Source organism: Streptomyces sp. NPDC052910, from assembly GCF_055585605.1.
This window is the reverse complement of record NZ_JBVJJR010000002.1, coordinates 335,156-392,184: the sequence shown is the minus strand read 5'-3', so window position 1 is coordinate 392,184 and position 57,029 is coordinate 335,156. Positions and strand designations below refer to the sequence as shown.

The 57,029-nt window shown below is 74.7% G+C and carries 48 protein-coding genes and 1 pseudogene (2 of these 49 running past the window's edge); 24 read left to right on the top strand and 25 right to left on the bottom strand.

All coding sequences use genetic code 11. The features are described from left to right. Together ACZ6X9_RS07525 and ACZ6X9_RS07520 are read left to right on the top strand one after the other, a co-directional pair. Positions 1 to 1,032, top strand: partial view of an ATP-binding protein gene (locus ACZ6X9_RS07525; RefSeq protein ID WP_469776999.1) — the 3' portion only. Its footprint begins 495 nt before the window's first position; 1,032 of the gene's 1,527 nt are visible here — the last part of the coding sequence; the start codon falls outside the window, past its left edge; the stop codon is at positions 1,030 to 1,032. Then, complete coding sequence (locus ACZ6X9_RS07520; protein ID WP_469776998.1) at positions 1,029 to 1,523, top strand: hypothetical protein; 495 nt, start codon at positions 1,029 to 1,031, stop codon at positions 1,521 to 1,523. The genes ACZ6X9_RS07525 and ACZ6X9_RS07520 overlap by 4 nt, the downstream gene beginning before the upstream one ends. Positions 1,524 to 1,676: 153 nt before the next feature. On the opposite strand, the gene ACZ6X9_RS07515 is transcribed toward ACZ6X9_RS07520, so the two are convergent. Continuing rightward, entirely contained in the window at positions 1,677 to 1,949 is a 273-nt protein-coding gene (locus ACZ6X9_RS07515; protein ID WP_469776997.1) for a hypothetical protein, read from the bottom strand. 176 nt (positions 1,950 to 2,125) lie between these two features. Beyond that, entirely contained in the window at positions 2,126 to 4,396 is a 2,271-nt protein-coding gene (locus ACZ6X9_RS07510) for a heavy metal translocating P-type ATPase (RefSeq protein WP_469776996.1), read from the bottom strand. Between the two features lie 317 nt (positions 4,397 to 4,713). On the opposite strand from ACZ6X9_RS07510, the gene ACZ6X9_RS07505 reads away from it, so the two are divergent. Together ACZ6X9_RS07505 and ACZ6X9_RS07500 are read left to right on the top strand one after the other, a co-directional pair. Continuing rightward, positions 4,714 to 5,757 (top strand): hypothetical protein, encoded by a 1,044-nt coding sequence (locus tag ACZ6X9_RS07505; RefSeq protein ID WP_469776995.1) that lies wholly within the window; start codon positions 4,714 to 4,716, stop codon positions 5,755 to 5,757. 207 nt (positions 5,758 to 5,964) lie between these two features. Further along, complete coding sequence (locus ACZ6X9_RS07500) at positions 5,965 to 6,186, top strand: hypothetical protein (protein ID WP_469776994.1); 222 nt, start codon at positions 5,965 to 5,967, stop codon at positions 6,184 to 6,186. 106 nt (positions 6,187 to 6,292) lie between these two features. On the opposite strand, the gene ACZ6X9_RS07495 is transcribed toward ACZ6X9_RS07500, so the two are convergent. From ACZ6X9_RS07495 to ACZ6X9_RS07470, 6 genes are all read right to left on the bottom strand, one after another. Further along, a complete protein-coding gene (locus ACZ6X9_RS07495) occupies positions 6,293 to 6,586 on the bottom strand; it encodes a DUF1330 domain-containing protein (protein ID WP_469776993.1) in 294 nt (97 codons plus the stop codon). Positions 6,587 to 6,619: 33 nt separating this feature from the next. After that, entirely contained in the window at positions 6,620 to 8,053 is a 1,434-nt protein-coding gene (locus tag ACZ6X9_RS07490; RefSeq protein WP_469776992.1) for an MFS transporter, read from the bottom strand. Continuing rightward, positions 8,050 to 8,412 (bottom strand): MarR family winged helix-turn-helix transcriptional regulator, encoded by a 363-nt coding sequence (locus ACZ6X9_RS07485; RefSeq protein WP_469777639.1) that lies wholly within the window; start codon positions 8,410 to 8,412, stop codon positions 8,050 to 8,052. The genes ACZ6X9_RS07490 and ACZ6X9_RS07485 overlap by 4 nt, the downstream gene beginning before the upstream one ends. A 233-nt stretch (positions 8,413 to 8,645) precedes the next feature. Beyond that, entirely contained in the window at positions 8,646 to 9,512 is an 867-nt protein-coding gene (locus ACZ6X9_RS07480; protein WP_469776991.1) for an SCO6745 family protein, read from the bottom strand. Positions 9,513 to 9,852: 340 nt separating this feature from the next. Further along, the gene (locus ACZ6X9_RS07475; protein WP_469776990.1) at positions 9,853 to 10,719 is read right to left on the bottom strand and encodes an ABC transporter permease; all 867 of its coding nucleotides are present in this window, start codon (positions 10,717 to 10,719) and stop codon (positions 9,853 to 9,855) included. Then, on the bottom strand, positions 10,716 to 13,433 hold the full coding sequence (locus ACZ6X9_RS07470; protein ID WP_469776989.1) for an alpha/beta fold hydrolase: 2,718 nt from the start codon (positions 13,431 to 13,433) through the stop codon (positions 10,716 to 10,718). Before ACZ6X9_RS07470 ends, ACZ6X9_RS07475 begins: the two co-directional genes overlap by 4 nt. A gap of 354 nt (positions 13,434 to 13,787) precedes the next feature. Between ACZ6X9_RS07470 and thrS the strand changes: the two genes are divergently transcribed. Next, entirely contained in the window at positions 13,788 to 15,056 is a 1,269-nt protein-coding gene (gene thrS / locus ACZ6X9_RS07465; protein WP_469777638.1) for a threonine--tRNA ligase, read from the top strand. Positions 15,057 to 15,309: 253 nt separating this feature from the next. Next, entirely contained in the window at positions 15,310 to 15,882 is a 573-nt protein-coding gene (locus ACZ6X9_RS07460) for a hypothetical protein (RefSeq protein WP_469776988.1), read from the top strand. 178 nt (positions 15,883 to 16,060) lie between these two features. Here ACZ6X9_RS07460 and ACZ6X9_RS07455 read toward each other — a convergent pair whose 3' ends face one another. The 6 genes from ACZ6X9_RS07455 to ACZ6X9_RS07430 form a co-directional block, all read right to left on the bottom strand. After that, complete coding sequence (locus ACZ6X9_RS07455; RefSeq protein WP_469776987.1) at positions 16,061 to 19,105, bottom strand: alpha-mannosidase; 3,045 nt, start codon at positions 19,103 to 19,105, stop codon at positions 16,061 to 16,063. A 9-nt stretch (positions 19,106 to 19,114) separates the two neighbouring features. Further along, positions 19,115 to 21,271 (bottom strand): endo-beta-N-acetylglucosaminidase, encoded by a 2,157-nt coding sequence (locus ACZ6X9_RS07450; protein WP_469776986.1) that lies wholly within the window; start codon positions 21,269 to 21,271, stop codon positions 19,115 to 19,117. A gap of 513 nt (positions 21,272 to 21,784) precedes the next feature. Beyond that, a complete protein-coding gene (locus ACZ6X9_RS07445; protein WP_469776985.1) occupies positions 21,785 to 23,032 on the bottom strand; it encodes a glycoside hydrolase 5 family protein in 1,248 nt (415 codons plus the stop codon). Positions 23,033 to 23,074: 42 nt separating this feature from the next. Beyond that, the gene (locus ACZ6X9_RS07440) at positions 23,075 to 23,905 is read right to left on the bottom strand and encodes a carbohydrate ABC transporter permease (protein ID WP_469776984.1); all 831 of its coding nucleotides are present in this window, start codon (positions 23,903 to 23,905) and stop codon (positions 23,075 to 23,077) included. After that, positions 23,902 to 24,807 (bottom strand): carbohydrate ABC transporter permease, encoded by a 906-nt coding sequence (locus ACZ6X9_RS07435; RefSeq protein ID WP_469776983.1) that lies wholly within the window; start codon positions 24,805 to 24,807, stop codon positions 23,902 to 23,904. Before ACZ6X9_RS07435 ends, ACZ6X9_RS07440 begins: the two co-directional genes overlap by 4 nt. Positions 24,808 to 24,814: 7 nt before the next feature. Then, positions 24,815 to 26,125 carry an ABC transporter substrate-binding protein gene (locus ACZ6X9_RS07430; RefSeq protein ID WP_469776982.1) on the bottom strand — a complete coding sequence of 437 codons (1,311 nt, stop codon included), beginning with the start codon at positions 26,123 to 26,125 and terminating at the stop codon, positions 24,815 to 24,817. 154 nt (positions 26,126 to 26,279) lie between these two features. On the opposite strand from ACZ6X9_RS07430, the gene ACZ6X9_RS07425 reads away from it, so the two are divergent. The 8 genes from ACZ6X9_RS07425 (at position 26,280) to ACZ6X9_RS07390 (ending at position 35,254) form a co-directional block, all read left to right on the top strand. Next, the gene (locus tag ACZ6X9_RS07425; protein ID WP_469776981.1) at positions 26,280 to 27,329 is read left to right on the top strand and encodes a LacI family DNA-binding transcriptional regulator; all 1,050 of its coding nucleotides are present in this window, start codon (positions 26,280 to 26,282) and stop codon (positions 27,327 to 27,329) included. 206 nt (positions 27,330 to 27,535) lie between these two features. Continuing rightward, positions 27,536 to 29,140, top strand: a complete 1,605-nt coding sequence (locus tag ACZ6X9_RS07420) for an ABC transporter substrate-binding protein (RefSeq protein WP_469776980.1) — start codon at positions 27,536 to 27,538, stop codon at positions 29,138 to 29,140. Positions 29,141 to 29,172: 32 nt separating this feature from the next. Next, complete coding sequence (locus ACZ6X9_RS07415) at positions 29,173 to 30,138, top strand: ABC transporter permease (RefSeq protein WP_469777637.1); 966 nt, start codon at positions 29,173 to 29,175, stop codon at positions 30,136 to 30,138. Then, the gene (locus ACZ6X9_RS07410) at positions 30,131 to 30,991 is read left to right on the top strand and encodes an ABC transporter permease (protein WP_469776979.1); all 861 of its coding nucleotides are present in this window, start codon (positions 30,131 to 30,133) and stop codon (positions 30,989 to 30,991) included. Before ACZ6X9_RS07415 ends, ACZ6X9_RS07410 begins: the two co-directional genes overlap by 8 nt. A 347-nt stretch (positions 30,992 to 31,338) precedes the next feature. Further along, entirely contained in the window at positions 31,339 to 32,262 is a 924-nt protein-coding gene (locus ACZ6X9_RS07405) for an ABC transporter ATP-binding protein (protein WP_469776978.1), read from the top strand. After that, positions 32,255 to 33,034, top strand: coding sequence for an ABC transporter ATP-binding protein (locus ACZ6X9_RS07400; RefSeq protein ID WP_469776977.1), 780 nt, complete (start codon positions 32,255 to 32,257; stop codon positions 33,032 to 33,034). Before ACZ6X9_RS07405 ends, ACZ6X9_RS07400 begins: the two co-directional genes overlap by 8 nt. A 387-nt stretch (positions 33,035 to 33,421) precedes the next feature. Next, entirely contained in the window at positions 33,422 to 33,841 is a 420-nt protein-coding gene (locus tag ACZ6X9_RS07395; RefSeq protein WP_469776976.1) for a (2Fe-2S) ferredoxin domain-containing protein, read from the top strand. A gap of 126 nt (positions 33,842 to 33,967) precedes the next feature. Further along, complete coding sequence (locus ACZ6X9_RS07390) at positions 33,968 to 35,254, top strand: M48 family metallopeptidase (protein WP_469776975.1); 1,287 nt, start codon at positions 33,968 to 33,970, stop codon at positions 35,252 to 35,254. A gap of 33 nt (positions 35,255 to 35,287) precedes the next feature. Here ACZ6X9_RS07390 and lysX read toward each other — a convergent pair whose 3' ends face one another. Further along, the gene (gene lysX, locus ACZ6X9_RS07385; protein WP_469776974.1) at positions 35,288 to 38,665 is read right to left on the bottom strand and encodes a bifunctional lysylphosphatidylglycerol synthetase/lysine--tRNA ligase LysX; all 3,378 of its coding nucleotides are present in this window, start codon (positions 38,663 to 38,665) and stop codon (positions 35,288 to 35,290) included. Positions 38,666 to 38,875: 210 nt separating this feature from the next. Between lysX and ACZ6X9_RS07380 the strand changes: the two genes are divergently transcribed. Then, on the top strand, positions 38,876 to 39,070 hold the full coding sequence (locus ACZ6X9_RS07380) for a hypothetical protein (protein ID WP_004940230.1): 195 nt from the start codon (positions 38,876 to 38,878) through the stop codon (positions 39,068 to 39,070). A 154-nt stretch (positions 39,071 to 39,224) separates the two neighbouring features. Here the strand turns inward: ACZ6X9_RS07380 and ACZ6X9_RS07375 are convergent, their stop codons facing one another. Further along, positions 39,225 to 40,481, bottom strand: a complete 1,257-nt coding sequence (locus ACZ6X9_RS07375; protein ID WP_469776973.1) for a phosphodiester glycosidase family protein — start codon at positions 40,479 to 40,481, stop codon at positions 39,225 to 39,227. Between the two features lie 232 nt (positions 40,482 to 40,713). Between ACZ6X9_RS07375 and ACZ6X9_RS07370 the strand changes: the two genes are divergently transcribed. Continuing rightward, positions 40,714 to 41,598, top strand: a complete 885-nt coding sequence (locus ACZ6X9_RS07370; RefSeq protein ID WP_469776972.1) for a phosphatidylinositol-specific phospholipase C/glycerophosphodiester phosphodiesterase family protein — start codon at positions 40,714 to 40,716, stop codon at positions 41,596 to 41,598. Here ACZ6X9_RS07370 and ACZ6X9_RS07365 read toward each other — a convergent pair. After that, entirely contained in the window at positions 41,546 to 42,040 is a 495-nt protein-coding gene (locus tag ACZ6X9_RS07365; protein WP_469776971.1) for a hypothetical protein, read from the bottom strand. The genes ACZ6X9_RS07370 and ACZ6X9_RS07365 overlap by 53 nt on opposite strands. Positions 42,041 to 42,195: 155 nt before the next feature. Between ACZ6X9_RS07365 and ACZ6X9_RS07360 the strand changes: the two genes are divergently transcribed. Then, positions 42,196 to 42,798 (top strand): hypothetical protein, encoded by a 603-nt coding sequence (locus ACZ6X9_RS07360; protein ID WP_469776970.1) that lies wholly within the window; start codon positions 42,196 to 42,198, stop codon positions 42,796 to 42,798. Between the two features lie 72 nt (positions 42,799 to 42,870). On the opposite strand, the gene ACZ6X9_RS07355 is transcribed toward ACZ6X9_RS07360, so the two are convergent. Then, complete coding sequence (locus tag ACZ6X9_RS07355) at positions 42,871 to 45,852, bottom strand: DEAD/DEAH box helicase (RefSeq protein WP_469776969.1); 2,982 nt, start codon at positions 45,850 to 45,852, stop codon at positions 42,871 to 42,873. Positions 45,853 to 46,052: 200 nt separating this feature from the next. On the opposite strand from ACZ6X9_RS07355, the gene ACZ6X9_RS07350 reads away from it, so the two are divergent. Further along, positions 46,053 to 46,235, top strand: coding sequence for a hypothetical protein (locus ACZ6X9_RS07350; protein ID WP_469776968.1), 183 nt, complete (start codon positions 46,053 to 46,055; stop codon positions 46,233 to 46,235). Positions 46,236 to 46,415: 180 nt separating this feature from the next. Here ACZ6X9_RS07350 and ACZ6X9_RS07345 read toward each other — a convergent pair whose 3' ends face one another. Continuing rightward, positions 46,416 to 47,105, bottom strand: coding sequence for a type III effector protein (locus tag ACZ6X9_RS07345; RefSeq protein WP_469776967.1), 690 nt, complete (start codon positions 47,103 to 47,105; stop codon positions 46,416 to 46,418). A gap of 124 nt (positions 47,106 to 47,229) precedes the next feature. On the opposite strand from ACZ6X9_RS07345, the gene ACZ6X9_RS07340 reads away from it, so the two are divergent. From ACZ6X9_RS07340 to ACZ6X9_RS07330, 3 genes are all read left to right on the top strand, one after another. Next, complete coding sequence (locus ACZ6X9_RS07340) at positions 47,230 to 47,664, top strand: Hsp20/alpha crystallin family protein (RefSeq protein ID WP_469776966.1); 435 nt, start codon at positions 47,230 to 47,232, stop codon at positions 47,662 to 47,664. Positions 47,665 to 47,750: 86 nt separating this feature from the next. After that, entirely contained in the window at positions 47,751 to 48,140 is a 390-nt protein-coding gene (locus ACZ6X9_RS07335) for a DUF2267 domain-containing protein (protein ID WP_469777636.1), read from the top strand. 66 nt (positions 48,141 to 48,206) lie between these two features. Further along, positions 48,207 to 48,605 carry a DUF2267 domain-containing protein gene (locus ACZ6X9_RS07330; protein WP_469776965.1) on the top strand — a complete coding sequence of 133 codons (399 nt, stop codon included), beginning with the start codon at positions 48,207 to 48,209 and terminating at the stop codon, positions 48,603 to 48,605. 46 nt (positions 48,606 to 48,651) lie between these two features. On the opposite strand, the gene ACZ6X9_RS07325 is transcribed toward ACZ6X9_RS07330, so the two are convergent. From ACZ6X9_RS07325 to ACZ6X9_RS07310, 4 genes are all read right to left on the bottom strand, one after another. Next, the gene (locus ACZ6X9_RS07325; protein ID WP_469776964.1) at positions 48,652 to 49,680 is read right to left on the bottom strand and encodes a TolB family protein; all 1,029 of its coding nucleotides are present in this window, start codon (positions 49,678 to 49,680) and stop codon (positions 48,652 to 48,654) included. Continuing rightward, positions 49,677 to 50,978 carry an MFS transporter gene (locus ACZ6X9_RS07320; protein WP_469776963.1) on the bottom strand — a complete coding sequence of 434 codons (1,302 nt, stop codon included), beginning with the start codon at positions 50,976 to 50,978 and terminating at the stop codon, positions 49,677 to 49,679. The genes ACZ6X9_RS07325 and ACZ6X9_RS07320 overlap by 4 nt, the downstream gene beginning before the upstream one ends. Before the next feature lie 2 nt (positions 50,979 to 50,980). Then, complete coding sequence (locus ACZ6X9_RS07315) at positions 50,981 to 51,862, bottom strand: alkaline phosphatase family protein (RefSeq protein WP_469776962.1); 882 nt, start codon at positions 51,860 to 51,862, stop codon at positions 50,981 to 50,983. A gap of 202 nt (positions 51,863 to 52,064) precedes the next feature. Further along, on the bottom strand, positions 52,065 to 52,370 hold the full coding sequence (locus ACZ6X9_RS07310) for a hypothetical protein (protein ID WP_469777635.1): 306 nt from the start codon (positions 52,368 to 52,370) through the stop codon (positions 52,065 to 52,067). Between the two features lie 218 nt (positions 52,371 to 52,588). Here ACZ6X9_RS07310 and ACZ6X9_RS07305 point away from each other — a divergent pair, with 218 nt between their 5' ends. The 3 genes and pseudogenes from ACZ6X9_RS07305 (at position 52,589) to ACZ6X9_RS07295 (ending at position 55,653) form a co-directional block, all read left to right on the top strand. Next, the gene (locus tag ACZ6X9_RS07305) at positions 52,589 to 53,401 is read left to right on the top strand and encodes an alpha/beta fold hydrolase (RefSeq protein ID WP_469777634.1); all 813 of its coding nucleotides are present in this window, start codon (positions 52,589 to 52,591) and stop codon (positions 53,399 to 53,401) included. A gap of 151 nt (positions 53,402 to 53,552) precedes the next feature. Beyond that, positions 53,553 to 53,963, top strand: a pseudogene (locus ACZ6X9_RS07300) (roadblock/LC7 domain-containing protein); the annotation flags it as partial. 301 nt (positions 53,964 to 54,264) lie between these two features. Continuing rightward, positions 54,265 to 55,653: a DUF6397 family protein gene (locus ACZ6X9_RS07295; protein ID WP_469776961.1), complete on the top strand. Its 1,389-nt coding sequence runs from the start codon at positions 54,265 to 54,267 to the stop codon at positions 55,651 to 55,653. Positions 55,654 to 55,830: 177 nt separating this feature from the next. Here ACZ6X9_RS07295 and ACZ6X9_RS07290 read toward each other — a convergent pair whose 3' ends face one another. Together ACZ6X9_RS07290 and ACZ6X9_RS07285 are read right to left on the bottom strand one after the other, a co-directional pair. Beyond that, positions 55,831 to 56,544, bottom strand: a complete 714-nt coding sequence (locus ACZ6X9_RS07290) for an NADPH-dependent F420 reductase (protein WP_469776960.1) — start codon at positions 56,542 to 56,544, stop codon at positions 55,831 to 55,833. A 185-nt stretch (positions 56,545 to 56,729) separates the two neighbouring features. Continuing rightward, on the bottom strand, positions 56,730 to 57,029 hold the final stretch of the coding sequence (locus ACZ6X9_RS07285) for a DEAD/DEAH box helicase (protein ID WP_469776959.1). The gene runs 2,214 nt beyond the window's last position; 300 of the gene's 2,514 nt are visible here — the last part of the coding sequence; its start codon lies beyond the right edge, outside the window; the stop codon is at positions 56,730 to 56,732.

Here is a 57,029-nt window from a genome sequence, read left to right as displayed (position 1 = left end):
CTCCCCGTCACCTTCAGCAACGACCAGCGGAAGCCGTCCGGCGTGGAGGTCTTCGCGCGGGTGCCGCTGCGGGAGGACGAGGCCAACGTCCAGGCCCTCGTCGACGCCGCCCAGAGCGGCGCGCTGCCCGCCGTCGCCCTCGCCGTCGTCCCCGCCCTCATCGCCGCCGGCGGTGTCCTCCGGCCCGTACGCGAACTGCGCCGCGGCGCCCAGCGCATCACCGAGGGCGCGCTCGACACCCGGCTGAAGGTCACCGGCGGCGACGAACTCGCCGAACTCTCCCGGACGTTCAACGGCATGGCCGCCGCCCTGGAGGAGAACGTCGCCGAACTCCGCCGCATGGAGGCCAACGCGCGCCGCTTCGCCGCCGACGTCTCGCACGAACTGCGCACCCCGCTGGCCGCCATGACGGCCGTCGTCGACGTGCTGGACGAGGACGCCGCCACGCTCGACCCGGACACCGCCCACGCCGTCCGGCTGATCAGCGAGGAGACCGGCAAGCTCGCCCGCATGGTCGAGGACCTGATGGAGATCTCCCGCTTCGACGCGGGCGCCGCCGCCCTGCACCTCGACGAGGTCGATGTCGCCGAGACCGTCCGCAAGACCCTCCAGGCCCGCAACTGGCAGGACGAGGTCGCCGCCGACCTGCCGGACGGCGTCCGCGCCCGGCTCGACACCCGCCGCATCGACGTCGTGGTCGCCAACCTCGTCGGCAACGCCCTCCGGCACGGCGGCGCACCCGTGCACGTGACCGTCCGTGTGGAAGCGGGAGCCGACGCGGGCGAGCGGCTGCTCATCGAGGTCGCCGACGAGGGCCCGGGCATCGACCCGGACGTGCTGCCGCACGTCTTCGACCGCTTCTACAAGGCCGACGCCGCGCGGGTCCGCTCCGAGGGCAGCGGCCTCGGCCTCGCCATCACGCTGGAGAACGTCCGGCTGCACGACGGAACCATCCGGGCCGCCAACCGGCCCGGCGGGGGAGCGGTGTTCACCGTCGACCTCCCCCTGCGCACAGGAGGGGACGAGGAGTGAGGACACGACGCGCGCTGGCCGCGGCGCTCCTGCTGGGAACGCTCGCCGGCTGCGGCATCGAGCCGACGGAGGTGATCGAGTTCGGCCAGCCCGCCACCGGCGTCCACCCGTCCGGCAGGCCCGTCTGGCAGGCCCGGCTGTACTTCGCCGTCGTCACCGGCGTCACCTCCGTCTCCCGGCCGGCGGACGGCCCGGTGACCGCGGAGGACGCGGTACGGCTGATGCTGCAAGGCCCCAACGAGGCCGAACGCGCCCGCGGCATCTACAGCGAGATCGCCATGCGGTCGGGGGCGCACGTCACCACGGAACCCGGCCGGGTCGACATCGGCCTGCCCACCGACGTCACCGGCATCTCCCGTACCGCCCGCACCCAGTTGGTCTGCACGGCCGCCCACAACCAGGTGCCCGGCGGGCTGCCCTGGAACCGGGTGAAGGTGACGCTCAGCGGCGGGGGGAAGCGCCAGGAGGGGCTGGTGTGCGACCGGCCCTAGTAGGCCGGGCGGCCGGCGGGGCGCGGGGGCGCCGCCGGGGCGCGCACGGGGGTGCCGGGGGCCTGATGCCGCCTGCGCCAGGAAGGCCGGCCGGTTCCCCGAAAGGCCCGGCAGCGGCGGGCCGGACCGCGATGCCGTCCGGCGCGTACGAGGTCAGCCGCGGAGGCGGGACGGTGCCGTTCCCTCCCGCACGACGACGACGCTCCTCGGGGCGTCGCCGTCGGCGGTGTCACCGTGCCGGGCGCCGCCCGCCGTACCACCGGTGCCCGGCCCGGCCTCCCCGCCGGTCCCCGTCGTCAGGCTCGCCGCGGCGGTGCGGCCGACCGCCTCGGCGGCGACCGCGGCGGTCAGAGTGCCCGCGAAGCCGAAGACCGTGACGGCGACCAGCGCCGTGATCCTGTTCCTGAGCAACTGGGGCAGTGCCATCGCGTCGCGATCTCCCTGTGTCCTCGTGTCCGTGCTTCTTCCGTCCGTCACGGGGAGAGACGTACCCGGCGGTGCGGGGGATCCCGCTGTTACGGATTCATCACGAGCCTGACACCCCACGGTCGCCGGGCGGACGACCACCATCCGCCCGGGCGGCCCGGCGCTCCGGCGGGGCCTCACCCGGCGGCGCGAAAGCCCCGGAGGCGGAGGCTGTTGCCGACGACGAAGACCGACGAGAAGGCCATCGCCGCTCCCGCGATCATCGGATCGAGCAGCCCGGCCGCCGCCATCGGGAGGGCCGCGACGTTGTAGGCGAAGGCCCAGAACAGGTTGGTCTTGATCGTGCCCAGCGTTTTCCGGGACAGTCGGATCGCGTCCGCCGCGGCCCGCAGGTCGCCCCGGACGAGGGTGAGATCGCCGGCCTCGATCGCCGCGTCGGTGCCCGTGCCCATCGCCAGCCCCAGGTCCGCCTGGGCCAGCGCCGCCGCGTCGTTGACACCGTCACCGACCATGGCCACCGAGCGGCCCTCGGCCCGCAGCCGCCGCACGACGTCCACCTTGTCCTCGGGCAGCACCTCGGCGATCACCTCGTCGATGCCCACCTCGGCGGCCACGGACGCGGCCACCGCCCTGTTGTCACCGGTGAGCAGGATCGGGGTCAGGCCCAGCGCCCGCAGCCGCCGCACGGCCTCCGCGCTGGTGTCCTTCACCGCGTCGGCCACCTCCAGCACCGCGCGCGGCGCGCCGTCCCAGGCCACCAGGACCGCCGTGCGGCCGGCCGCCTCGGCCGCGTCCCGCGCCGCCGCCAGCTCGCAGGGCAGCACCATGCCCTCTTCCACCAGCAGCTTCTCCCGGCCGACGAGCACCACGCGCCCTTCCACGACACCCCGCACCCCGAGCCCGGGAACGTTGGCGAAGTCCTCCGGCACCGGCAGCGTGCCGACCCGCTCCTCGGCGCCCGCCGCCACGGCCCGCGCGATCGGGTGCTCGGAGGCGTGCTCCAGCGCCCCGGCCGGCCGCAGGACCTCGTCCTCCGCCGTGCCCTCGGCCGTGGTGACGGCCAGCAGGGTCATCCGGCCCGTGGTGACGGTACCCGTCTTGTCCAGCACGATCGTGTCCACGGCGCGGGTGGTCTCCAGCACCTCCGGTCCCTTGATGAGGATCCCGAGCTGCGCGCCCCGCCCGGTGCCCACCATCAGCGCGGTCGGTGTCGCCAGGCCGAGCGCGCATGGACAGGCGATGATCAGGACGGCCACGGCGGCCGTGAACGCGGCGGTCAGCCCGGCACCGCGCAGCAGCCAGAACGCGAGCGTGCCCAGGGCGAGCGCGATGACGACCGGGACGAAGACGGCGGAGATCCGGTCCGCGAGCCGCTGCGCCGCGGCCTTGCCGTTCTGGGCGTCCTCGACGAGCCGGGCCATACGGGCCAGCCGCGTGTCGGCGCCGACCCGGGTGGCCTCGACCACCAGCCGGCCGCCCGCGTTGATCGTCGCACCGGTGACCGCGTCACCCACGCCCACCTCGACCGGCACCGACTCACCGGTGAGCATCGAGGCGTCCACGGCGGAACCGCCCTCGACCACCGTGCCGTCCGTCGCGATCTTCTCCCCCGGACGGACGACGAAGCGGTCGCCCACGGCCAGGTCCTCGACGCGGATCCGTGCCTCCCGGCCGCCCCGGAAAACGGTCACCTCCTTGGCGCCCAGCTCCAGCAGAGCCCGCAGCGCCGCGCCCGCCCGGCGCTTGGACCGGGCCTCGAAGTAGCGGCCGGCCAGGATGAAGGCGGTCACGCCCGCCGCCGCCTCCAGGTAGATGTTCTCGGCGCCGTCGCTCCGTGAGACGGTCGGCTCGAAGGAGTGCGTCATGCCCGGCATGCCCGCGTTCCCCAGGAACAGCGCCCACAGCGACCACAGGAACGCCGCCGACGTGCCGAGTGAGATCAGCGTGTCCATGGTGGCCGCCCGGTGGCGGGCATTGGTGAACGCGGCCCGGTGGAACGGCCACGCCGCGTAGGTCACGACCGGTGCGGTCAGCGTCAGGCACAGCCACTGCCAGTACGTGAACTGGAGGGCCGGAACCATCGACAGCACCACCACCGGCACCGCCAGCACCGCGGCGGTGACCAGCCGCTCCCGGAGCGGCCGCAGCTCCTCGTCGGCCGCCCGGTCCGCCTCTCCCTCGTCCCGCCGGTCGGCGGAACGGGCCGGCGCGGGCGGCGGCGCCGCCGTGTACCCCGTCGCCTCGACCGTGGCGACCAGGTCCGCCACGGTGACACCGGCGCCATAGGTGACCTGCGCCTTCTCGGTGGCGTAGTTGACGGTGGCCGCCACCCCCTCCATGCGGTTGAGCTTCTTCTCGATCCGGGCCGCGCACGACGCGCACGTCATGCCGCCGATGGCGAGTTCCACGCGGTCCGTGCCGGGGGTCCCGGTGGTGGTGCCGGGCATCGCTGCTCCTATGGCCGACTGGGGTTCTCCGCGGGTGCGGCTGGGACTCTTCGGAGTTTCATACCCCTAGGGGGTATTGAGTGGACACTTCCACGTATACCCCCAAGGTGTATGACGGGCAAGCGGTGCGGGGAGAGGGGCTCCCTCACCGGGGGGTGGGGTCGGTGGGCGGGTCAGGCGGTCACGGATTACGCGGTCGAGGGCCGGGCGGACTGTTTCCCGCAGGGGTGTTCCCATGATCGACTGGGGCTGTGCGCAGGCCGACGCCGGCGCACCCGATGTCGTTCCGCATCGTGATCGTGAGCCGTGGGGGGCCCATGCCGCACCTGATCCATTACGAGGCGCTGACCCGCGCCGTTCGCCTGAGCACGGCTGCGGCCTGCGCCGCCACCGTGGCCGCCTGCGTCTGGGCCCTCGGCATCGATCACCAACCCGCGCCCCATACGGGCGTGCTGGTCCTCGTGTGGACGGCTGCCGGGGCCGTGGTCGTGCGCGCGGTGCTGCTGTGGCTCCGTAGCGCGCACGCCTGGGTTCCGGCGCCGGAGGACGGCGTTTCCCTGGAGAAGGGGTCGCATCCCAGGAAGAGGCCGGGGCCTCGCCGACGATGGAGGCAGGTCGACGCCCCGTTCGCATCGGACGGCTGGATCAGGACCCGGCAGGTCGGCGCGAACTTGCTCCTGGTGGCTGCGGCCGTGACCGTCGGAGCCTTCCCCGACCTGCCGGAACGCGACAGCGTGCAGGCCGCTCTCCAGCGTGCGGGCGCCGAGGTGGCCACCGCCACCATCGCGGAGCCGCCGCACGTCGTGGGCAAGGATTACGACGACGACGATCGCGACCGTGTCGTGGGCTACCGCAGTCGTCTGCTCGTATCCGTTCCCGGTGGCCCCGCGCGACTGCCCGTCGGACCGGTGCACACCCGCGGGCCGCTGCGCCAGGGCGAGCGGCTGCCGATCCTCTGGGCGGCGGCCGCTCCCTCCCTCGGTGGGTACCACGCTGATCTCTCGGAACTGCGCGGGCTGGCGGATCGCCGGTGGAGGGTTGACCTCACCCTGCGGTTCGACGAGGACCACACGACGTCGATCACCTCGAACGTCGTCGGAGCGTTCCTGCTGCCCGTCGCCCTCCTGCTCGCGCTGGGCCTGGAAACGGACACGCTGGATGACAGCGCCTGGTCACCGGTCGGCCAGGCCTGGCGCGCTCTCGTCGCCGTGGCGGTGGCCTACGGGTGCACGGCGTCCCTGACCGGCTACCCGGCCCACGGGCTCCAGGCGTTCTGCCGGAGCGCCGGCTGGATCCTCCTCGTCGGCATGGTGTTCGCGCCCGTCACTCGGTTGATCAAGGAAAACTGGCGAAAACAGTGACTTGTCGCCGGTGGCGGGTCACGGGCTCTGTGCGGGCGAGGACGTTCCGTCCGATTTCCGGCTGGAGTGAGGGTTGTCCGGGATGTTCGCAGAGCCGGTGGCCGTGTACGTGTACGTCACCTGCTCGTCAGCCGACCGGCGACGTGATGCTCCGCCGATGCCGGTGGACGGGTCGGCTCGGGGGAACTGTGGTGCGGACACGGGCGGTTGCACGACTCGGGGTTCAGTCCGGCAAAGCGGCTGCCGCATGTCTTCACCGTCACCATCACCTCCCGCGAGAGCCTGTTCCGTCCGGACGTCTCGATGGGCCGGGCGCACGGGCGGTTCCGGACGCTCCCACCGTGCGACCCGCCGCCGGGCAGCGGCGGCCACCGCCCTTACGGCGAGGGCGCGGTGACCGCGCTGCGGGTGATCAAGGTCGCCCGGTGACTCGGGTTCACCGTGGACGAGGTCGCCGAGCTCCTCGAGGCAGGACGCCGGCCGCGCTCGCCAGTGTCGCGTGCCGTACTTCAGTGAAGTTCCGGCCGGACCCCGGTCAGTCGAGGCCTTCGACGATGCGGAAGTCGCGCTCGACGCCGTCGGAGAGGGCGGCCAGCGCCTCCTGGTAGGCCGCACTCTCGCGGGCCGCGACGGCCTGTTCGAAGCTGTCGAACTCGATCAGGATGGTGCGCTCGGCCATTCCGGCGTCATACGCCGCGACCCGGCCGTCAAGGACGAAGGTCCGGCCGCCTCCGGCCCTGACGGCCGGACCGGCCAGCTTGTTGTAGGCGGCCAGCTTCTCGGGGTCCGAAATGGTGCGGTAGACGCTGACCCAGTAGCCCTTGGGCATGGAACCTCCAGTGTTGGAACGAGTGCATCCGACTTACGGGTTGGTTTCGGACGAGCGTCGGCGGGCGAGAGCGAGGCCGGTCAGCGTCGTGATCGCCATGACACCGATCCCGGCCGACGCCGCGGCGGTGTAGGCGCCGTCGTCGGGGACGAGGCGGCCGGGGCCGGTGCCCGCGGCGAGGATCAGGCCGCCGAAGGCGCTGCCCAGGGAGTACCCGACGCTGCGGACGACGTAGTTGAAGCTCATGGCGCTCGACGTCTCGCTCTTGGGGGTGACGGCCAGGATGACGCCGGGCATCGCGGCCGAGAAGCCGCCGACACCGAAGCCGAGCACGCCCATCGCCGCGAACAGTTCGGCCAGGTCCGACCGGGCCGCCGCGAACAGGGCGAACCCGCCGCCTACCACGACGGCGCTGCCTGCCAGGAGCAGGGGGTCGGCGATCCGCGTCCGGACCCGCGGCGTGAGCTTGCCGGCGACGAATCCCAGCACCGAGAACGGGATGAGGACCAGTCCGGCGACGAAGGTCGTCAGCCCGAAGCCGTAGCCGGCGCCGTGCGGCGTCTGCGCGTACCGGGTGATGAGCGTGAGCAGCAGGTACATGCCGATCCCGCCGGTGAACATGGCGAGGTTCGCCCCGGCGACCGCCGGGTGCCGCGCCGCCCGCACGTCGACCAGGGGCGTCGTACTGCGCAGCTCGACGACGGCCCAGACGCAGAGCAGCACCACCGCGACGACGGCGAGAGCCGCCGCCACGGTGAGGTGCCGGCTCCACAGGCTCCGTTCTCCGGCGAGGAACAGCACCAGGAGCAGCGCGACGGCCAGGACGACCGCGCCTGCCACATCGACGTGGGCGGAGCGGCCCGCGGGAGCTTCGGGTATGGAGCGCCACGCGGTCAGGAGAGTGGCGGCGGTGACGGCCAGGCCGAGGCCGTAGGCGGCCCGTACCCCGCCGAACTCGGCGAGCAGTGCGGTCAGCGGGTAACCGACGCCGGCCCCGATGATCGAGACCACCGAGATCAGGGCGATCACGGCCGCGCCGCGCTCCTCGGGGAGATGGTCCCGGGCCACGCCCATCATCAGCGCCGTCAGCCCGAGCCCGACGCCCTGGGCCGCCCTGCCGGCCAGCAGCCACGCGAACGGCAGCGGCAGCACGGTGAGCGCGCTGCCGGCGACGACGACAGCCAGCGTGACGAGGATCGTGGCCCGCCGGTGCGGCCCGGCTCCGAGCCGGCCCAGGACCGGCGTGGCGACGGCGCCGCTGAGCAGCGCGACGGTCAGCGTCCACTGCGCGCTGCCGAGCGAGACGTGGAACGAGGTCGCCACGCTGGTGATGAGCGGCGCCCCGAGGCTGCCGACCGCCGCCACGACCAGAGCGATGAACATCAGGGCGGGGACCAACGGCCGCGCCTCGGAACGCGCCACCGGGAACGCCCTCACCGCGCCCCCGCCGACCGGCCGCCCGGTCACCGCTTCGGCCCTTCGCGGTCCTGACTTTCGAGCTCGGCCAGATGCCTCAGCGCCGGAAGGGCCGCCACCAGCGCCTCGACCTCGTCGTCGGTGAGCTCACCGATCAACCGCTCGAACGCGTGGACGCCCGCCTGGCGCCGCGTCCGGACATAGGAGGCGCCGGCCTCGGTCAGGCACACCAGCGTGACCCGCTTGTCGGACGCGTCGCCCCGCCGCTCGACCAGGCCGGACTCCTCCATCACCCGGACCAGGGCGGTCATCGCGGGCTGGGTGACACCCTCGACCGCGGCCAGATCGGTGATGCGCCGCGGTCCGGTCCGGTCCAGGGTCGCCAGGGTGGCGGCGGACGTCAGGCTCATGTCCCGGGGCAGGCGCCTCACGGCCCTGGTGGCCAGGCCGTAGAGAGCTGCCCCGATGGCGGCGGACGCGTCGGAGGCGGTGTCTTGACGACGACTCATGTCCGAAGCATAGCGCACTTATATTCATAGCTTATGTAAATGTCGACGGGCGCCGGTTCTACGGGCCGCGCCCCCACTGCACGCCCACCGCCGCCCTCGCCGCACATGATGCGGGGTGAGGGGCGGCTCGACGGTCAGTCCGGCTTCGGCAGGCCGATCGGGTTGGGGAAGCGGAGGGCCGCCGCGCAGGCGTGGGACAGCGGGGTCAGGGCGTCCGTCAACTCCCGGAGTTCCACGGGGTCCGCGGTCCGCCACGGGCGGGCCGCCGCCCGGTCCGTCGCCTCCTCGACCGAGACGTGCAGCCGTCGGCCCTCGTCGGTGGCGGTGCCGTCCGGGGTGAGGAGGCCGCGGGCGGCCAGGCGGTGGACGGCCGCGGTCCACTCCTCGTCCGTCCAGCCGCGGTACGGCTGGAGTTCCGAGCGCGGGACGTCGATGCCGGCGCGCAGGGCCAGGGACTCGCAACCGTCCAGGTCGGCCGCGACCAGCGCCGCCACATGGCCGTCACCCCGGTGTTCGCGCAGCAGGGTCGCCGCGTGCCACAGCCGGTCGAGGGGATCGACGGGGAGGCCGAGCGCCATGTTGGCGGCGCTGAGCACCCGCCCGCCGCAGTCCAGGTCGCGGACGCGGTCCGCGAGGAGGCCGGCGGCTCTGCCCACCTCCTCGTCCCGGCCGGCGAGCAGCCGGCGCAGCGCGTTGCGGGCGCCCACGCGCCGCAGTTCGAGGGCGCGGCCGGGGGAGACGATCTCCCAGACGGACGGCAGCGCTCCGGCGACCGTCGTCGGGGCGAAGCCGAAGAAGGAGGCGGCCACCGGCTCCGGGCCGACCGGCCCGAACGGCGCCGCGCGCCCCGCGAAGTAGCCGCGCCGCCAGCCGCGCAGCCCCGCCTCCTCGTAGGCCGCCCGCGCCTCGGGCGCGAAGTAGGTGACGGCGTGCACCGGTTCGGCCAGCCGCCAGAGGGCGCGGGCCACGGTCTCCGGCGGGGTGGCTGCTGCGTCGTCCATGGAAACCTCCGTAGGGGGGAGTTCACGCGCGGCGGGCCGGCCCGGCAGAACGCCCGGTCGGCCCGTCGACAGGGACCTGTTACCCCGGGCCGGCCGTCACGAGACACGTTCCGTCAGGAGATCGTGTTCCGGCAGGGGGCCACGTTCCGGAAGCGAAGCGTGTTACGTCCGGAGACAGGGTCCTCCCGCGAGACCACGTCCGTCGGGACACCACGTCCCTCAGGACACCCGGCCTGTCAGGTCACCACGTTGGTCAGGACCCGGTTGTCAGGGCAGACACCACGTCCGTCACGACACCACGTCCGTCAGGACCCGGTTGTCAGGGCAGACACCACGTCCGTCACGACACCACGTCCTTCGCCCGGAAGTGCCGGAACGCCAGCGCGAACAGCACCAGCGCGTACGCCACCGACACCGACGTCCCCTTGATCATGCCGCCCCACTCGGCGTGCGGCTGGAGGACGTCCGCCCACGCGTACTGCCAGTGCGCGGGCAGCAGATCACGCCAGTGGCCGAGCGCGGTGACCGCGTCCAGGACGTTGCCCAGCACCGTCAGCCCCATCGCCCCGCCGACCGCGCCGAGCGGCGCGTCCGTCACCGTCGACAGCCAGAACGCCAGGGCGGCGGTGACCAGTTGGCTGACGAAGACGTACAGCACGACGGCCGTCAGCCGGGCCACCGCCGTGTCCGCCGGGAGCGTCCCGCCGGTCGGGATCCGCAGCGGCCCCCAGCCGTACGCGGCCGTGCCCGCGGCCAGTGCCACCAGCGGCAACAGCAGGATCGCCGCCGCGCTGAACCCCAGCGCCACCGCCAGCTTGCTCGCCAGCAGCCTGGCCCGGGGCACGGGCGCCGCCAGCAGGTAGCGCAGCGACGACCAGCCCGCCTCCGACGCCACCGTGTCACCGCAGAACAGCGCCACCGGTACCACCAGCAGGAACCCGGCCGAGACGAACAGCGCCGTGGCCGCGAAGTTCACCCCCGAGGCGGTGGCGGTGTCCATCAGCGTCACCCGCCCGTCCCGGCCGCCCGGCTGCCCGCCGATCGCGAACGCCGCGATCAGGACGAACGGCAGGACCGCCAGCACGGCGCCGACCACCATCGTGCGCCGCCGCCGCAACTGCCGCGCCGCCTCGACCCGCAGGGGCAGGGTGCGCCCCGCGCGGTACCCGGGCGCGGCCGCCGGGGGCGTGCTCGTGCCTGCGGTCATGCCTGGCCTCCGATCAGGGTGAGGAACGCGTCCTCCAGCCGCCGGTGCGGGCCCACGCCCGTCACCGGAATCTCCAGCCGGACCAGTTCCACCAGCAGTTCCGGGATGGTCGCGCCGTCGAGCCGGACCAGCAGCCCGGTCTCCGCGCGGACGGCCGACGCCACGCCGGGCAGCGCGCCGACCTTCTCGGCGACGGCCTCGGACACCTCGCCGTCCACCCCGATCAGCAGCGTCTCGCCCGCCCCGGTGATCTCCGCGACCGGTCCCGCCGTCACCAGCCGTCCGCGGTCCATCACCACGAGGTGGGTGCAGCTCTGCTCGACCTCGGCCAGCAGATGACTGGAGACGATCACCGTGCGCCCGGCCGCCGCGTACCGGATCATCACCTCGCGCATCTCACGGATCTGCGGCGGGTCGAGCCCGTTGGTCGGCTCGTCCAGGATCAGCAGGTCCGGCAGGCCCAGCATGGCCTGGGCGATGGCCAGCCGCTGCCGCATGCCCTGCGAGTAGGTGCGGACGGCCCGGTCCAGCGCCGAGCCCAGTCCGGCGATCTCCAGGGCCTCCTCGGCGTGCGCGTCCTCCGCCGGACGGCCGGTGGCCCGCCAGTACAGGTCCAGGTTGGCCCGGCCGGACAGGTGCGGAAGGAAGCCCGCGCCCTCCACGAACGCACCCACCCGCGACAGCACGGGCGCACCGGGCCGGATCGCGTGCCCGAAGACGCGCACTTCGCCGCCGTCCGGCCGGATCAGGCCCATCAGCATCCGGAGCGTCGTCGTCTTGCCCGCGCCGTTCGGCCCGAGCAGCCCGAGCACCTGGCCGCGCTCCACCCGGAACGACAGGTCACGGACGGCGTACCGGTCCGCCGACTTGGCGTACCGCTTGCTCAACCCGTCGATCACCAGCGGGACGTCCGCCAGGGCGGGGTCCGGCGCGGGGACGGAACCCCGCCGCCGGCCGGTGACCAGCAGCACCACCGCGACCGCCGCGCCGGCGGCCGGCAGCCCCCACGTCCACCAGGGCAGCGCCGCCGAACCGGTGCGCACCCCCGGGGCGGTGGGGACGCTCAGCTCCCGCCCGGCGAGCGACACGGTGTACGTGGCCGGGGCGGTCGGCGAGGCGTAGCCGAGGTCGGTGGACGAGAGGACCAGCCGCATCCGGTGCCCGGCCTCGAAGGTGTGGTCGACCGCGGGCAGCCGTACCTCCACCGTCCGGCCGCCCTTGGCGTCCGTCACCCGCAGCGGGGTCACCAACTGGCCGGGCAACTGCTGCCGCCCGTCCGGCCCCACGTCGTAGACCTTCGCGAACAGCACGGCCTCGCCGCTGTCCGAGGCCACCCGTACGCGGGCGACGGGCGTGCCGGTGACACGGATGCCCTCGTCGAGCTTCGGGGAGTCGAAACGGGCGTACTGGCCCGGGAAGTCGAGGGACATCCCCACGCCCAGGCCGGAGAGGCGGGAGAGCCCGCCGAGCCCGGGGACGGCGGACACGGCGGGTGGCGCGCCGCCCGCCGGGTTGCCGAAGCGCTGCTCCCGGCCGGTCAGCGGTACCGGCTCGAGGCCGCCGCGCAGGCCGGGGTAGCGGTCGCCGGTCGCGCCGCGCAGCCGCGCGGTGCCGTCGGTGGTGTCCAGGCCGCCGGTCCGGCTGATCCGGAACGCGGGGCCGGTACCGGCGCCCTCGTCCTCCTTGAGGTAGCGGTCGAACCAGGCCCGGGTACGGCCGGCGACCCGGTCCTCCTCGTCGGAGCCGCCGGTGTCGTGACCGCCCGCGATCCAGTCGACGGCGACGGGTGCGCCGTTGCGGGTCAGGGCCTCGGCGGCCCGGTCCGACTCCGTGAGCGGGAAGAGCGAGTCGCTCTGGCCCTGGACGAGCAGCGTGGGCACCTTGATGGCGCGGGCGACGGCCGCCGGGCTGCGGCGCTCCAGCAGCGCACGGGCGTCCGCGTCGGGCCGCCCGGCGACGGCGACCCGCTCGTACATCGCGCACAGCTCCGGGTCGAACCGGCCGCATCCGCCGCCGGAGCCCTTCGCGCCGGTGGTGGCGGAGGCGGAGGCGGGCGTGGAAGCGGAGCCGGTGGTGAAGAAGATGCCTGCCCAGAGTTTCTTGAAGATGTCGTCCGGGAAGAGCGCGTCGGCCAGGTTCCAGTAGGTGATCTGCGGGGCGATGGCGTCGACGCGCTTGTCGTGTCCGGCCGCCAGCAGGGCGACGGCGCCGCCGTACGAGGCGCCCGCGATGCCGACCCTGGGGTCGCCGTCGCGGTCGAGCCTCACCTCCGGGCGCTTCGCCAGCCAGTCGATCAGGCGGCTGACGTCGGCGACCTCGCGGTCGGGATCGTTGAGGCCGATGCGGCCGGTGGACTCGCCGAAGCCGCGGGCGGACCAGGTGAGGACGGCGTAGCCTCGGCGGGCCAGCTTCTCGGCTTGACCGCGTACGTCGTCCTTGTCGCCGCCGAAGCCGTGGGCCAGGAGGACGGCGGGTTTGCGGCCGGAATCGCCGGCGGTGAAGAACGACGTGTCGATGCGGACCGCCGCCTTGGTGCCGCCGGCCGGTGACTCCGGCATCGTCAGGAAACGGTTCTCGCGATGTACCGGGGGGTCGCCGCCGGTGGCCTCCGCCGCTGTCCAGGTGCCGGCGCCGGCGAGGACGGCCAGTGCGGCCGCGGCGGCGGCGAGCCGGCTGCGCCTTGGGCGCCGGGGGCGGGGCAAACGCAGCTTCATGTCGCGAATGGTATGCGGCGTGCCGCGCGGGCCGTGCGGACGGGGCTCGCCCCTGGCCCTCCCCCCGGAGGGGGCACGCCCGTTCACCGTTTCCCGCAAAGGCTTTGCCCCCGCACCCCCGCACCCCCGCACCCCCGCACTCCCGCACCCCCGCACCGCCGAAACCGCGCTCCGCGCGGTGGTCCTCGAACGCCGGGCGGGCCGGACGGGGCTGGTGACGGGCGCTCGCTGTCTGTTAGCGTGATCGGCATGCAGCGCGCCAGCCAGCACTCCACGACGACGCCGGATCCCGTCCCGGCGCGCTGACTGCTGACTTAGTCCGAAGCCCCGGGGCGAGTGCCCCGGGGCTTCGTTCTGTGGTCACTCGCCTCACCCGACCGCGAGGAGACCGCCATGCACGATCACCGCCGACTCGGCCGTGAGCTCGATCTGTTCGACACCGACCCGCTGATGGGCGCGGGTCTCCCGTACTGGCTGCCGGACGGCGCCGCCGTACGCCACGCGTTGGAGGAGTACGTCCGGGAGGTCGAACGCCGGGCGGGCTACCGGCACGTGTACTCGCCGGTGCTCGGGAAACGGGAGCTCTACGAGATCTCCGGTCACTGGGCGCACTACGACGACGACATGTTCCCGCCGATGGACCTGGGCGGCGAACAGGTCGTCCTGCGGCCCAGCATGTGCCCGCACCACGCGCTCATCTACCGGTCCCGCTCCCACAGTTACCGTGAACTGCCGCTGCGCTTCGCCGAACTGGGCGGCATGTACCGGTCCGAACTCTCGGGCGTACTCGGCGGGCTGACCCGGGTCCGCGCGATCCAGCTCAACGACGGGCACGTCTTCTGCACCCTCGACCAGGTCGCCGACGAGGCCGCCGGCGCCCTGGAGCTGATCCGCCGGGCGTACAAGGCGCTGGGCATCACCCCCGCCCGCCACCGGCTCTCCCTGCCCGGCCCGGGCGGCAAGTACGTGGCCGCGCCCGAACTGTGGGAACGGTCCGTCGCCCTGCTCACCGACGTACTGGACCGGTCGGGGCTGCCGTACGAGGCGGTCGAGGGGGAGGCCGCGTTCTACGGGCCCAAGATCGACGTGCAGATCGCCGACGCGGCGGGGCGCGAGGCGACCCTGTCCACCGTCCAGATCGACTTCCACCAGCCGGAACGCTTCGACCTGCACTACATCGGCGCGGACGGCGCCCGGCACCGGCCGGTCATGGTGCACCGCGCCGTCATCGGCAGCGTCGAACGGGCGGTGGCCCACCTGATCGAGGTGCACGGCGGCGCCTTCCCCGTCTGGCTGGCCCCGGTCCAGGTGGTCCTCCTCCCCGTCTCCGCAGCGGAGGTCCCGGCCGCCGAGGCGCTCGTCCGGCGCTGCCTGGAGCTCGGCCTCCGCGCCGAGGTCGCCGCCCCCGAGCGCGGCACCCTCGGGGCCCGGATCCGGGAGGCCCGGCTCGTCCCGTACCAGGCCGTCCTCGGCCCCCGGGAGGCCGCCGCCGGGCAGCTCGCCGTCCGGCTCCGCGACGGCCGGAAGCTCGCGCCGCTCCCCGCCGACGCGTTCCTGGCCCGCGCCCGGGCCCAGGCCGACGCGCACGGCACCGGCCTGTGGGACGAACCGGCGGACGCCTGACGGCCGGCGCGCGAACGGTGACGACGGACGGAGCCGGTGCGCTGACGGGGGGCGACGGACGGCGGCGCGCATGCCCCGATCATGCCGGAGGCCGGGGTGCCGGCGCCCGCCGCGCGGGGGAGCGGCGTTCCGCCGCGCGGCGGAGGCGCGTCGGCCCCGGGGACGAGGTGCGGCCGGCGGGGGCGGCGGCAGAGTGGTGTCCGGCCGGGGGAGACCTCGGCGGATCACCCCGACCGTCCGTCAGGAGAACCGCATGTCCCGCGCCCGTCGCCCCCTCACCGCCGTCGCCGCCGCCCTCGCCGGCTGCACGGTGATCACACTGACCACGGGCGTCGCGACCCCGGCCGTGGCGGACGGCTCCGGGAGACCCGCCGTCGCACGGTCCGCCGACGAACCGTCGCTCACCGGCACCGGCAAGCTCGCCCGGAAGCCCGGCGACGACGTCCGCTTCACCTTCGACGCCCACGGCTTCCTCGACAAGGCGCACGGCACCTTCCGGGTCAGCCACCGCTACGGCCCGAAGTGGAGCGTCTCCTTCGAGGGGCGTGTCGACTGCCTCGTCACCGGCGGGCCGGCCGCCGTCGCCACCGGTGTCGTCACCTCGTCGCACGTGGTCGACGCGCCCGGGCTGCCGAAGGTCCGCGACCTCAAGGGCAAGCGGTTCGGCTTCACCGTCCTCGACCAGGGCCGCGAGGACCGGCTCGGCTATAGCTGGGCCCTGGACGGCCTGCCCACCAAGAGCGTGCCCAAGTGCCTGGGCAGCGCGCCCTTCGAGACGGTGGAGAAGGGCGACTACAAGGTCCACCACTGGATGCCCCGGCGGTGACCCGGCGCTGACCCGGCCGGGCCACGGCGTGCGGTTCCCACCACGGGGGAGCGGGAACCGCACGGCCGGGGGCGTCGTGCCGGCGACCCTGGGGGGCGAGGGCTTTGCCCCCGCACCCCTTGGACCGCGCTCCCCTTTGGGTCGCGCACCCCTCGGCCCGGCCACCGCGCGGTCGTCCTCACGCGCCGGACGGGCCGCGTCGCGCCCTCAGCGTCAGGATCTCGAACGGCCGTAGCGTCAGCTTGACCGCGCCCTCCGCCGACTCCACCTCCTCCAGCGGCCGTTCCAGCAGGTCGCACCGGTGGACGGACTCGACCGGGAAGTGAAGCGTCAGCTCCGTCCCGGCCCGGCCGCCCAGTGATTCGTACATGCGGACGATGACGTCCCCGCTCTCGTCATCCGCGAGCTTCACCGCCGACACCACGACCGCCTCGTTGTGCGAGTGCACCAGGCTGTTCGTCCCCCGGTCGCCCGGGACCCGGCGCTCCGGCAGGTTGACGCGGTAGCCCTCGCACACGGCGTCCCCGATCCGGGCGCCCGGGACCAGGGCGTAGCCGAAGCGGTGGACGCCCTGGTCGGTCCGGGGGTCGGGGAAGCGCGGGGCGCGCAGCAGGGAGAGGCGGACCGTGGTGGCGGTGCCGGGGGCGGACGCATCCGGGTCGCGGACGCCGCGCGTCACGTCGTAGCCGTACGTCGAGTCGTTCACCAGCGCGACGCCCCAGCCCTGCTCCGTCACGTGGACGAACCGGTGGGCGCACGCCTCGAACTTCTCCGCGTCCCAGCTCGTGTTGGTGTGCGCGGGGCGGTACAGGTGCCCGAACTGGGTCTCGGCGGCGACCCGGTCGGTGTGCACGTCCAGCGGGAAGGCGGCCTTGAGGAACTTCTCCGTCTCGTGCCAGTCGACCTCCGTCGTGAAGTCGACCCGCCGCACGCCGGCCGGCAGGGTGATCCGCTGTTCGGCCCGGGACGCGCCGAACGCGCGGACCACCCGGACCGCGCCGTCGTCCGTGAGCTCCACCGACTCCACGTCCGTGAGGTCGGTGACGGTGTTCCGGTAGAACCGGTCGACGTCCCAGGCGTCCCACATGGTGGGGAAGTCCTGGTGGAGCTGGAGCAGGTTGGCCGCCGCGCCGGGCGGGACCGTGTCACGGCCGGTCTCCCGGTCGACCACCGAGACGACGAGGCCGCGGCCGTCGACCTCCACCCGCAGCAGCCCGTTGTCGAGGACGTACCCACCGCCCCGGCGCCCCGCGGCCGTCGTGGGCTCCGGGACCAGGCACTTGTCCGCCGGCCGGGCGCACCGGGCCGCGACGCCGCCGCGCCCGTGTGGCGCCGAGTTGAAGACGACTGTGCCGCCGGACGAGGCGTCCCCGGCGAGTGCCGCCAGCGCGTCGCCGATCAGCGACTCCAGCTCGGCGGCGACCGCCGCGTAGGTGGCCGCGGCCTCGCGGTGGACCCAGGCGATCGACGTGCCCGGCAGGATGTCGTGGAACTGGTGCAGCAGCACGGTCTTCCACAGCCGGTCCAGTCGCTCGTACGGGTACGGGAAGCCGGTGCGCACCGCCGCCGTCGCCGACCACAGCTCCGCCTCGTACAGCAGGTGCTCGGCCCGCCGGTTGCCCTGCTTGGTGCGGGCCTGGCTGGTGAGCGTCGCCCGGTGCAGCTCCAGGTAGAGCTCGCCCGCCCAGACCGGCGCGTCCGCCGCGTACTCGGCGTGCGCCTTCTCGAAGAACGCCGACGGCCGCTCGAACACCACCCGCGCCGACCCCTCCAGATCGGCGAGCCGCCGGGCCCGGGCCAGCATCTCGCGCGTCGTGCCGCCGCCCCCGTCGCCGTAGCCGGTGGGGGCGAGGGAGCGGGTGGCGCCGCCCTTCTCCCGGAAGTTGCGGACGGCATGGGCGAGTTCCGTGCCGGAGAGCTGGGCGTTGTAGGTGTCGATGGGCGGGAAGTGGGTGAAGACGCGGCTGCCGTCCAGTCCCTCCCACCAGAACGTGTGGTGGGGGAACGTGTTGGTCCTGCTCCAGGAGATCTTCTGGGTCAGGAACCACTTCGACCCCGAAAGCCGCACCAGTTGCGGGAGTGCGGCCGAGTAGCCGAACGAGTCCGGCAGCCACACCTCCTCCGTCTCGATCCCGAACTCCTCCAGGAAGAACCGCTTCCCGTGCACGAACTGCCGGGCCAGCGCCTCCGAGCCGGGCATATTGGTGTCCGACTCCACCCACATCCCGCCGACGGGCACGAACCGGCCGTCCGCCACCGCCTTCTTCACCCGCGCCCAGACCTCCGGCCGGTGCTCCTTCACCCACGCGAACTGCTGCGCCTGCGACATCGCGTAGACGAAGTCCGGCTCCTCCTCCAGCAGCGCCGTCATGTTGGACGTGGTCCTGGCCACCTTGCGGACCGTCTCGCGCAGCGGCCACAGCCACGCCGAGTCGATGTGGGCGTGGCCGACCGCGCTGATCCGGTGCGCCGACGCCGGTGCGGGCGCCGACAGGACGCCGGCCAGCAGCTCGCGGGCGCGGCCGGCCGTCGCGCCGACGTCCTGGAGGTCCACGGCGTCCAGCGCCCGCTCCACCGCCCGCAGTACCTCCCAGCGGCGCGGTGACTCCTCGGGCAGGCCGGTCATCAGCCCGTCCAGCACCTCCAGGTCGTGCACCAGCTCCCAGACGGCGGGGTCGAACACGGCGAGGTCCATCCGGCCGAGCCGGTAGCGCGGTCGGCGGTCGGCCGTGGCGAGATCGCCGAGCTCGGTCGGGCGGAACGGTTCGTAGTCCAGGATGACGGGGTTGGCGGCGGCCTCGACGTGCAGTCGCACCTCCTCGCCACCGGCGACGGGAGCGCCGATCCGCACCCAGTGGTTGCGCGGGTTGAGGCCCTTCACCGGCGAGCCGTCCGGCCGGTAGACCAGCCCCTCGCACTGGAACCCGGTCATGTTCGGGTCGAACCCCAGGTCCAGCAGGGCCTCGACGGTCCGTCCGGCCCACCCGGCGGGCACCGTCCCGGTCACCGTGAACCAGCTCGTCCCCCAGGCCGGGCCCCAGGCATCCCCGGGGCCGATGGCCTCGCGCGGCGCCGCCAGGCCCTCGGCGACGGGCACGGGCTCGCCGGGGGCGTGCCACACGCCGACGGCCAGCGGTACCGACTCGGGGTACACGGCCGGGCGGATGCGTTCCTCCAGCACCCGCCGCAGACGGGCTTCGGTGGTCGTGCGGTCGTTGTGCATCGAGTGTCCTTACCGATCGGCTCGTCGGGATTCGGGTCGTCGGGACTCGGCTCGTCGGGATTCGGGTCGTCGGTCGGCGGGGTCCGGCCAGCGGAACCCGACGACAGCGGGGGCCGAGGAGGCGTACGTCTCGTCCACCGCGCACACCTCGACGCGGGTGACCGCCTCGCCGGCCGTACGGCGGAGCTCCGGAACGTAGTAGGCATGCCCGGCGGTGCCGCCGAGGAAGCGGACGCCCCCGCCGGGCAGGCACTGGCGCAGCACATAGTGGCGTACCCCGGCGGCACCGCCGGGGGCCGGGCGCCAGACCAGGCGGAGGCCGGCCGTACCGTCCGGGCGGACCGCCGCCGCCGTGACCGTCGGCCGGACCGGCCGGCCGGGCGGCGCGGGGACGCCGTTCCGCACGGCCAGCCGGCCCAGCCGCCAGCGCACGGGCCCGTCGCCCGCGGCGGTGAGGCGCACGCCCAGGGTGCGGAGCGTGCCCCGGGCGCGGCCCCGCAGCAGCGCGCCCGCCCGGACGGTCACCGTGGTCCACGCCGGCCCGGCCCGCCCGGCGGCCAGGACGCCGGTGCGCCCGTCCACGTCGGCGGCGAACTCCACCCGCGTGGGCGCGCTCCCGGCGTCCGCGCGGTACGTCAGCTCGACGACCGTGGACGGCGACAGCGGCAGACGGGCCGCGTACAGCTCCACCGTCGCCGGTTCCGGGAGCGGGCCGGCGACCAGCAGGCTGCCGCCTCCGTGCCAGGCGTCGTCGAAGTCGTAGCCGACGGAGGGGGCGGGGGCCGGGCCGGCGGTCACCCGGCGGCGGCCGGGGAGCCGGTCCTGGAGCCCCAGGTGGTGCCAGGGGCCGGACGGCACGCGCCGCCCGCGCTCGTACCAGGCGAGCCCGTGGCCGGTGTTGAAGACGGTCGCGAAAGGGAGGGAGACGAGCGTCGAACGGTCGGCGACCGCCGCGGCGGGGGCACGCCAGGTGCCGGTGGAGCGGGACCAGAAACGGTCGTCGCGGGCGTGGAAGGCGGCGGGGGAGCGGTCGGGCGCCCGCTTCCAGGTCCACTCCGGGCGGTACAGGCCCAAGGACGCGGTGTGCGGGCGGTCGGGCGGGAAGAGGGCGTCCCAGTCGACGGCCGTGTCCCAGCCGCGTGCCTCCACGTCGACCCCGGCCCACAGCTCGTAGCGGTCCCGGCCCATGGCCTCCGCCCGCTCCCCGGAGGAGCGCAGACCCGCGCGGGACCAGGCGAAGTTGAGGAACATCGTGCCGGCGGCGCGGAAGAAGGCGTCGTTGCGGTCGTTCAGCTCGTTCTGCCAGGCGATCTCCCCGGAGACCGCCATCGCGTCGTACCAGGTGACGCGCAGGCCGGCGGAGCGGAGACGGGCCACGAAGGCGCGCATGTCCGCGGCCAGTCGCGCGTCGCCGCCCTCCGTCTCGGCGTTGAGGAACCAGCCGTCGAAGCCGTACGCGCGGGCCACCGCGGCCAGCCGGCCGGCCAGCGGGAAGCGGCCGTCCGGTGTGCGGCGCAGCAGGTCCCGCGTCCACTCCGGCCGTCCGCCGAAGGCCGCCGGGGGCAGGAACACCGTGCCCAGGACCGGCACGCCGTGGCGGTGGGCGGCGTCGACGACGGGCGCGGTGGGCGCGAGGATCAGACCCTCGCCGGAGGACCCGCCCCAGAAGACCAGCTCGTCGAGATGGGCCCAGTGGGTGAACGCGTAGTGGTCGGCGGTCGGCCCGCCCTGGGAGGGGTGCCCGGAGGTGGGGGCGAAGGAGACCAGGGCACTGATCCGGGCCTGCCCGGCCCGGGCGCCGTCGCGTGGTGGGGGAGTGAAGCGGGGGGCGAGCGGGACGGACGCGCGGTTGAACGGGAGGTCGGGGTCCTCCTCGGCTCTCCACCGGGCGAGGCTCCGCCAGACGACGCCGGGCGGGGGCGTGCCCGGGGGCGGGGAGCCGGGGAACCAGTAGGCGGCGTACGGCTGGAGGTCCGGTGGCGCGCCGGGGGTGGGGAGGGGGACGGGCGTCCCGTCCGGGGACACGCCGGAGGACGGGCCGGCGCCGGCCACCGCCGGCGACGGGAACGCGGCCGGTACGGCGACGCCGGCCGCGAGCCCGGCGGCGACGACCGCGCGGCGGGTGGGTCCGGCCGGGACGGACCGGTGAGCGGATCCGTCGGGCACGGTCCGGCGGCCGAGGCCGTCGGGGCCCGGGCGAGGTGTGGGGTTGTCGGGGCGTGCTTGGTCCGTGGGGCCCTCGGGCAGGGTCCGGCGGCCGGGCCGGTCGGGGCGTGGCCGGCCTGCGGGTCCTTCGGGACCCGGGCGAGGGGTGGGGCCGTCGGGACGTCCGTGGTCCGCGGGGCTTTCGGGTACGGTCCGGCGGCCGGGCCGGTCGGTGCGCGGCCGACCTGCGGGCCCCTCGGCACCCGCCCGAGAAGCGGGTCCGCCGGTGTCCGGCGGGTGGGCGGGCCCGTCCGGATCCGGCCGGTGGGCAGTGCCCTCCGGGCCCGCTCGGCGGGCGGTTCCGTCGGGACCCGCTCGTCGGGGTGACGCGGCGGGAACGGATCGGTGCGTGGGTCCGTGCATGACGCTCCTCCGAGTGGATATGCGGAAGGACAGCCCCGGCCCCGGGGATCGCGCCCTCCTCGTTCGGCCCCGGGGTCCGCGGGCGGACCGGGCCGATGGCGGGCCCGGCGGTCAGGGGAGCCGGTCGACGGCGATCGTCTCCCCGATGCCGCGGCCCGCCAGATGGCCCGGTTCTCCCACGCGCTGGGTGAGCACCACGGCCGGCCTGACCCCTGCCGCGGCGTTCCGCATCCACGCCTCGAAGTAGGCGCCGCCCGGCGCGCACAGCGGCCGCAGCGGCGCGCTCTCCACGTCGCCCGCGTCCAGGATGAGCGCCGTGTGCCGGGGCGCGGGTTCGTCGTACGCGCCCTCCCGGTACTCCCGTACGACCCGGGCCAGAGCCTCGCCCGCCGGTTTGAGCCGGCGGTCGTTGGTGAACAGCCCGAGGTCGTACTCCAGCGCCGGGAAGTCGGCCAGGGCCCGGTCGACGTCGTGCGAGCACCACCAGGTGACGCCCCACAGCCCGGGGCAGTCCAGCGCGTTGCGGACCGTCGTGCGTGTGAACTCCGCCGCGCGCCCGGGCGGCACGTGCGGTGCGGGCGCGCCGACCTCCTGCAGCCAGACCGGGCGGTCCGGGTCGTCGGCCCAGGCCTTGGACAGCTCGATCAGGTACGCGGCGTGCAGCCCGGTCGCGGCGCCGTCCGGGCCGTGCCGCTGGGCGGTGCCGTTGAACACCCAGGAGTGCACGGCGGTCATCGCGCCGATCCGGGCCGCGTGCGCGGGCGTGAAGGGGTGGGTGCCGTCGTACCAGGCCGCGTCGTACGCGGCGTGCAGATGTGTACGGCCGGGCGCGGCCCGTTCGCACGCCTCCGTCATCCGGCGCAGCCAGTGGCCCGCCTCGGCGGACGTGATCCGGTCCGGGTCGGGGTGCGGGTCTCCGGCGAACTGGTTGGTCTCGTTGCCGACCGTCATCCCGAGGAAGTTGTCCCGCCCGGCCAGCGCCCCCGCCAGTTCGGCGAGGTAGCGGGCCTGCGCGTCGACGACGTCGGGGTCCGTGAACAGGTTGCGGCGGTGCCAGGTGGTCACCCACGACGGCAGGAAGTCGAAGCTCGACAGATGTCCCTGGAGCCCGTCCACGGCGACATCGAGGCCGCGCTCCCCGGCCTCGTCCACCAGCCGTGCCAACTGGTCGACGGCGCGCGGCCGGATCAGCGTCCGGTTGGGCTGGAACAGCGGCCAGAGCGGGAAGACCCGAATGTGGTCCAGGCCGAGGGACGCGACGCCGTCCAGGTCGGCGCGGACGTCGTCGGGGTCGAAGTCGAGCCAGTGGTGGAACCAACCCCGGCTCGGGGTGTAGTTGACGCCGAAACGCACGCTCATGGAGTTCCTCTCCAGGGCGGGGTACAGCCCTTCCGGGACGGTTCAGCCCTTGACGGCGCCCTCGCCCGTCCCGCGGAAGAAGTACCGCTGGAGGCAGGCGAACAGCACCACGAGCGGGGCCACCGCGATGACGGTCCCGGCGGCGACGAGCCGCGGGTTCTGCTGGAACGTGCCGTGCAGGAAGTTCAGGCCGACGGTCAGGGTGTAGCGCTCGGAGTCCGAGAGGACGATCAGCGGCCAGAGGAAGTCGTCCCAGGCGCCCATGAACGCGAAGATCGCGACGACGGCCAGGGTGCCGCGCACCGACGGCAGCCCGATCCGGGTGAACCGCTGCCAGGTGTTCGCCCCGTCGACGACCGCCGCCTCCTCGATCTCGCGCGGGACGCCGGCGAACGCGTTCCGCATCAGCAGCACGTTCAGCGCCCCGACGGCCCCGGGCAGCACCACGGCGGTGAGCGTGTTGTTGAGGTGGAGGTCGCGCATCATGGTGAACTGCGCGATGACCAGGGACTCCGCCGGCACCAGCAGGGCCGCCACGAAGGCGAGACCGGCGGCCCCGCGGCCCTGGAAGCGCAGTCGGGCCAGCGCGTAGCCCGCCGTCGACGCCCCGACCAGGTTGGTGAGCACACTGGCCACCGCCACCGTCAGCGAGTTGAGGGCGTAGTCCCAGACCGGGATGATGTCGGCCACCTCGGCGTAGTTGTGCGTGGTCGGGTGCTCGGGCAGGAAACGCGGCGGGGAGGTGTACACGTCCTCGGTCGTGCTCTTGAAGGAGGTGGAGAGCTGCCAGAGGAACGGGCCGGCGGTCAGGGCCAGGACCATGAGCAGCAGCAGGTAGCGCAGTGCCTTCTCCGTGAACGACGTCCTGGTCATCGGCGCCCCTCCGGTTCCGCCGCGTCCCCGCCCCGGCCGGCGCGCAGTACCAGCAGCATCAGCAGCAGCGCGATCACGAAGATCACCAACGAGAGGGCGGACGCGTAGCCGACGCGCCCGTCGAGCCCGGTGCCCGTGCGCTGCACCAGCATCACGAGCGTGGTGTCGTCCCCGGCCGGCCCGCCGGTGGGGCCCGCCAGCAGGTACACCTCGGAGAAGACCTTGAACGCGGAGACCGAGGACAGGGCGCCGACCAGCACCATCGTGGAGCGGACGGCCGGCACGGTGACGCTGGCGAAGCGGCGCAGCGGGCCGGCACCGTCGACCGCCGCGGCCTCGTGCAGCTCGCGGGGGACGCCGGCCAGCGCGGCGAGGTAGATCACCATGTAGTAGCCGAGGCCCTTCCACACCGTCAGCGCCATCGCGCTGAACAGCAGCAGCCAGGAGTCGCCGAGGAACGACACCGGCCCGGCGCCCAGGGCCTTGAGGATGCCGTTGACCAGCCCCCGGTCGTCCAGCATCCAGGACCAGATCAGCGCCACCGCCACCACCGACGCCACGACCGGGGTGTAGAACGCGGCACGGAAGAACCCCGTCCCCGGCAGCCGCTTGTGCACCAGCAGCGCCAGCAGCAGCGGCAGCAGCACGGTGAACGGGACGACGAGGACCACGTACAGCGCGCTGTTCCGCAGGGCCACCCAGAACTGCTCGTCGTGCAGCATGTCCCGGAAGTTCCGCAGCCCGACCCACTGTCCGGGGACGAGCGTCCGGGCGTCGGTGAACGCGTCGTGGACGGTGGTCAGGAAGGGGAAGAGGCTGAACGCGGCGAGGACGCCGAGCCCGGGCAGCAGGAGCAGCCAGGGGGTCGCGGGGTGGTGGAGGCGGACGCGCCGGCGGGTCACCGTCCGGTCACTTCCGCCGCAGCAGTCGATCGCTCTGCTCCACCGCGTCGTCGAGCGCTTCCCTGGGGGACTTCTTCCCTTGGAGAGCCTTGGCGACCTCGTTGCGCAGAGTCGTCTTCATCTCGTCGCTCATCACCACGGGCGTGTAATTCACGGCGCCTTTGAGCGCTTTCGCCGAGGCGACCCGGACCCGCCCCTCGTCCGTTCCGTCGTCCTTCGTCCAGTACGGGTCGTCGAGCGACCCTTTCGTGCTGGGGAAGACGGCCACGCGGTGCGCGAACGCCTCCTGGTTCTTCCGGTCGGTCACGAAATGGGCGAAGGCGATGGCCGCGGCCTTGTGCTTGCTGTTCCGGCCGACCGCGAGCCCCATGACGTACATGTTCGGCTTACCGGTGTTGTTCGGGGCATCGGTGATGCCGAGGTTCCGGTACAGGCTCGGCGCGTTCTTCCGGAAGTTCGCCAGGTCGTTGGCACCGCCCGGATTCATGGCGACCTTCTGTTCCAGGAATTTCCGGCCCGCCTGTTCCGGGGTGCTCGTCAACGCCTGCGGATCGAGCCCGCCTTCGTCGTGGAGCCGCTTGTACCGGGTCAGCAGCTCGACGCCCCGGGGCTCGTTGTACGTGAACCGGGTGGCGTCCTCGTTCATCAGCCGCACGCCGTACCGGCCGAAGTCCTCGATCGCCGGGGTGCCCGCCAGGGTGGCCGTCCGGCCGCCCGACCGGCGGGACATCTCCGTGGCCGCGGCGAACAGCTCGTCGTAGGTGCGCGGCGGCTTCTCCGGGTCCAGGCCGGACTCCCGGAACAGGGCCTTGTTGTAGAACAGCGGGCCGGTGGTGAGGTACCAGGGGAACGCGTAGGCGCCGTCCAGCCCGGGCAGGGTGTTCCCCCGCCAGGATTCCGCGGTGTACTCGTCCCGGAACTTCGCGGCCACCGGTTCCCTGTCGAGATTCAGCAGTACGCCCGCCTTCGCCAGCGGATAGGAAAGGTCCGGGGAGACGTTCACGACGTCGGGCAGGGTGCCGGCCGCCGCGTCCGCCCCGAGTTTGTCCGCGTAGTGCTCGGCGGGCTGGTCCAGCCATTTCACCGTCACACCGGGGTTCTTCGACTCGAATTCCTTCACCAGCGACTCGAAGTAATCCTTGTAACCGGCCCTGAGGTTCCAGGTCTGGAACGAGATCCGGCCCTCGATCCGGCCGTCCGCCGCCGAACCGCCGCCCCCTCCGCCGTCCGATCCGCAGGCGCTCAGCGCCAGTGCCAGGGCGAGCAGCGGAACGGCCGGCCGGACGGTTCTCCGGACGACTCGACGGGATCGGTGCATGGCCGGGCTCCTTCGGTCGGGCCGGAAGGTGGCGGTCCAAAAGGTGCACCCGGCAAGGGAGTCCCGTCAATACTTCCGTCAACGACTAATGCGCTTTAGTGTGTTGGAGCCCGGGCCGGTGCCGGGCCCGCTCCGGACGCCCGAGGAGACCCCCATGCGCCGCCTGCCGGCCCGCCGCCCCACCATCCGCGACATCGCCCGCCGCGCCGGGGTGTCCGAGAGCGCGGTGTCCTTCGCGCTCAACGGCCGCCCGGGCGTCTCGGAGGACACCCGCGAGCGCGTCCGGCGCGTCGCCGAACACCTGGGCTGGCAGCCCAGCACGGCGGCCCGCGCGCTGTCCGGCGAGGGCTCCGCCACCGTCGGCCTCGTCCTCGCCCGGCCCGCCCGGACCCTCGGCGTCGAGTCGTTCTTCCTCCAACTGGTCTCCGGCGTCCAGGAGGCCCTCGCCGTGCGCGGCCTCGGCCTGCTCTTCCAGGTCGTCGAGGACGTGGCCGCCGAGTGCGCCGTCCACCGCCGCTGGTGGGCCGAGCACCGCGTCGACGGCCTCCTCGTCGTCGACCCGCGCGCCGACGACCCCCGGCCCGCCCTGCTCGCCCGGCTCGGGCTGCCCACCGTGGTCATCGGCGCGATGGACGACCCGGACCGGCGGGCGGAACCGGACGGCGCGCTCTCCAACCTCTGGGCCGACGACGCCGCGGCCATGGACTCCGTCGTCGCGCACCTGGACGCCCTCGGCCACCGCCGCCTCGCCCACGTCGCCGGCCTCGGGGAACTGGCCCACACCCGCCGCCGCGCCGCCGCCCTGCGCCGGGCCGCGGACCGCCGCGGCCTCCACGTCACCTCCGTGACCACGGACTACTCCGACGCCCAGGGCGCCGAGGCCACCCACCGACTGCTCGGCGCGCCGCACCCGCCCACCGCCGTCGTCTACGACAACGACGTGATGGCCGTCGCGGGCCTGGCCGCGGCCGCCCGCCGGGGCCTGGCCGTCCCGTCCGGCCTCTCCATCGTCGCCTGGGACGACTCCGTCCTCTGCCGCAGCACCCACCCGCCCCTCACCGCCCTCGCCCGGGATACCGCGACCTTCGGCCGGCGGGCCGCCGAGGAGCTCATCGCCCTGCTCGACGGCGGCCCGCCCCGCCGCACCCGGGACGCGACGCCGCGACTGGTGGCGCGGGGATCGACGGGACGAGCCGGGGGGTGAGGGGACAGGCCGGGGGTGACGGGAGCGGGCTCGGGTGACGGGACCGCCGGGGCGTGACGGTCCGCGTCGCGTCGCACACGCTCCGTCCGCCCCTCCCGTCCGAACCGGAACCCTTGCCCCCACCTCGATCACGACCACTCCACGCCGTGCGATTTAATTGCGAGGTATTCGCAACAGCAACCGAGAAGTGAACTGGGGTGGAGGGCATGACGGCCCGGTCCATACGGGTGACGGCCGCCATGGTCGCGGCGGGCGTGCTGGCCACAGGAGCGGCCGGCTGCGGCAAGCCCGGCGGCGGCAACGGCGGGAAGGGCTCCGGCGGGGCCGGGGACGCCCTCGTCGTCGGCCTCGCGAACGAGCCGGAGACCCTCAGCCCCCTGCTCGGCTACGGCAAGGACGGCAACTCCAAGATCTTCGACGGCCTGCTGAGCCGCGACGCGGACATGCAGCTTCGTCCCGCCCTCGCCGCGTCCCTGCCGAAGGTCACCGACGGCGGACGCACCTACACCTTCCCGCTCCGGCACGGCGTGAAGTTCAGCGACGGCAAGCCCTTCACCGCCGAGGACGTGGTCTTCACCTACCGGACCATCCTCGACGAGAAGACCAACAACGCGAACAAGGGCGAGCTCGACGCCGTCGACAAGGTCACCGCCCGCGGCGACGACACCGTCGTCTTCTCCCTGAAGTACCCCTACGCGCCCTTCGCCGAGCGCACGGTCCTGCCGATCGTCCCCGAGCACGCCGCCAAGGGACAGGACGTCAACACCGGCCCGTTCAACACCAAGCCGATCGGCACCGGCCCCTACGTCCTCACCAACTGGAGCAAGGGCGAGAAGCTCACCTTCAAGGCCAACCCCGGCTACTGGGGCGGCGAGCCGAAGGTCAAGAAGCTCACCATGGCCATCATCAAGGACGACGACGTCCGGGCCACCCGGCTGCGCAGCGGCGACCTCGACGGCGCCATCCTGCCGCCCAACCTCGCCAAGGGCTTCAAGGGCGACGACTCCAAGACCACGCTCACGGCGAAGACCACCGACTTCCGCGGCGTGACCCTGCCCAGCGCCGGCAAGGTCACCGGCGACCCCGCCGTCCGCCGCGCCCTCGACCTCGCCGTCGACCGCGACGCCATGGTCAAGAGCCTGCTGGAGGGCGCGGGCCGGGCCGGCTACGGGCCCGTCCCCACCGACAGCGAGTGGTTCGCCAAGGGCACCGAGCGCCCGTACGACCCGGAGAAGGCGAAGAAGCTCCTGGACGACGCCGGCTGGAAGCCCGGCGGCGACGGCATCCGCGAGAAGGACGGGAAGCGCGCCGAGTTCACCCTCTGGTTCCCCGCCGGCGACAAGCTCCGCCAGGAGCACGCCCTCGCCTTCGCCTCCGACGCCAAGAAGATCGGCATCCGGGCCACGGTGCAGAGCGGCACCTGGGAGGTCATCGAGCCGCGCATGAAGGACGACGCGGTCCTCGCCGGCGGCGGCAACCCGGCCGACCCCGACTTCGACCTGTACAACCTGCTGCACTCCTCCCTCGCCCTCGACGGCTTCAACAACATGGCCGCCTACAAGAACCCCGAGGTCGACAAGGCCCTGGAGGAGGGCCGCCGCAGCGGCGACAAGGCCGCCCGCAAGGCCGCGTACGACAAGATCCAGCACGCCCTCGCCGACGACCCCGGCTACGTCTTCCTCACCCACGTCGACCACCTCTACGTGATGAAGAACCGCTGGAAGGACCTCACCACCCAGGTCGAGCCGCACGACCACGGCCTCGGCGCCGGCCCCTGGTGGAACGTCGAGGACTGGCAGCCCAAGCAGTGAGAACCCGCAGGACGGCCCTCCCCTGGGGGCCGATGGCCCGCATGGCGGGGCGGCGGCTGCTCGCCGCCGTCCCCGTCCTGCTCGTCGTGACCTTCGCCGTCTTCGCCGTGGCCGCCGCCTCGCCGTTCGACCCCGCCCGGGTCTACGCGGGCGGCGGCGGCCCCGGCACCGGCCAGGACGTGCTCGACCAGCTCCGCCACAACCTGGGCGCCGACCGGCCGTTCGCCGTCCGCTGGTGGGACTGGCTGACCGCCGCCCTCGGCGGCGACCTCGGCGTCTCCACCACCCTGCGGCAGCCCGTCGCCCAGGCCATCGGCGAACGCATCGGCTGGACCGTACTGCTCTGCGGCACCGCCTTCGCCGTCGCCGTCCTCGTGGGCACGGCGCTCGGCGTGCTCGCCGCCCGGCGCCGCGGTGGGCTCCTCGACCGGGCCGTCACCTCGCTGGCGTACGTCCTGGAGGCGGCCCCGCCGTTCTGGCTCGGCCTGCTGGCCGTCTGGTTCTTCGCGCTGAAGACCGGCGCGCTGCCCGCCGGCGGCCTCACCGACACCGGCAGCGACACCGTCACCACCGGACAGGTCGCCTCCCACCTGGTGCTGCCCGCGGCCGTCCTGGCCGTCACCCAGCTCCCGTGGTTCGTGCTCTACGTCCGCCAGGGCGTCGGCGACGCGCTCGACGAGGACCCCGTACGCGGCGCCCGCGCCCGCGGCCTCCCCGAACGCACCGTCCTGCTAGGCCACGCCCTCCGCTCCGGACTGCTGCCGGTCCTCACCCTGATCGGCTCCCGCGTCCCCGAACTGATCACCGGAGCCCTGCTCGTGGAGACCGTCTTCAGTTGGCCGGGCATCGCCTCCGCCACCGTCGACGCCGCCACCGGCGTCGACTTCCCGCTGCTCGCCGCGCTCACCGTGCTCGCCACGGCCGCCGTGCTGCTCGGCAACCTGCTGTCCGACCTGCTGTACGGGCTGGCCGACCCGAGGGTGGGCTTCGATGGCTGACACCGCCATGGCCGCTGCCGCACGGCCCGCCCGGCGCCTCCCCAGGGGCGCGGTCAGCGCCGCGATCCTGGCCGTCACCGTGCTGGCCGTCATCCTCGTCCCGCTTTTCGTCCCCCTGGACGAACAGGCCGTCGACCTCGGCTCCAAGCTCCGGGCCCCGAGCGCGGACCACCCCTTCGGCACCGACGAGGTCGGCCGCGACCTGCTGCTGCGCTCCGTCTACGGGCTGCGGGTCTCACTCCTCGTCGGCGCGGTCGCCGCCCTCGTCGCCACCGTCGTCGGCACGGCGGTGGGCGCCCTGGCCGGGGCACTCGGCGGCTGGGCCGACCGCGTCGTCATGCGCGTCGTCGACCTGTTCTCCTCCGTGCCGCACCTGCTGCTCGGCATCTTCGTCGTCGCGATGTTCCGTCCCGGCGTCGGCCCCGTCATCGCCTCGATCGCCGTCACCCACTGGCTGTCCACCGCCCGCATCGTCCGCGCCGAGGTGCTGTCGCTGCGCTCCCGCCCATTCGTGGACGCGGCCGTCTCCGGCGGCTCGTCACGGCTGCGGATCGCCGTCCGGCACCTGCTGCCGGGCGTCCTGCCGCAGGCCGGGCTGGCCGCCGTGCTGATGATCCCGCACGCGATCTGGCACGAGTCGGCCCTGTCGTTCCTGGGCCTGGGCCTGCCCACCCACCAGGCCAGCCTGGGCAACATGGTGCAGGCCGCGCGGGGCTCGCTGCTCGCCGGCGACTGGTGGCCCACCCTCTTCCCCGGCCTGTTCATCATCGTCCCCACCCTGGCCGTCGCGGGCCTGGCGGGCGCCTGGCGCGACCGCCTCTCGCCGCGCCGGCGATCGGAGCTGACGCTGTGATGTCCCCCACCCCGCCCCGGCCCGATTCCCGCGGGGCAGAGCCCCGCGCGCCCCGGACGACAGGGGGCTCCGCCCTCCGCCCCCCGCGACCGCGCTCCGCGCGGCTGCCCTCTGACGCCGGACGGGCCGCATCGCCTGACCCGGCGCCCGGGGCCGAGCCGACTGATCGGCGTGGGCGGGACACATCAGCCCGGCCGGCGTCCGAGGCCGAGCGGCGCAGCCGCGACGAAGCGGGGGCGCGCGGGGCCGCGGCCCCTGCGGAAAACGGGAAGGGGAGGGACAGGGGCACGGCTCCGCAGGACACCACCCCCCTCCTGGACGTCCAGAACCTTTCCGTCCGCTTCCGCATGCGCGGCGCCCGCGAAATCGCCGCCGTCACCGACGTCACCTTCCGTCTCCACCCCGGCGAATGCCTGGCCCTCATCGGCGAGAGCGGCTGCGGGAAGTCCGTCCTCGCCTCCGCCCTCCTCGGCCTGCTGCCGGGCAACGCCCGCACGGAAGGCCACGCCTGGCTCGGCGCCGGCGGAGGCAGAGGCAGCGGCAGCGGCGACGACGCAGAGCGGCTGGACCTCCTCGCCGCCGACGAGCGCACACTCACCCGCACCGTACGAGGCCGCCGCGTCGGCCTGATCCCCCAGAGCCCCGCCGCCCACCTCACCCCCGTCCGTACCGTCCGCTCCCAGCTACGGGAGACTCTCCGCGAGCTGACGGGCCGGCGCGACGGCGAGGAAGCCGCCGCCGCGCGCGCCGCGTTCCCCACCGACCACCTCGACCGCCACCCGCACCAGCTCTCCGGCGGCCTCGCCCAGCGCGCCGCCACCGCCCTGGCCCTCGTCGGCGACGCCCCGCTGCTGCTCGCCGACGAGCCGACGACCGGACTCGACCGCGAGCTCGTGGACCGCACGGTCGACGAACTCCGCCGCCAGGTCGACCGGGGCCACACCCTCCTCATGATCACGCACGACCTGGCGGCGGCCGAGCGGATCGCCGACCGCGTCGCCGTGATGTACGCCGGCCGCGTCGTCGAACTCGCCGACGCCGAAACCTTTTTCGGCGCGCCCGGCCCGCGCCACCCCTACGCCCGCGGCCTGCTCGACGCCCTGCCCGAACGCGCCTTCACCCCCATCCCCGGCATGCCCCCGGAGCTCGGCGACCTCCCCGCGGGCTGCGCCTTCGCCCCCCGCTGCCCCCGGGCCGGCGACGCCTGCGCCACCGTCCCGCCGCTCACCGACGGCGTCGCCTGCCACCACCCCGGGAGCACCCGTGCTTGAGCTGCGCCGAGTCACCGCCGGCTACGCGCCGCGCCGGCCCGTCGTCCGCGACGCCTCACTCACCCTGGCCGACGGCGAGGCCGTCGGACTGCTCGGCCCCAGCGGCTGCGGCAAGTCCACCCTCGCCCGCGTCGCCGCGCTGCTGCACCGGCCCGACGCCGGCACGGTCGTCGTGGACGGCGAGCCCGTGCGCGGCTGGCGGCACCGCGCGCCCCGCGACCTGCGCACCGCCTTCGGCGTGGTCTTCCAGCAGCCGAGGATGTCCGCGGACCCCCGGCTGCGGCTCCGCGACCTGATCGCCGAACCGCTCCGCGCCACCGGCCGCCGCGCCGAGGTCCCCGACCGCGTCCGCGAACTCGCCACCGCCACCGGCCTGACCGACGACCTCCTCGGCCGCCGCCCGCACGAGGTCAGCGACGGCCAGTTGCAGCGCGCCTGCCTGGCCCGCGCCCTCGTGCTCCGCCCGCGCTGGCTGGTCTGCGACGAGATGACCGCGATGCTCGACGCCTCCACGACCGCCGCCCTGGTCGCCGTCGTCGAGGACTACCGGCGGGAGAGCGGGGCGGGCCTGCTCGCGGTGGGCCACGATCCGGTCCTGCTGGACCGCTGGTGCGACCGGACGGTCCGCTGGCGCGAGGTGGCCGGCGAGCCGGCCGGGGCGGCGCGGACCGGTGAACGGGCGACGGCCGCGGCCGTGCCGTCGGACCGGGAGGCCGCCTCCGCCGCGCGGGCGAGCAAGGGCGAAGGGTCTCCGCCCCCGTCGCCCGACTGACGGTCCGTCCTCCGCGCGGCCGTGGACCGGCGCCGGCGGCGGGTCCGCTCCGGGAGCGGGGACGGGCGGCGGCCCTCACCGCCGCCGCGTCGTGCTCGGCCCCCGGCCCCCTCCGCCCTGCCGGGGCGGACGAGGCGGGCCTGTCCCAAACCCGCACTCCGTCCGAGCCCGGCCGCCGGGGACGAACCCGCCCCTGGGCCCGTGCGACGGTCGACGCACCCCGCCGCCGCCCTGACCGATGGCCGCTCCCACCCCGACGCCCGGCGGGCCCGGCCGGCATGGGCTGCCGGTCCCGGGCCCGCGCGACGGTGCGGCGGTCCCGTACCCGACCCGCTCTCCCGCCCGACGGCCACCCCTCTCCGCTCCGCCCCTGACCAGGAGGACTCCATGACCGCCCCCGCGAGGAAACGCCCCCGCCGCTCCGACGCCGCCGCGCCCGCGGCGGATCGCTGCACCGTCACCGTCTGCCGGGGCTGCTGCTGCGGCACCCCCAAGGTCCCCGGCGTCGACCACGCCGCCCAGCTCCGTGAGCTGCGCCGCGCCCTCGACGGCACGGCCACCGTGCGCGTCACCGACTGCCTGGACGTCTGCGAACAGGCCAACGTCATCGTCGTCCAGCCGTCCCGGACCGGCCGCGAGGCCGGCGGCCGTCCGGTCTGGCTGGGCCTGTGCAACGACCCCGACGTCCCCGCGGACATCGCCGCCTGGACCGCGGCCGGCGGCCCCGGCCTCGCCGAACCGTCCGGCGTCCTGGACCTCTACGTCTTCACGCCCTCCCGGCGGGTGCGCGGCGGCGTTCCGGACTAGCGGCGGCCCCCGGCACCTGCCTTTTCGCCCAAAGGGCTTTACGGGAGCGCACCCGTGTGATGACCTTGCCCGGCCGATACGAGGACGGCTTCCGGTGCGGGGCCGTGGGGTGGGGAGAACACACCGGTGTCCGACACCACAGAACGGACGACCGAGGCGTGCCCGCGGTGCGGGGCCGGGATACGGACCGACGACCGGTTCCCCACTTGGTGCGCCGCCTGCGACTGGAACGTCGACCCGGCCCGGCCCGAGGAGAAGCAGGGCCGGCTGGAGCGGACGCGGCGGACACTGGCCCGCCGGCACGGCGAACGGCTGCTCGCCGAGGTGACGTCCGGCCGGCCGCTACGGCCCCGGCGCGACGCCTCCGCGCTCCTCGCCCAGGCCGTCGCGCTCGCCGTGCACGGCATGACCCTCGTCCTCGCCGCGGCCGGGGTCTGGTACCTCTGGGCCGAAGGGGACGGCGCCGGGATGGTGCTGGGGCCCGTACTCCTGGTGCTGGCGGGGGGACTGAGACCCAGGGTCCCCAAACTGTCCTCGAACGGCCCCGTCCTGCGGCGCGCGGACGCTCCCGCGCTGTACGCGCTCGTCGACGACGTCGCCGCCGTGGCCGGCACCCGGGGCGTGGACGCCATCGCGATCGACACCGGCGTCAACGCGAGTGTGACGACGTACGGAGTACGCGGCCGTCGCCTGCTGACGCTGGGCCTGCCACTGTGGGAGACCCTCACGCCACAGCAGCGGATCGCCCTCCTGGGACACGAACTCGGCCACTACGCCCATGGGGACACCCGCCACGGTCACCTGGTGGCGACCGCCTTCCGGACCCTGAGCACCTGGCACCACATGCTCGCCCCGATCGCGAACCCGTCCCTCGTCGAGATGATCGCGAACGTCCTCGGCATCGTGCCGCGACTGCTGGTCCATGGCCTGCTGACACTGCTCGACCACCTGACGCTGCGGGCCACCCAGCGCGCGGAGTACCTGGCCGACACCGCGGCGGCCAGGGCCGGTTCCACCGAGGCGGCCGTCGGCGTCATGGACCGGCTCCTGGTGGCGGGTTCCGTGGCCACCGCCCTGCGCCGCGAGGCCGGCACCGTCCGGACGGGCCGGCGCGGCGCCGGGCGTGACGAGGCCGACCGGGCCGACCGGCTGTGGGCGCGCCTGGCCGAGCACACGGACTCCATCCCCGAGCACGAGTACGAGCGCCGCCGCCGGGCCGGGGCCCTGCGGGGGCACGCCGTCGACTCGACCCACCCCCCGACCCACCTGCGGCGAGCCTGCCTCCTGCACGGCGAGCGCATGCCGCCGTCCGTGACGACGGACGACGGGCGGGAACAGCGGATCGACGCCGAACTCGCCGACGCCCGCCGCACACTGGCTCGCGAACTCGTCCGCTACGGCGCGGACGGCTAGCCCGACGGGCTCCCGCTCACTGATGCCGCCCGCTCACTGATGCCGCACCAGCGGGAACGGCAGCGTCTCGCGGATCGAGAGTCCCGTCAGGAACATCACCAGCCGGTCCACCCCGATCCCGAGCCCGCCCGTCGGCGGCATCGCGTACTCCAGGGCGCGCAGGAAGTCCTCGTCCAGCTCCATCGCCTCCGGGTCGCCGCCGGCCGCGAGCAGCGACTGGGCGGTGAGGCGGTTCCGCTGCTCGACCGGGTCCGTCAACTCCGAATAGGCGGTGCCCAGTTCCGTGCCGAACGCGACGAGGTCCCAGCGTTCGGCGAGCCGCGGGTCCGCGCGGTGCGGGCGGGTGAGGGGGGAGACGTCGGTGGGGAAGTCCTTGTAGAAGACCGGCAGCGTGGTCCGTTCCTCGACCAGCCGCTCGTACATCTCCAGGACGACGTCCCCGCGGCCCTGTTCCGGCCGGTGCGGCACCCCGGCCGCGTCGCAGTGCCGCCGCAGCTCCGCCTCGGGGGTGTCCGCGTCCACCTCCTCGCCCAGCGCCTCCGAGATCGCGCCGTACACCGTCCGCACCGGCCACACCCCGGAGATGTCGTGCTCGACGGTCTTCCCGGACTCCTCCCGGCGCACCGCCACCGCCGTGCCGTGCGCCGCGACCGCCGCCTCCTGGATCAGTTCCCGTGTCAGGTCCAGCATCACGTCGTAGTCGGCGAACGCCTGGTACGCCTCCAGCATGGTGAACTCGGGGTTGTGCTTGTAGGAGACGCCCTCGTTGCGGAAGGTGCGGCCCAGCTCGAAGACCTTCTCCAGACCGCCCACGCACAGCCGCTTCAGATACAGCTCCGGGGCGATGCGCAGGTACAGGTCCAGGTCGTAGGCGTTGATGTGGGTGGTGAACGGGCGGGCGTTGGCGCCGCCGTGCACCTGCTGGAGCATGGGCGTCTCCACCTCCAGGTAGCCGCGCTCCAGCAGCCCGGCCCGCAGCGCCTGTACGGCCGCGCTCCGTGCCCGTACCGTCCGCCGGGCCTCCGGTGACACGGCCAGGTCCACGTACCGCATGCGCACCCGGGCCTCCGGGTCGCCGAGGCCGTGCCGCTTGTGCGGCAGCGGGCGCAGGCATTTGGCGATCAGCCGGGCGCGGGTGACGAAGAGGGTGAGCTCGCCGCGGTCGGTGGTGCCGATCTCGCCCTCCGCCTCGACGTGGTCCCCGAGGTCGAGCCGGGTGAAGCGGCGCAGCAGCTCCGGCCCCGAGCCGTCCCGGGTGACGGTGAGCTGGAGGTCGCCGGACCAGTCGCGCAGCACGGCGAAGGCGATCCCGCCGTGGTGGCGCAGCAGCAGCACGCGGCCCGCCACGGCCGCCCGCTCCCCGGTGCGCGCGCCGGGCGCGAGCCCCGCGTGCGCCGCCCGGATCGCGGCGAGGGAGTGCGTCCGGTGGGCGTCCGGCGGATACGGGTCGACGCCCTCTTGCCGGAGCCGTTCGAGCTTGCGGTGGCGTACCCGCACCTGCTCGGGCAGGTGTTCCCGCTCGTCCCCGGCGAGGCCGCCCTCCGGGCCGAGGCCCAGTTCGCACAGCGGCGGCAGTCCGGCCGTCGACGCCGGACGGGCGACGCCCCGCGCGCGCCCCCGGCCCCACAGCTTCCCCAGGCTGGGCACCGAGACGAAGCCCTCCGCGATGCCCGAGGCAAGACCGATCCGGGCGAGGGCCCCGGCGTCCGCGTAACAGAGGAAGCGCGGATGCCACTCCGGGTTGTACTTGACGTTCGACCGGTAGAGCGCTTCGAGCTGCCACCACTTGGAGAAGAACAGCAACAGCCTGCGCCACAGCCGCAACACCGGCCCCGCGCCGATGCGGGCGCCCTCCTCGAACGCCGAACGGAACACGGCGAAGTTCAGCGAGATCCGCTTGATCCCGAACCGGCCGGCCTGCGCGCACAGCCGCGCGACCATGAACTCCATGACGCCGTTGGGGGCGGCCCGGTCGCGGCGCATCACGTCGAGGGAGACCCCGTCCCGTCCCCACGGCACGAAGGACAGCAGGGCGATCATCCGGCCCTCGCTGTCGAACGCCTCCACCAGCAGGCAGTCGCCGTCGGCCGGGTCGCCCAGCCGGCCCAGGGCCATCGAGAAGCCCCGTTCGGTCTCGGTGTCCCGCCAGGCGTCCGCCCGCCGGATGACCTCGCCCATCTCCTCGTCGGAGAGGGCCGAGTGCCGCCGCACACGGACCGACGCGCCGGTGCGTTCCACCCGGTTGACGGCCTGCCGGGTCACCCGCATCTCGCGGCCCTCCAGGTCGAACGAGGCCACCTGGAGGATCGCCTCGTCCCCGAGCTGGAGCGCGCCGAGACCCGAGCGGGCGTACGCGCGGGCGCCCTCCTCCCCGGCGCCCATCACGGCCGGCTGCCACCCGTAGCGGCCGGCCAGCTCCAGCCAGGCCTCGACGGCGGGCGTCCACGCCTCGGGATCGCCCAGGGGGTCGCCGGAGGCCAGGCAGACGCCCGCCTCCACCCGGTAGGTGACGGCGGCCTTGCCGCTGGGGGAGAAGACGACGGCCTTGTCCCGGCGCGTCGCGAAGTAGCCGAGCGAGTCCCGGCCGCCGTACCGGGCGAGCAGGGCGCGGATGCGCGGCTCCTCGTCGCCGTGCAGCGCGGCCTCCAGCCGCTGCGAGCGGAACAGCGTCATCGTCGCGTTGAGCAGCGCCAGCGCGCCGAACAGGCCCAGCAGGAAGTACACCGGGTGCGGCGGGTGCCCGGTGAAGTGCCGGCCGCTGACCAGGCCGCCGCAGACCTTGTTGGCCACGAACAGCAGCCGGTTCCCGCCGCCGCGCTCCAGCGACCCCGGGAACAGCTCCACCAGCCCCCAGCCCACCAGCGTGCCCGCCGCGAGGCCGGCCACCAGCACCAGCACGGCCCGGGCGAACGCGCCCCGGCGCACCTGGGCGTAGAATTCGCCGCGCGCCAGGACGAGCAGGGCCATCGCGGCCAGGGACAGCACCAGCGACGGGACGGTGTCCCAGTAGCCGACGGAGAGCAGCAGCGCGTCCGCCAGCACCAGCAGCGACAGGTAGGCGAGGACGAACCAGAGGGCGACCCGTTTGCGGGCGGCCGTCGCGGTGGCGAGCAGCAGCAGGAACACCGCGTACGCCAGGTTGGGCGCCGTGGGGACGGTGAGGGTGTCCAGGGCGTTCGTCAGCGGGTGCGCCGCGCGCCGCAACGGGGGGATCAGCGAGGTGAGCGCGCAGAACACGCCGAGCAGGCCGAAGAAGAGGGCGAAGCCGCCCGGCACCCGGCGCAGCACACGGCGGCGCGGCCCGGGCGGCGTGCGCTCCGGCCCGGCCCGCTCCGCGGCCCGGCCGCCGGCGTCGGGCGCCGATCCCTGCTCCACCGCGGCGCGCCCGCGCTCCCGGACTGTGCGGCTCATTCCGTCAGCCTAGGCAGGCCCGGGGCTGCACGCCCGTCGAACAATCCTGGAACGTAGACACGGGACGTCACCCGTACCGCGGCGCGCCGCGGACCGCCGACTGATCCGATCGGGAGTTTGTCACCCGAAGGGAGGACATGTGCCATGCCGGGGCACCTGGTCCGATACGCGAGACTTGCGGACGACCGAAGCTCCGCCGAGGAGGCATCCGTGGCCGTTTCCATCTCCGTGATTCTGCTTCTCGTGATTCTGGCCGTGGTGTTCCTGCGCAACGGGGGGCTGCGGGCGTCCCACGCGCTGGTGTGCGTCCTGCTCGGGTTCATGCTGGCCAGCACCAGCATCGCCCCCACGATTTCGCACGGCATCACGGCCACCGCCGACCTGGTCGCCAGCGTGCGGCCCTGACGCGGTCCCCGTCCGCCGGGCCCCGGGGGGAGCCCTCCGAGGCCCGACGCGGGCCGGGGAAGCATCGCAGCGCCGGTGAACCCAGGTACCGAGGCGCCGTCCTTCGGCGGACGGCGCCTCGGTGGTGCTCAGCGGCCCGGTGGGCACCGAAGGCTCACCTGACGAAGACCCCGATCCCGTTGGGCACGGCCCGTTCGGCCCCGCCGGACGGGTGATTCCGCACCGTCGCGTGCCCCCCGGAGCCCCGGGTGACCAGGGTGCTCGACCCGCCGCCGTCCAGGTTGAACGCGTCGACCGCGCCCAGCTTCCGCAGGGCGGCCGCCAGCTCGGCCAGCGTCAGCCCGGGGCGGTAGGCGGCCCGGCCGTCCAGCGCCAGCAGGTAGAGGCGCCGGCCGTGGTCGGCCACCCCCGCCGCCGTGCGCACCGCCGCCGTCGTGGCGTCCAGGCCGCCGAGCGCGCGGCCGTTCCGCAGAATCGGGAAGCCGCCCAGCGCGAAACGCACCGCCCCGGACTCCCTCGAGCGCAGCCGCTTCGCCACCTCCACCCGGTCCCCGACCTCCAGCCTCGCCAGGTCCCGGGCCCCGCCGTCGCGGCCCAGCAGCACCAGCGACCCCTTGGGGATCGCGCCCCTGCCGGGCTTGCGCGAGACCGCCGCCACCCGGCCGTCGCGCACGGTGACCTCCAGCGTGGTCCGGCTGCACGGCGCGCCGCGGTCGGTGTCCGTACCGCAGGTGGCCCGCAGCCGGGACGCCGGACCCCAGTCCGGGGTGTACGCCCCGACGCCGCCGACCGGCAGCGCGTACTGGTTGAAGCCGCTGAGCTCCAGCTCGTCGCCCCCGGAGCGGACCACTCCCTCGAACCGCAGCCGGTCCAGCCGCGCCACCCGGTCGGCGCCCACGGCGAGGACGTCCTCGGTGGTGACCCCGCGCGGCATCGCCGGGCCGAACCGCTGGCCGTCCGGCACCGCCGACTTCAGCGCCCGCCCGCCGGCCACGGCCGGCCCCACGGGGGCGCCGGTCGCGTCCACCCCCGGGTGCTGCTCCTCCGCGATGTTGAAGAAGTCGCCGTTCACCCCGCCCACGGCGCCCCGCCGGTCCGCGAGCCGGGAGACGCTCTCCCGCGCCCCCACCACCCCCGGGTACAGCAGGTCGACGGAGACCCGTTTCTCCCGCAGGTCCACGGTCAGCAGGTGCCCGTGCGCCGGGCCGTGACCACCCGTCAGCGAGAACTCCCGGTAGCCCACCCCCGGCGCCACCGCCGCCGGCGCGCCCCACACCAGGGCACCCGGCTCCGGAAGGGCCCGCCCGGCCTCCGGCCCGGCCCACGCGGTGGTCCCCCCGGCTCCCGCCACCAGGGACGCCCATGCCACCAGCCCCGTCAACACCGCGCGTACGCGGTACCCGCGTCTCATCACCGTCACCCCTGAAGACCCGTCGACTGCACCACACCACAAGGGGCCCTATCCCTGCCCCGGAAGAACGGCGGTGAAAGCACCGGCGTCGAACCCGGCAACTCTCGGCGCAACACTGCCGAACAGCCCTTCGAGCCCCGATACTTCACGGGCGGCAACATGCGCAGCACAGGCGTATCGCGCGCGCGGACCGCGTGCGTGTCCCCCGAACTCCCGCTCCCCTGGAGGGACCGTGACCCTGTTCGACACCGACCGCACCGGACCGACGCGCCACACCCGCCGCGCGGTCGTCGTCACCCTGGGCGCCGCGCTCGCCGGAACCGTCGCCCCGCCCGCCCTCGCCGGCACCGCACGTGGCGGACACACCCCGCCGCCGCTGCGGCGCGCGCACGCCCACAACGACTACGAGCACCCGCGACCGCTCCACGACGCGCTCTCGCACGGCTTCACCAGCGTCGAGGCCGACATCTGGCTCGTCGGCGACCGGCTCCTCGTCGCGCACGACAGCACCGGCCTCGACCCGCGGCGCACCCTCGCGGCGCTCTACCTCGACCCGCTGCTGCGCCGCGTCCGGGCCAACGGCGGGCAGGTGTACCGGGGATACGACCGCGGCTTCCAGCTCCTGATCGACATCAAGTCCGCGGGCGACACCACCTACCGCGCCCTGTCGCGGGAGCTGCGCCGCTACCGCGGGATCCTCACCGGCTGCGCGGACGGCCGGATCAGACCCGGCGCGGTGACGGCCGTGGTCTCCGGCGACCGCGCGGCCCGCGGACCCATGGAAGCGGAACGGGTGCGGTACGCCTTCTACGACGGGCGGCTGACCGATCTCGGGACGGGGGCGCCCGCCTCGTTCCTCCCGCTCGTCAGCGACAACTGGGGGCAGAACTTCCGCTGGCAGGGGGTGGGGCCGATGCCCGCGGAGGAGCGGGCGGCGCTGCGGCGGATCGTCCGGCGGGCGCACGCCGAGCATCGCCGAGTGCGGTTCTGGGCGACACCCGACCTGCCGGGTCCGGCGCGGGACGCGGTGTGGCGGGAGCTCCTGGCGGCCGGCGTCGACCACCTCAACACGGACGATCTGGCGGGTCTGGAAGCGTTCCTCCGCGCAGCTCGCTGAGCACCCGGCGGAACTCGCCCTCCGGGACCCGCGGCAGCAGCAGGGCCACGGCCTGGAGCAGCTTGCCGAGCAGGAACGTGGTGTCGGGCGTGGCCCGGACCAGCTCACGGACCGCGTCCGTGTCCTCCCGCCACACCGATTCCAGCAGCAACGCGACATCGGGCGCCGCCTCCTCGTCCGTCCGGACCCAGTTGGGCTCGTCCGGTGACCCCCCGGCGAGGTGCCGCAGCACCCGGTCGGCGACGCCGGGCCGGTACACCTTGCGGACCGCCTCGTTGGCGATCCAGACGAGGGCCGCCACGAGGTACCGGGCCTCGTCCGCCGCCATGTCGCCGGGCAGGCCGTCGTCGAAGGCGCGCTGGTTGCCGTGGCGGAACGCCAGCAGAAGGCACGCGGCCCGCGCCTTCGCCGCGGAGACACTCTGGTGCATATCGACCGTCACCCGGAAAATCGTACGGTCGGATCGGCGAGGGGTGATGGTGCGCCACGCGGGCCTGCCGGGGCGGATGATGCCGGAATGTCACGCTCCCGCGCGGACCCTGTGACGGTCTTGTCACCCACCGGTGGCGGCGACCCTCACCGGAGGACGCTGGACGCATGGCCACCCCGCCCCGGCAGCCCCACGACCGCCCGCCCGGCCCGCCGCCCGGCCCGCCACCCGGCGGATTCGGCCCGCCGCCACCCGCCTGGCCGCCGCCACCGCCGCCCGGGCCCGGCCCGGGGGACGGGCCCGGTGGTCCCGACGGCGGTGGTCCCGACGGCGGTGGTCCCGACGGCGGCGGCGCCGATGGCGGCCCGCGCCGGCGGTGGCTCGTCATCGGTGTGCTCGCCGGGGTGCTGGTGGGCGGCGTCGCGCTCGCCGTCGCGCTGGTCGCCAAGGACGACTCCGGTCGTCCCGCGCCGGACGGCACGCCGACGGCCCGCGCCACCGCGAGCCCGCCCGGCGACGGCCTTCCGTCCTCCTTGCCGACGTCCCTCCCCACATCGCTGCCCACCTCCCTCCCCACGTCCCTGCCGACCGACCTGCCGAGCCGGTTCCCGTCGGGCTTCCCGACCCGGCTGCCGTCCGGCTTTCCCACCTTCCTGCCGACGTCCCTGCCGACCGTTTTCCCGACCCGCCTCCCGAGGCTGCCGACCGCGTTCCCGACGGGCCTGCCGCCCGGGCTGCCCGATGGGGTGTCGGCCGTGGGGAGTCGGTGAGGCGGGGCGCCACGGTGGGTGCTCCGTCCCGCGAGGCGCCGGAAGCCGGGCCGGGGGTGTCCTGAGAGGACGTCAGCCGCGCGACACGCGCAGTGCCACCAGGTCGGCCAGTTCCGCGTCGCTCAGTTCCGTCAGCGGGGCGACGCCGCCGTCCCCGGCCGCGAGGACGGCGTCCGCCACGGCCTGCTTGCGGCGCAGCAGTTCGGCGATCCGGTCCTCCACGGTGCCCTCGGTGAGCAGGCGGTGCACCCGCACGGTCCTGGTCTGGCCGATGCGGTGGGCGCGGTCGGTGGCCTGGGCCTCGACGGCGGGGTTCCACCAGCGGTCGAAATGCACGACGTGTCGGGCACGGGTGAGGGTCAGGCCGGTGCCGGCCGCCCGCAGCGACAGGAGGAGGACGGGCACCTCACCGTCCTGGAAGCGCCGGACCAGCTCCTCCCGGCCCGCCACGGGCGTACCACCGTGCAGCAGACGGGCGGTCACGCCGCGGTCGGCGAGATGCCGTTCGAGCAGCCGGGCCATCCGGACGTACTGGGTGAAGACGAGCACGCTCGCGCCGTCGGCCAGGGCGGAGTCCAGCAGCCCGTCCAGCAGCTCGACCTTGCCCGAGCGGCCCGCGAGCCGCGGTGCCGCGCCCGGACCGACGTCCTCCCTGAGGAACTGGGCCGGATGGTTGCAGATCTGCTTCAGGCTGGTCAGCAGCTTGACGACGAGCCCGCGCCGCCGGGGCCCGGACGCCTCCGCGACCTCGGCGAGCTGTTCGCGCACCACCGCCTCGTACAGCGCGGCCTGTTCGGGGGTGAGGGCGGCGACGCGGTCGGTCTCCGCCTTGGGCGGGAGCTCGGGCGCGATGCCCGGATCGGACTTGCGGCGGCGCAGCAGGAACGGGCGGACGAGCACGGCGAGGCGCCGGGCCGCGTCCGGGTCGGTGCCGGACTCCACGGCCCGGGCGTGGCGCCGGCGGAACGCGTCCAGCGGACCGAGGAGACCGGGGTTTGTCCAGTCGAGGATGGCCCAGAGCTCGGTGAGGTCGTTCTCCACGGGGGTGCCGGTGAGCGCGACACGCGTCTTCCCGCCGAGCGTGCGCAGCCGCCGGGCCGTTGCGGAGTGCGGGTTCTTGACGTGCTGGGCCTCGTCGGCGACCACCATGCCCCACGCGACGCTCCCCAGCCGCCGGGCGTCCCCCCGCATCGTGCCGTACGTGGTGAGGACGAACTCGTCGGCCGCCAGGGCGGTCAGGGAACGGGACGTGCCGTGGAAGCGGCGGACGGGGACACCGGGGGCGAAACGTTCGATCTCCCGCTGCCAGGTGCCCAGGACGGAGGCGGGGCAGACGACGAGCGTCGGGCCCGCCGTCCCGGACCGGGCGCGGCGGTGCAGGTGGAGGGCGATGAGCGTGACGGTCTTGCCCAGCCCCATGTCGTCGGCCAGGCAGCAGCCGAGGCCGAGCGCGGTCATGCGGGCCAGCCAGGCGAGGCCCTCGGCCTGGTGGGGACGCAGGGTGGCGGCGAGACCGGCGGGGTGGGGCACCGGTTCGCGGAGGGCGCCGGGGGTGGTGATCAAATCCCTGAGCTCGGCCGGCCGCCCGACCGGGCGGACCTCCACCGTCCCGTCGGAGCCCTCCCCGGCGGCGGCCCGGCCGGTGAAGGCGATCCCCAGCGCCTCGACGGGGGTGACCGCGCGGGAGCGCCGCTCGCGGGCGCGGCGGACGGCGGCCGGGTCGACCAGCACCCACCGGTCCCGCAGCCGCACGACCGGGCGGCGCGCCTCGGCGAGCCGGTCGAGGTCGGCGCGGCTCAGTTCCGTGCCACCGAGGGCGTGACGCCAGCGGAACTCCAGCAGGGCGTCGGCGGAGAAGACGGATGGCGTCCCCGGGCGCCGGTCCGGGGCCGCCGGTCCGTCGGCACCGTCCGGCGGGCCGACGACGGCGTGCGCGGTGAGGGTACGGGCGAGCTCACGCGGCCAGTGCACCTCGACGCCGATCGCGTCCAGGGCCGTGGTGGCGGGGCCCAGCAGCTCGACGGTCTCCGCGTCGGTCAGGTCGAGCGCGCCGGGGGAGGCCGCGGACAGCAGCGGTACCAGGGCCGGCCAGGCGCGGGCGGCGCGGCGGAGGGCGAGCCGGGCGCCGGCCCGGGCGCCCGGGCCGAGCAGGGACGCGGCGGGCGACGGGGAGGCGGGCCCGGACCACACGTCGGCGGCGTCGGCGACCAGCGCCGGGTCGGCGAGACCGTGCACTTGCAGGACGGCCCGGAGGCGCGGGCCGGAGTCGTCGGGGCCGGTCGCGGTCAGACCGTGGGCCTCCACGCGGAGGGAGAGGCGTACGGCGGTGGGGGCGGCCTCGGGCCGGGGCGTCGGTTCGAGCTCGGCGGTCGGTCCGAGCCCGGCGGTCGGTCCGAGCCCGGGGGTCGGTTCGAGTCCGGGGGCCGGTGGGCGGCGGCCGGGCCGGTTCCGCGGCGCGGGCATGGCGGAAGCGGAGGCGAGGGTGGGGGAGCGGGGCAGGCCGTCGGCGACGGTGCCGAGGAAGGAGCGGAGCAGCCGTTCCGGTCCGGGGGACGGGAACGGGCCGGCGCCGGGCGGCATGGCGGCGGCCAGGTCCCGGACCCGCCGCAGGTCCTCGGGGGCAAGGATGCCTTCGGCGCCCTCCGCTGCCGCTCCCGCCCCTTCGACCGCTTCCGGCTCTTCTCTTGCCGCTGCCACCTCTTCGCCGATCCCGGGGGACAGCCGCCCGCGCGCGGCCAGTTGCAGGGCGAGAACGGCGGCGGAACCCCAGAAGGCGGTCGTCTCGTCGGCGTGGGCGGTACGGGCGCGGGTGAGGGCGGGCAGGGCGGCACGGACGGGCAGGACCAAGGCGCTCACCCGCGTCGGAACCGTGCCCGAACCGTCCGGGGCGGCGACCGTCACCTCTTCCACCGGCCCGCGCGCCTCGGGAGCCGTACCGTCCGGCCGCCAGAAGGCGACGCTGCCCGCACGGGACGGCGCGGCGGGGAGGAAGACGGCGGAACAGCGGGCGAGCAGGGCCGCCTCGGCGGCGGTCGGGGTGGGGGACGGGGTCACGGAGCGGTGCGTTCCTCGCGGCTGGTCGTGCGGCGCGGCGGTGGTGCGGCCGGGGGCGCCGAGGGTACACGGCGGGCGGTGGAGAACCGTCCGCGAGGGGAGCCCGGCCGTCGCCCCCGGTGCACACTGGAGGGGAACCGGGCGTGGGCGCCGCGCGTTGTGCGGGCGTAGCGGCCGGGCCGGTGCGAGGAGGCACGGAGATGAGCGGCAGGGCGAAGATCGCCGCCGGAGGTGTGGCGGTGGGAGCGGTCCTCCTGCTGGTGCTGCCCTTCTGGTTGGCGGTGCTGGTGATGGTGGGCGTGCCCGTCGGTGCGTACCTCCTGCTCGACCCCGCGCAGCGCAAGCGGCTGCGCCGGGTGTCGCGGAAGGAGCTCGGGCGCTAGGTCCCCACCACTGACCCGATCGCCCTTCGGGGGCGGGCGGTGACGCGCGCGGGCGGGGTACGCCGGGTGGTGTGGCCGCCGGCGGAGCCCGCCGGCTCAGCCTTGTCGGTCCGGCCTCGTCGGTCCGGCCCGCTCGCGACGTATGGCCTCGTCGGACCTGCCGGTCGCTGCCGGCCGCTGTCAGTCCGACTGTCTGCGGCGTACGTCGCTGTCCTGACGCAGCCGGTCCGTGTGCCGGGTGACCGCGTCGACGCGTGCGGCGAGATCCGGATGGCCGTCGCGCAGGTGCGGATGGGTGTCGGCGAGGGCGCCGACGAGGTGGGCCGCGTCGTCCTTGGCCAGGGCACGGGTGAGGTGGCCGATCGGGGCGGCGGCCTCGGCGGGGAGCCCGGGGAGGGATGTGATCTGGCCGGCGAGCCGTCGGAGGTCCGCCGCGTTGTCGCGGGCCCAGGCGGTGACGGTGCGTTCGGCGGCGCGGCGGTCGCGGGTGGCCTTGACCCGCTCTTCCCCGGTGGTACCCGTGACGTCGGGGCGGAGCCGCAGGTAGCGGCGCTCGGCCGCCTGCCGGCTGGTCACGCCCAGGGGGCGGGCGAGCTCGGCCCAACTGGCGCCCGCCTCCCGGGCGGCCTCGATGAGGCCCGGTTCCCATTCGGCGAGCTGGTGACGCACTTCCCGCAGGAGGAGGAGTGTGGCCAGGGCCTGTTCGACGCGGGTCGATCCGGCCCCCGGCTCGCCCGCGGCCTCTTCCCGCGGCGCGGTTCCGGCGCCGCGCACGGCCTGGTCGATGGTGCTGAGGGCCGCGGCGGCGGCCGGGAGCGAGGCCGGCCCGGGGGCCGGGGACGCTTCGGGGCGGTCGGCTGGTTCGGACACGTGGTCTCCCTCTCGGATGTCACCCTTTCGATGACATCCCGGTTGTCATCGTTCCGATGACATGCTACAACGGGAGCAGGTGAAGCGCATTGGCAAGTGCCCGAACCAGTGGAGGTGTTTCCCGATGTTGATGCGCACCGACCCGTTCCGTGAGCTCGACCGGCTCACCCAGCAGCTCCTGGGGACCTCCGGTACGTGGTCGAGGCCGTCCCCGATGCCGATGGACGCCTACCGTGAGGGCGACGAGTACGTGATCGCCCTGGACCTCCCCGGTGTCTCCCCCGACGCCATCGACATCGACGTCGAGCGGAACATGCTGACCGTCAAGGCCGAGCGGCGGCCGGCCGTGAAGGCGGAGAACGTGCAGATGGAGCTGTCCGAGCGGCCGCTGGGCGTCTTCTCGCGCCAGGTGATGCTCGCCGACACCCTCGACACGGAGCACATCAAGGCCGACTACGAGGCGGGCGTGCTGGTCCTCCGCATCCCGATCGCCGAGCGCGCCAAGCCCCGCAAGATCACCATCACGGGCGGGGAGCAGCCGAGGCAGATCAGCGGCTGACCCGCGAGCACCGCGCGGAACGCGTGGCGGGCGGGGTCCGCCCCGCCCGCCCGCCGGGCGCACCCGAGGAGGCGGCGGTGACGCACATAAGGAACGACGCGTTCCTGGAGGAGGTCCGGGAACGGGGCGCGTACGCGTCGCGGCAGGAGGCGGACCGGGCGGCCCGGGTCGTCCTCGCGCTGCTCGGCGCGCACCTCGTGGGGGAGGAGCGGAACCGGCTGGCCGCCCGACTGCCCGAGACGTATGCCCTGATCCTCCTCAACCCCCTGCCGGCCGCCGAACCGCTCAGCGCGGAGCGGTTCGTCCGCGCGGCGGCGGCCTGGATCGAGGGAGCGACCGAGGAGACGGCCCTGTGGGACACCGGCGCCGTGCTCAGCGTGGTGGCGGAGGCCGCCGACGCCGACCTGATGCGGCGCGTCCTGCTCCAGCTTCCGCCGGGCTACGACCTCCTCTTCGGCCGTCCCGAGGCGGCGTGACCGCCCTCGCGCCGTACCGGCACGGTCCCGGAGCACCGACCGTGAACAGGAAGGAATGGGAAACGCATGACCTGGCACGACCTCGTGCGGCGGATACGCGCCGCGGGCCGGTACACCACCGACCGGGAGGCGGAGGACGCCCTGCGGGCCGTCCTGGGCGTCCTGGGCGGCCATGTCACCGGCGAGGAACGCTGCGAACTCGCGGCGCTCCTGCCTCCCGAGGCCGGCGCGGTCCTGGCGGGCAGCATCCCGCTCACCGAGCCGCTGACCGCCCCCGGGTTCGTCGACGCCGTCGCCGCCGCGCTGGGGTCCGTGCCGCCGCCCACCGCCCGCTGGGCCGCCGGCACCGTCCTCACCGAGCTCGCCGACACGGCCGGGGAGGAGCTCACCGGCCGGATCCTCGCCCAACTGCCTCGGGGCTACGCCCTCCTCTTCGGCCGCGTCGAACTGGTCCCCGCGGCCTGAGGGTGGCGGAAGGCCGTCAGCCCGCGCTCCGGCTCCGGCGTCCGCCTCATCCCGGCGAGGCCGGGGAGAACACCGGAGCCAGAGCCGCCGACATCAGCGTCCGCGGCCGTCCGGAGCCGTCGGCCGGTACCGCCCACAGATCGGAGCCGTAGTCGCCGGGCAGCGAGTACACGAGAGTGTGCCCGTCCCGCCAGACGGCCTGATCGTCCACGTTGCGCCGTTCCGCCGTCGCGGTCTCCCGCAGCGTCCGCAGGTCGAGTACGTACAGCCGCCAGGGCGCGTCCGACGACGCGCCCGCGACTCGCTTCTTGTAGGCCACCCGCGAACCGTCGGGGGAGAGCGAGGGGCACTCCACGTTGGCGTGCAGCGCGCGCAGCGTCTTCCCCGAGCGGTCGCCGCGGACCAGGTAGGTCCGGCCGCCGGTGGCGACCGTGGCGTAGAAGCGGTCGTCGTCGGCGAAGGTGACGCCCCAGACGTTGAGGTCGGCCGCCCGGCGCTCGCCGCCCTCCAGGAAGAAGCGGTAGGACTCCAGGCTGCGGTCCAGCCGGCCCGTCCGGAGGTCCAGGACCGACGTACGGGTCGAGAAGGCGCTCCCGGCGTACGAGTCGCCGCTGACGAAGACCGTCCACGCCACGACCCGCCCGCCGGGCGCCACCCGGGCCCGGCTGGGCACGCCCGCCAGGGCGTACCGCCGCAGCTCCCGCAGCCGCGCGTCCAGGACGACGGCGCGGTAGCCGTCCCGGAGCGTCCCGCGCACCGCCTGGAGGCAGACGCCGGTGCCCGCGTCGGAGTGGAACCGCAGGCACCGCACGCCCGAGGCGGTGCGCGGGCCGGACGGATCCGTCCCGGCCACCGAGGTCAGCTCGTCCCGGTGCGGGCCCCACGCCATGTTGCGGAAGACGGTACGGCCCGGTGTCCCGAGCACCACGTCGCCGGAGCGGACCTCGGGACCGCCGGCCTGGACGCGGTCCCGCTCCGCCGCGCGGTCCGCCGCCCGGAGAGTCGCTCCCAGGGCCACACCGCCCAGGGCGAGGACCGCGACGAGCAGCACGACGACCCGGTGGACGCGTCTCAACGGGCCGGCCCTCTCTCCTCTGGGAGACCGCCCGGCACGCCGGTCCGCAGCAGTCGCGCGCTCGCGAGCGCCGAGACCGCCAGCCCGACGGCCGCCAGCCCCAGCGCCGTCCGGTCGCCCCACACGGTCCAGGCCGCGCCGAACGCGATCGAGCAGGCGAACCGGGCTCCCGCCTGGCCCGTCTGCACCACGGCCAGCCCGCTGCCCCGCACCGCCTCCGGCACGGCGTCGGCCGTCGCCGCCGCCAGGACGCCGTCCGTCGCCGCGTAGAACGTCCCGTGCAGCGCGAGCACCACCCCCGCGAGCGCGGGAGAGGCGCCGAGCGGCGTGACGAGCAGCATGTACGCCCCCAGCAGCGCGAGGTGGCCGCAGAGGAAGCACCGCCGACGGCCGAACCGGTCGGCCAGAACCCCCACCGGCAGCGCCAGCAGGAGGAAGGCGGCCGCCGTGCCCAGGGGCAGCAGCGGGAACCAGGACTCCGACAGGTCCAGTCGGCGTTGCAGCGTCAGATAGAGGAACGAGTCACTGACCGTCGTCAGCCCCAGCAGGGCCGCGCACCCGGCGAGTCGGCGCACCGCGGGCCGTCGCAACAGCGTGCGCACCGGAGTGCGCGGCGCCCGGCACGCCGTACGCCCGGAAGCCCGCTCCGGCGTACCGGAGCGTCCGGGGACGAACAACAGCAGGACGAGCACTCCGAGTGCCGCCGCACACCCGCTCACGGTGAACACCGCGTCGTAACCCCCGGCCGCCGCGCGGAGGATGAGGAACGCCGCCACCGGGCCCAGCAGCGCGCCGGCCGTGTCCATCGCGCGGTGTGCGCCGAACGCCCGTCCCCGCTCGGCCGGTTCGCAGGCCGTCGAGATCATGGCGTCGCGCGGCGCCGTGCGCAGCCCCTTGCCCGTACGGTCCGCGGCGAGGACCGCGCCGATCAGCGGCACCGTGTGCGCCGCGAGCAGCAGGGGCTTGCACAGAGCCGACAGGCCGTACCCGGCGGCGGCCACGGCCTTGGGGCCCGCGCCCCGGTCGGCGAGCCCGCCGCCGAGCAGTCTGACCAGGGCGCTGACGCCGTTGTAGACGCCGTCCAGAAGCCCGAACCCGAGCGGGGAGAGGCCCAGTCCGGCCACCAGGTAGAGCGGCAGGACGGCGGTCACCATCTCCGAGGAGACGTCCGTGATCAGGCTGACGGTCCCCAGCACCAGCACCGTGCCGGGAACGGCGGCGTACCGCCGGCCGGAACGGGCGGTCCGGCCGGCGGGCGCGGTGGCCGTGGGGGACGTGCGGCTGTCCGCGAGGTACACGGTCAGTTGTTCCAGACGCCGGTGATGTCCTTGGCGCGCGCCGCGTTGCCCGCGTGCGCGGTCCCGTACATGTCCTCGATCGTGCGCAGCACGTCGTAGTGGTTGTACGTGGCCGCGGAGGTGGAACCGGGTTTGACCGGCTGACCGTAGAGGACGGTCGGGATCCGGTTGCCGCTCAGCCGGTTGTCCTCGTCGAAGGTGACGAGCAGCAGGCTGTTGTGGGTCTTCGCCCAGTCCGCGTAGCCCTTGAGGTTCTTCTTGAGCCAGGTGTCGCCGGTGGCGACCGAGCAGTCGTGCATGTCGCCGCACATGTCCGGGACCACGAAGGACACGGTCGGCAGCGTGGCGTAGTCGGCCGGGAACGCGCCGAAGGTGTGCGCGGTGCTCGTGGGCACGTTGCCGAAACCGAACCACGGGTTGTGCTTCTGCCGGTACCGGCCGCTCTTGCAGGTGGTGGAACCCTCCGCCGGCAGGGACTCGTTGTAGCTGGCCCAGGTCCTGCCCTCGGCGGTCAGCCCGGTGGCCAGGTTGGGCGCGTCGCTGAACCCGGCCTCCACGCAGTCGTCGTCGGTGACGCCCTGGGTGTCCCCGGAGAAGAGGGCGTAGTAGTTGGGCTGGCTGGGGTGGGTCTCGGCGTACGAAGCGGTGAGGCTGGCGCCGCCCGCCGCCAGGGAGTTGAGGTACGGGGCGGAGGAGGAGCCGATGACCTGGTCGTACGCGTGGTTCTCGAACACCACGACCACGACGTGGTCCGGGGTGGGGACGGCCGCCGAGGGGGACGCGGAAGAGCTGGCCGACCAGAGCCCGAGGGAACCGGCGGCCAGCCCGAGGGCGGCGGCGAGGGCGCCGAGGTGACGTCTGTGGGGGCGCGAGGCGAGGGGCACGGGGTCCTCCGGTGTGGGGGTGGTGGGGAGGAGAGTGAGGGGGTGAAACGGGGTGCGTCGGCAGCGTAGGGCCGCGCTGTGGCATGAACGCGTCATCGTGGTGACGCGTCGGGTAACGCTCGCCGAGGCGGGGGTGGACGGCGGCCGGGCGGCGCCTGCCCGGCGGCCCGCCCGACGGCGGGCCGGTGACCTGGCGGGACGATCAGGCGGCCGGGAGTCCGAGCAGGGTCCGGGCCACGTGCTGCGGTGAGGTGCCGCGTTCCCGCGCGAGCGCGACCAGGGCCCGGCAGGCCAGTTCGTTCACCCCGAAGCTCAACGCCTCGGGGGAGACCCAGCGGGCGGCCTCGGCGCTCCGGTCGGGGTCGTTCTCGGCGCAGGCCGCGACGTAGACGGCCGCGGCCTCGAACAGGTTGTGCTGTCGCTCGGGTGGACGGCGCGGGGGTGCGTCCCCGCCGTCCTGTCCGGCCGGCCGTAAGCGCCTGCGAAACCTTTCGAGCACGCGGATCACCTGCCCCCATGAGCGGCTCTTCCTGCGGTTGTGCAAGTGTGCCCGGTTCAGGGGGTGTTGAACCCGGGGGCCGGGGAGGTCGGCTGCTCCGGCGGTCGGCCGCCGGCCCGGGAAGCGTGGGGCGGATGCGGGATATGTCGAAACGACCTATGCTCTCGACGTGGTCGCCCGCGACGGTGGCCAAGGCCTGATGTGGGAAAAGGGGGCGGGGTATGGCGATGCGGGAGACGGCGTTCACTTCCGGCGGGGCGCGGATCCGGTGGACCGAGGCGCGGGGGGACGGCACGCCGCTGGTGTACGTCCACGGGCTCGGCGCCACCTCCGCCGTGTACCACGCCCACATCGCCGCGCACCCGGCCCTCCGCGGCCGGCGTTCCCTCTTCGTCGACCTGCCCGGCCACGGGACGAGCGACCGGCCCGCCGACTTCGGCTACACCCTGGAGGAACACGCCGACGCGCTCGGAGCCGTACTGGACGCGGCGGGGGCCGGTGCCGCCACCCTCGTCGCGCACAGCCTGGGAGGGGCGGTCGCCATCGTCCTCGCCCACCGTCGGCCCGGCCTCGTGTCCCGCCTCGTCCTCGCCGAGGCCAACCTCGACCCGGACCCGCCCGCGACGGCGGGCAGTAGTGGCATCGCGGCCCACGGCGAAGAGGAGTTCGTCCGCGGCGGAGGCTTCGAGGAGACGCTGGACCGGGTGGGAGGAACGTGGGCGGCGACGATGCGTCTGGCCGATCCGACGGCGCTGCACCGCAGCGCCACGTGGCTGGTCCGCGGCACACGGCCGACGATGCGGTCGCTGCTGACCGGACTGCGCGTCCCCCGCACTTACCTGCAGGGCGAGTGGAGCGGCGAACTCGCGGGACGGGAAGGGCTGGAGGAGGCCGGTGTGGTCGTCCGGACAGTACCGGAAGCCGGTCACGTGATGATGTTCGACAACCCGGACGCCTTCGCCGAGATGGTCGCCGAGGCCGCGGGCGCCGAGCACGGCGAGCCTGCCCGCCGGGCGGAGGTGCTCGCGGGAGGCCGGTGACTCCATCCCCCCGGCCGGTACGTCCGCGGCCTCCCTCCCGCGAGAACCGCCTCGAACCGCGTGCTTGCCGACCGCCGACGGGGTGAGCGAGGCTTGCACGACACTGCCGGGAACGCGGAGCGGGAGGCGGCGCATGGGGCTCGGCGAGGGGATGGGCACGGGGGCCGGCGAGGGTTCCGGTGAGGGATTCGAAGCGATACTCGACGACCTGGCGCGGCGGGCGGAGGGCATACGGCACGCCCTGGTGCTGTCCAACGACGGTCTGGTGAGAGGTGTCAGCGACGGCCTGAGCAGGGAGGACGCCGAGCATCTGGCCGCGGTGGCCTCGGGGTTGCACAGCCTGGCGCAGGGCACCGGCCGGCAGTTCCGGGCCGGGCGGGTGCGGCAGACCATGATCGAGTTCGATGGCGGTGCGCTCTTCGTGTCGGCGGCCGGGAACGAGAACTGTCTCTGTGTGCTGGGGAGCCGGGCGGCGGACATCGGGCACATCGCCTACGAGATGACCGTGCTGGCCGACCGGGTGGCGGCGGCCACGGCGGGACCGGGCCGGGGCGGGGGCGGCGGTGGGGGCCGGCCGTCGGCGGGTGCGGGGCCGGATGCCGCGCGCGGCCCGGACGATCCGCCGCAGGGGCCGGGGGAGTGGGGCGTCCGGCCCGGGTGAGGGTGGATGTGGCGCGGGTGCGGAAGGGGCAACCGCCCGTGGCGGGGCCGGTCTGGCGGGTGCCGTGGGGGAGCCGGTGCCGTCGGCGGGCTCGGCGGGGTGACTGCACGTGATGCCGTGACAGGAGAGACGCCAGGGGCGTTGTCAGACCCCTCCTCTACATTCGTCACTGTGAGTAGTCGACGAGTGGCGGGAGAGTGTCATGGCGGGTCGGTGCGGGGCCGGGAGCGCGGCCGGGAACGGCGTCCCCTTCGGGCGCGCGGCGCGGGAACTCGGGTTGAAGGCAGGTGACATGGACCTCGCCGTACAACTGGGCGAGGTGCGGACGGTCGGGTCGGGGGCGGGAGGCCCGCGGCGGATCCACCGGGAGGACATCGAGCGGCACCGGTCGGCCGACGGGTTCCCCGACGCCCTGAGGCTCCGCCTGCGGACGGTCGGCACGAAGGAGGGCGCGGAGCTCGCGGGTGTCGCCCCGGCGCGCTTCACCCGGCTGGCCAGAGGCGGCCTGCTCGTCCCCGTGCGGTTCTGGATCAACCGGTACGGGGCGGTCGTCTGGCAGTACCTCGCGTCGGACGTCACCGAGTTCGCCGCCCGCCGGCCGGCTCTGCTGACGGGCAGGCTGCCCGCCGATCTCCGCGCGCTGACGGACGGCGGCGGAGACCGGCGGGGTGAGTGCTGGCGCCGCCTGCGGGTCGGACAGCTCGAAGCCCAGGCCGAGGACGCCTGGCGGCGAGCGGCGGCCGCCGCTGCGGTCCTCATTCCGGACCAACTGGTGCCGTCTGTCCCCGACCCGGGCGAACGCGCGTGGATCGGCGCCCTCCGCCCGGCGCTCACCTCCGTCCGGCCGTCGGCGCCGGCCGGACGCGCGGCGGTGGAAGGGCTCGTCTTCGCCGACGGACCCGAGGAGGTCGCCCGATACCAGGCGCGGGTGGCGTCCTTGGTGGCCCAGGCCCGGGGGTGCGGGACGCCGCCGGGGAGGGAAGGCGCCGATGGCGGGGCGACGACGGGTGCCGACGCCGACACCGATGGTGGCGGTGTGGGACGTCAACTCGCCGCTTCGGCAGGTGCTTTCATCGGCTCGCGGAACCGTGTCGTGATGGTGAGCGGTGCCGCCGTGGGAACCCGCGCCGAGTCGTCCGCGCGGCCGGCGGCACGGCCGGTCGTGCTCACTCCGGTGGAACCGCCCGCGCTCACCCGGGGAGACGCGTCGGACGCGGCCGAACCGGTCCGGCCGGCCACCACCCCGGTGGCCGGCGGAGCGGCGCCGGGCCCGCGCCCGCCGAGCGACCCGCGCGCTCCCCGCGCGGCGAGCGACGCGCCCACGCCCGCCCTCGGTGTCCCCGTGCCGCCCACGGGCACGCGCGGCAGGCGTTCCGTGCTGCGAACCGTCGGTCGGTTCCTCGTGCGGGCCGGACGCCTGCGGGCGGTGGACCGACGGGAGTGTCCGGCTGGGAGGGCGCGCCGCCCCGCGGACCGGAGGCGGGCGGTTCCCGACCGTTCGAGGTGGCTCGACGCAGGGCGCCCGAAGGTGTCGTACCCCGTGGACGCGGAGGGCCGCGTGAGGGGAGGGGTGCGGGAGCGCGAGGGCTGAACCGTGCCGCACTGCCGCCGCGTCGGCCGCCCGGCGCGTGGAGGTCACCGCACGGGCGGCCGGCGCGGCGGCGCAGGCCGGGCGGATCCGGTGGGCGGCTTCAGTGGGGGCTCCGGCGAAGCGGGCGGCTCCGGCGAAGGGCGCGGCCGGCCCTCGGGGTGAGCACCGCCGAACGGATCAGCGGACGACTTTGATGCCGAAGGGGGCGCCGAAACCGAGGGCGAAGCCGATGGCGGAGTGCATGTGGGCGTACATCTCCATGCCCCGGGCGGAGACGAGGGGGCCGAGATCGAGGATGTCGGTCCAGCCGTAGGCCCGCAGCAGATCGGTGACGGTCGCCTTGGCGTCGGCGTGGTCCCCCGCGACGAACATGGTGTGGTCGCCGCCTGCGACGGCCTTCGGGTCGACGACCGTCTCCTGTTCCTGGGTGACGAACGCCTTGACGACCTTCGTACGCGGCAGGGCCCGCTGGATCCGCTCGCCGAGGCTGTCGGTGTCACACGGGTCGAGCTTCGGCATCGAGCCCCACGGCGTCGGCCAAGGATGCTCGACGTCGGGGTTGTAGAGGTACGGGACGGCGTAGTCGACGAGTGTCTTGCCCGCGAGCCGCTCCTCGGCGGCGGACAGGGCGGCGACCGCGTTGTGTCCGTCGATGCCGTTGACGACGAGGTCGGGCGCCCGGCCGGCGGCGTCGGCGAAGGTGTGCAGCTCGATGCCCGGATGGTCGGCGAGCCAGGTGCCGAACGGCGGGTGGCCCATCATGTCGGGCTCCGTGCGGGCGAGCGTGGCCTCGGGGTCACGGGTGCCGACGTGCACCTCGTGACCCAGCCCGGCGAGCCGGGCGATATGGGCACGCGCACCGCCACCGGTTCCGAGAACAGCGATTTTCATGGGGAATCCTCCCGCTTTGTTCCTGCGGACGGTTCCCACGGTAGGAAGGATGGAGGACAGTGGCTGTCCTTCGCGGTGAGCGGAGTGAAGATCACGGCGAGCGGTGCGACCGCCCACCGCCGGCCCGAGGGCCTCGCCGGGTGCCGGCCCGGGTCGGAGCCGGCACCCGGCGAGGCCGGGGCGCGTCAGAGCCGGCCCACGTCCGTGACGCGGACGACCGCGCGGCCCTCCTCGTCGGACGCCGCCAGGTCCACCTCGGCCGAGATGCCCCAGTCGTGGTCGCCGTTCGGGTCGGCGAAGGTCTGCCGGACGCGCCAGAGACCGTCTTCCGGCACCTCCTCGATGCGCAGCAGCTTGGGGCCACGCGCGTCCGGGCCGGTGCCGAGCTCGTCGTACTCGTCCCAGTAACCGTCCATCGCCGCGCCCCAGCGCTCCTCGTCCCAGTTGGACTCGGCGTCCATCTCGCCCAGCTCGCCGACCCGGTC

Coding starts and splice junctions, on each gene's coding strand:
- ACZ6X9_RS07515 (WP_469776997.1), bottom strand. CDS start 1,949: ATGGCACTGCCCCAGTTGCTCAGGAACAGGATCACGGCGCTGGTCGCC.
- ACZ6X9_RS07510 (WP_469776996.1), bottom strand. CDS start 4,396: ATGCCCGGCACCACCACCGGGACCCCCGGCACGGACCGCGTGGAACTC.
- ACZ6X9_RS07505 (WP_469776995.1), top strand. CDS start 4,714: ATGCCGCACCTGATCCATTACGAGGCGCTGACCCGCGCCGTTCGCCTG.
- ACZ6X9_RS07495 (WP_469776993.1), bottom strand. CDS start 6,586: ATGCCCAAGGGCTACTGGGTCAGCGTCTACCGCACCATTTCGGACCCC.
- ACZ6X9_RS07485 (WP_469777639.1), bottom strand. CDS start 8,412: ATGAGCCTGACGTCCGCCGCCACCCTGGCGACCCTGGACCGGACCGGA.
- ACZ6X9_RS07480 (WP_469776991.1), bottom strand. CDS start 9,512: ATGGACGACGCAGCAGCCACCCCGCCGGAGACCGTGGCCCGCGCCCTC.
- ACZ6X9_RS07475 (WP_469776990.1), bottom strand. CDS start 10,719: ATGACCGCAGGCACGAGCACGCCCCCGGCGGCCGCGCCCGGGTACCGC.
- ACZ6X9_RS07470 (WP_469776989.1), bottom strand. CDS start 13,433: ATGAAGCTGCGTTTGCCCCGCCCCCGGCGCCCAAGGCGCAGCCGGCTC.
- ACZ6X9_RS07460 (WP_469776988.1), top strand. CDS start 15,310: ATGTCCCGCGCCCGTCGCCCCCTCACCGCCGTCGCCGCCGCCCTCGCC.
- ACZ6X9_RS07455 (WP_469776987.1), bottom strand. CDS start 19,105: ATGCACAACGACCGCACGACCACCGAAGCCCGTCTGCGGCGGGTGCTG.
- ACZ6X9_RS07445 (WP_469776985.1), bottom strand. CDS start 23,032: ATGAGCGTGCGTTTCGGCGTCAACTACACCCCGAGCCGGGGTTGGTTC.
- ACZ6X9_RS07440 (WP_469776984.1), bottom strand. CDS start 23,905: ATGACCAGGACGTCGTTCACGGAGAAGGCACTGCGCTACCTGCTGCTG.
- ACZ6X9_RS07430 (WP_469776982.1), bottom strand. CDS start 26,125: ATGCACCGATCCCGTCGAGTCGTCCGGAGAACCGTCCGGCCGGCCGTT.
- ACZ6X9_RS07425 (WP_469776981.1), top strand. CDS start 26,280: ATGCGCCGCCTGCCGGCCCGCCGCCCCACCATCCGCGACATCGCCCGC.
- ACZ6X9_RS07420 (WP_469776980.1), top strand. CDS start 27,536: ATGACGGCCCGGTCCATACGGGTGACGGCCGCCATGGTCGCGGCGGGC.
- ACZ6X9_RS07415 (WP_469777637.1), top strand. CDS start 29,173: ATGGCCCGCATGGCGGGGCGGCGGCTGCTCGCCGCCGTCCCCGTCCTG.
- ACZ6X9_RS07410 (WP_469776979.1), top strand. CDS start 30,131: ATGGCTGACACCGCCATGGCCGCTGCCGCACGGCCCGCCCGGCGCCTC.
- ACZ6X9_RS07405 (WP_469776978.1), top strand. CDS start 31,339: ATGCGCGGCGCCCGCGAAATCGCCGCCGTCACCGACGTCACCTTCCGT.
- ACZ6X9_RS07395 (WP_469776976.1), top strand. CDS start 33,422: ATGACCGCCCCCGCGAGGAAACGCCCCCGCCGCTCCGACGCCGCCGCG.
- lysX (WP_469776974.1), bottom strand. CDS start 38,665: ATGAGCCGCACAGTCCGGGAGCGCGGGCGCGCCGCGGTGGAGCAGGGA.
- ACZ6X9_RS07375 (WP_469776973.1), bottom strand. CDS start 40,481: ATGAGACGCGGGTACCGCGTACGCGCGGTGTTGACGGGGCTGGTGGCA.
- ACZ6X9_RS07360 (WP_469776970.1), top strand. CDS start 42,196: ATGGCCACCCCGCCCCGGCAGCCCCACGACCGCCCGCCCGGCCCGCCG.
- ACZ6X9_RS07350 (WP_469776968.1), top strand. CDS start 46,053: ATGAGCGGCAGGGCGAAGATCGCCGCCGGAGGTGTGGCGGTGGGAGCG.
- ACZ6X9_RS07340 (WP_469776966.1), top strand. CDS start 47,230: ATGTTGATGCGCACCGACCCGTTCCGTGAGCTCGACCGGCTCACCCAG.
- ACZ6X9_RS07330 (WP_469776965.1), top strand. CDS start 48,207: ATGACCTGGCACGACCTCGTGCGGCGGATACGCGCCGCGGGCCGGTAC.
- ACZ6X9_RS07305 (WP_469777634.1), top strand. CDS start 52,589: ATGCGGGAGACGGCGTTCACTTCCGGCGGGGCGCGGATCCGGTGGACC.
- ACZ6X9_RS07295 (WP_469776961.1), top strand. CDS start 54,265: ATGGCGGGTCGGTGCGGGGCCGGGAGCGCGGCCGGGAACGGCGTCCCC.
- ACZ6X9_RS07290 (WP_469776960.1), bottom strand. CDS start 56,544: ATGAAAATCGCTGTTCTCGGAACCGGTGGCGGTGCGCGTGCCCATATC.